Below are 57,671 nucleotides of genomic sequence, written 5' to 3'. Positions count from 1 at the left end.
TTTGTTCTTTACTTAAAGGCAAAACATTGTCTTTGTTTTTCAACAAAACAATTGACTCTTCTGCAAGTTGACACGCTAGCTTCCTTTTAGAATCAGTTAAAATGCTACTCTTTTCTCTTATCTCACTTGCACCATAAAAAGGATCTTCAAACAAACCCATTTTATTTTTCAAATTTAGTATTCTTAATACTGCTTTATCAATTTTTGCTTCATCGAGTTGGCCATTCGAGACTAAATCTTTTAATCCGTTAGAGTAACACGGAGATTTCATATCAATGTCTACACCTGCATTTAAAGCTGCTTTACCAGCTTGAGTTTCATCGGTAGCAAAGCCATGCTTTATTAGTTCATAAATAGAAGCATAATCTGAAATAACTACGCCATTAAATCCCCATTTTTCTCTTAATAAGTCATTTATCAGTTCTTTGCTTGCAGTAACTGGCACTCCATTTAAAGTTGTTAAAGAAGTCATCACCATGTTGGAACCAGCTTCAATTGCGGCCTTATAAGGCGGTAAATAGTTTTGATATAGATTACTTATTGATAAATCTACAGAATTATATTCTTTGCCACCTTCAACTGCTCCGTATGCCGCAAAATGCTTTACACAAGCTATTTGTCCTTGCTTTTCTTTTAAATTTTTTTGAAGTCCCTTAACCATAGCTTCTGCAAATTTCGAGTTTAAATAGGGATCTTCTCCTGGTGATTCAAGTACACGCCCCCATCTTGCATCTCGAGCAACGTCTACCATTGGAGCAAACGCAACATGGTTACCTGCAGCAGAAGCTTCATCAGCTGCATTGGTAAATGCCTCTCCTACTTTTTCTAAATCCCAAGAAGCACCTAATCCAAGAGGTATAGGTAATATAGTTTTATAGCCATATATAACATCCGACATAAAAAGCATAGGAATATGATGCGGTTGCTTTTGCATTTGTCTTACTTGCACGTCGTGAGTCTCTTTAGCACCTACAACATTTAAAGCTGAACCTGCTAGTTCAACCATTTTTTTGTCAATGCCCAACTTTTGAATGGGACCGATAGAAATATCATTAGCGCTGAAAAACTCTCCAGACAATTGCACTAATTGACCTATTTTTTCTTCCAAACTCATGTCATCTAAAAGCGCGGTAATCTCTTCTTGTTTCATTGTTTATATCCTTTTATATACTAAGAAATCTGTTATTATCATTATAATTTCAAAACATCTTATGCAACATACAGAAAAGTGAAAACTAATATGTAATTTTTTGTCTCAATGCGTTAGAATATTGACAAAGTAAGAGGTTTCTATATGGTCAAATATGAAGAAATTATCCATGAATCTGCTATCCCTTTCAAAATTTTTAGTTTTAGAGCTAAAAGTATTAATCGTATTATTGCTCCACACTGGCATCAAAGTACCGAAGTTCTTTTTGTTAAAGACGGCAGCCTAAAAATAACTCTACAAAATAAAAACTATATTTTGCATAAAAATGAATTTGTAGTTATTAACCCCAATGTAATTCATTCAACTAGGAGCTTAAATAAAAATTGGGTACTTTGTATCCAGTTCCCCTTATCATTTTTAAAAATCGTAACTAATGATAAATTTGAAACTGACTTTATTTTTAAGGACATTAATAACAACGCTTTAGAAAATAAAGAGATAGCAACTTTATTCAGTAAAGCAATTACTCAAACAGAAAACAGGCCAAAAAATATTCAGTACTATTTAGACTTATATTCATCTGGTCTATTAATTTTAAAAGAATTGATTTCTTCTTATTCAATTAAAAACAGAGTCAAAAGCACTGAAGATAAAAATATTAGTATTTTAAATAAATCAATTGCATACATTAACTCAAACTATACAAAAGACATCACTCTAGATGATATTGCCCAACATTTAGGATATTCATCTAGTTATTGTTCAAAAATCATTAAAAAGAGTTTAGGAATCAGTTTCAAAGAAATAGTAGATATTGTGAGACTAGAGAAAGTAGTCATTGAAGCTAGAAAAAAGCAAAAGTCTTTTGAGCAGATTGCTCAAGAAACTGGTTTTAAAACTTATCGCAATCTATATAATGCTTTTTATTCCATCTACCAAATGTCTCCAAAGCAATTTTTACAGCAATCTAAGTAGCTACTGATGTTTCCATAACAGTCCTGCCATTAGTGCTTTATTCAATTTTATCTTTAAAATCAAAATTGAATTCTTGAATAAATTTAATAAATTGATGAACAATTCGCTTGTTATTACTCTCTTGAGTAACAGCAACCAAATCTACTGTTGGCTCCCACTTTAATGGAATATAAATAGAATTCTCTTCAAGTTTGGGATAAAGACAGTACAAACCAAAAGCAATGCCTTGCTCTGCTCTAATTAAAATATCGAGTGCTGACAAATCATTAGCATATGTAATATGCATCTGATTATTTGTGTGCATTACTTTATTTTGTAGATTTATTAGATCTGCAGCTGCCCAATTATTATCAAGAAAAAGCATTTTTTCGCCTTGAAAGTCTGCTAGTTTCAATTTGGGCTTTTTACTCAAGGGATTACTTTTGGGCACGATTGCTTTAAATGGTTCATTTTCAATATGATAACTTTTAATATTACTTAAGTCTTCTGCATCTCTACTCGTAGTTATTAAAAGATCAATTTCATTCGATAAAATATGCTGTTTCAGCTCATTATGATTAAGACTAATAAGTGAAAATTTGGCATTAACATACTTTTGCTGAAATCTCTTTATCCAAAGTGGCAAATAGTAGTCATTGAATGGTGTATATGAATAACCAATTGAAATTTTCGAATTGGCCTCTAGCTCTTTCTTTTGAATATCTTGAACGGCAGAATAGTAATTATTTATTAGCGGCTTTATTTTCCGATAAAAGGCCGCACCATCTTCAGTAACGTTGACGTAGCGCTTGTTACGATTAAATAGTTTAACCCCAATTTCACTCTCAATTGCTTTAATATCATGAGAAACAGTTGGCTGTGTTACATGTAATGCCTTAGCAGTTCTAGTATAATTCCTTGTTTCAACTAAGTTGATAAATGTTTCTAACTTTTTTATATCCACTTTTCTGATAAATAATTTCTATTATTAATAACTGATATTAATTTCACTTATAAGTATAACTAAAATATACTGATTTAAGAAAGCGATATCAGTAACTTTAAACATTTTTAGAGGTAATATTTTATGAAACAATTTAGTGCAGAAGAAAAAGGGTTCCACGGTACTATTAAGGCTGTTGTGGAGATCGATGAAGCTAAGGGTCAGATTAACAAAGTTTGGGCTGAAAATGTCACACCAAACACAATTGGTGCTGCAGGAATTGCGACTTGGTTAGAAAAAGCAAACCAAACAAAATCTGTCGAAATAGATGCAGTTTCAGGTGCATCTATTTCAACTGGGGCTTTACGAAAAGCTGCAGTCACTGCTGCAAATCAATCAAAAGTGCTTAGTATCAAAGAAAATGTTGATATAGTCTCGGGAGCCTCCCAATCGGGCTCAAATACTGTAAAAGCAGGGATACCAGAACCTGCTAATTATCCTTTACTAAAAGACGAAATCACCGAATACGATGTAGACACATACGAAAATGAATTCGACGTAATTGTCGTTGGTGCTGGTGGGGCCGGTTTAGCTGCTGCAGCCACTGCTGCTGAAAACCATGCTTCTGTAATGGTCATTGAAAAGCAAGGAATAGCTGGAGGTACAACTAATTACTCCGGTGGTGTCATCCAAGCTGCTGGTACTAAATTACAAAAAGAAACTACTCAATTTCAAAACGATACTCCTGAAAATCATGAACGTGAATATATGAAAGCAGGAGAAGGTCGTGTTTACCAAGATTTAGTACATGATTTTACACAGAATTCACCTAAAAACATTGCTTGGCTAGCTAAAATGGGCATTAAGTGGACTAACGTTTATGGTCATACAGAAATTCCATATGCTAAAGACTATTTTGCAGATCGTATTCACGTTTATGAAAATGGTGGTGCCAGTGGTAATGGGATTATTTTGACTCAGCACCTACTCAATTACGCTTTAGATTTAGGAGCTAAGATTACATATAATACCGCTGTAGTCGGTCTTATCACTAACAACACTGATAACCAACGCAAAGTTATTGGTGTAGTAACAGAGGGAACAAACCATCAGTTAAAATACCTAAAAGCAAGACGTGGAGTTGTTTTAGCTACTGCTTCTATTGATCAAAACTTAGACTTAGCTAAAGACTTAAGCCCTCAACATTATGAAGATGTGAAAGCCCATCACTGCTGGTCTGTTCCTACTGATCAAGGTGATGGTATTGTAATGGGAATGAGCATCGGAGCAGCTATCACTGGCTTTGGCGGTACCATTGACTTTGATGCAAGAACTGGTAATGGTACAGACGATCGCGTACCAACAATTCCTTCTATTTTTGTTAACGGAAATGGATTACGTTTTGTTAACGAAGACTCCACATATGCTTACGAATTTCGTGCAATTTTCAACCAAGAAAAACAATTGGATAAACCAACTTATCAAATTTTTGGCGCCGATTCTATCAATGAAAAGACCAGTCCATGGAACAAAGAATCACTAGAAAATGATGTAAAGAGCGGTCTAGTGGTAGAAGCCGATTCACTAGAGGAATTGGCTTCTAAAATTGACGTACCTGCCGTAAACCTAGTTAATAGTGTCAATACTTGGAATAAAAATGCTACTAACGGCAACGATCCAGAATATGGTAGAACAAACGGTATCAAAGCATTTTCTGGTCCTTACTACGCCTACCGTAATACTCCAGGCAACTTAGGTGCATTAGGTGGTCTAAAAATCAACAAAAACTGTAATGTGCTTGATGTTTATAATCAACCAATTACAGGATTATATGCGGCTGGACTGAATGCTGGTGGTTGGCTTGGATCATATTATCCAGGTTCTGGTACAGCAATCGGCGGCATAATTCACCAAGGTCGCAGAGCTGCAAAATCAATCTTAGGCTTGTAGTAAAAAAACCGTCAGCTATTTTAAAGCGATGACGGTTTTTTAGTTCCATTAAAGTTTTTAAATGCCTCAATTTAATCTTCTAGCGACTTAACACCATTTTTATAAACACGCTTTTCATTGATCTTCATTTTAGCAACTATATCTGTCCCCAAGTCACTACCTAGCATCTCAGAAATACCTAATAAAAAAATTGCCACATCTGCCAGTTCTTCTTCAATATTATCTTTATCATGCTTCAAATAAGCTTGAAAAAGTTCATTAACTTCACCATATAAACACAATAATTCAAATTTGATATCAGTCGTATTAAAACCATGATTTTCTTTATTTTCAATAACTTTTTTCTGCAGTTCTTTTGTATCAATAATCATCTTGGCACCTTTTCTTTTAACCTAATTTTTACTGCTTGATGCATCGGTATTTAGCCAATACGTTCTGCCATCATCGGTTCGACTTAAAAGATGATTTTCGACTAAATCTCGTCTCCTAGTGACGTAATCAGAAATATACTTCATCAAAATTAGGTTTACTTCTTGTTCAGAATACTTTTTGGTAGGTTCAAATTTTGTCGCTAAATACTGCAGAATTAGGAGGCGCTTTTTAGCTTTGGCAGGCCACGTCTTAACAACTCCATTGTTGTCAAGATAACGTGCTATTATTTCTTTATTTTCCATCATTTGATTTCCCATTATTCAATTTAAACAGCAATTTTTATTAGTTTATTATCTCATACTTCAGATATACATGAAAATAAGATTAAAAAAGACTCTATTTCTAAATAGAGTCTTTTTTTTGCTACTTTATTAAGTTCTAAACTATTTTATAGTCTTTATAACTAGGTATAATTGCTTGATTATTATTAATCGGAACTAAATTCAATTTATCCTTATACACTGCAAGTATTTCATCATCTGCCTCCGCAAATGGCTCTTCTTTATAGTGCGGTAAAGTATAGAACTTAGTCTGACTTAGAGCACTATAGTCAGTCAAGTCTTCTGCCAGAGTTGCATCGTCCATAATACCGCAGTATTCGATGTCCGGTGCCATAATAATTGCACCAGCAGACTCTCCTATATATGGAGTTCCAGAATCAATTTTTTCATTAATCAGTGGCAGCAATTCCTTTTTCTTTAGTTCTTGTAACAGATAAAATGTATTACCACCTGTTACAAAAAACATCTCGGCGTCTTTTACTTTATTAGTGGCTATATCTACTGATTCATTTGTAACATCGAATTTATCAACTACATAGCCTAACTCTTCCAGAAGCTGTTTTTCTTCGTCAACATATTCTGTATATTCTTCTACATCACTAGCAGTTGGAATAAAAAGGATTCTCTTAGTCTTGATTTCATTATGTTGAACAAATGTCTTAAATTGTTCGGCCACGTTTGCAAAGTAAGAGGCTAAAAATATTTTTTTCATGCTTTCTCCTAGTCAATATTCTAACTATCCCTATATCTAATCGCTTTTAATTATAAAGTTTATTAAATAGATCCTCAAGATTAATCCGTTCATTCGAATACTAACTAGTTGTCCTCATTTTTTCACTGATGCTTAGGCTTTTATACAAGTGCGTTTCATTAGTAGTTACTATATTAATCGTGTTAGACTCAGGGTGTATAAACAGTACGTTATTTTTTACTATATGAGGTTAAGAATAATGAATAAAAATAAGGAGAAATTACTATTAGGTGGTGTTTTGACCACCATTGGTCTACTAAGCGCTAGCCCACAAATTGCAAAAGCTGATCAGCTTGCAGCTTCTCACTTAGCGGCTAGCAATGTAACTAAGTCACCAAAAGCTGCTGAACCTGCAGCTAATCAACAACCAAGTACATCTGATGACAGCAGTTCATCGATGCCGTCAGTTCCACCTACTAGCAATTCATCAACTACTGATAACAATGAACCTGCTAGTAATGCAAATCAGTCTGACATGCCTCCTGCAATTACTCATGGTGAAAATGAACAGCAAAAGATAGCTACAAAAGCCAACTTAATATCATCTGACAGTAATGGCGCCCATCTTACATACGATCCTGATCAAGGAGTTGCTACTATTTCAGGAAATATCACAGCTGACAGTAATGATGTACCTAGATCAATTAGCCAATTCTTTCTCAATAATAAACCTAAAAAGATTGTTATTGATGGACCTCTAGCTATCAAAGGATCTGCCGCTGGTCTTTTCAGTGATTTAAACAACTTAGAAGAGTTTGAAGGTTTATCTAACTTTGACACAAGCCAAGTTACGAGTATGGCCTCTATGTTCGCTAATGATAAAAATTTAAAAAGTCTAGATTTGAGTAGCTTTAACACAAGTAACGTAACTGATATGTCTAAGCTTTTTAAGTCTTGTTCTGCCTTAACAAATCTTGACGTTAGCTCGTTTAATACAGCAAAGGTTAAAGACATGAGCACCATGTTCAATCTTTGCACAAGTTTAACCAACTTAAATCTGAATAATTTTAATACTAAAAATGTTGAAAACATGAATTCTATGTTTTATGCCTGTCGAAACTTGTCGTCACTAAACATTAGTAACTTCAATACAGCAAAGGTAACGGACATGACTGCTATGTTTGGCATGTGCCTTAAGTTATCAAACTTAAATGTTGCTAGCTTTGATACCAGTAATGTTAAGCAAACTGTAGGCATGTTTTTATACTGCGTGAGTTTGAACCAATTAGATGTTAGCCACTTCAACACTAGTAATGTTACTAGCACGAACGGAATGTTTGCCTTTTGCACCAATTTAACAAAGATAGATGTTAGTCACTTTAACACGGACAAGGTAACTGACATGATGGAAATGTTTTTAGGAGATAGCAGCTTAACCAGTCTTGATATCAGTAATTTCAATATGAACTCTGTTACCAGTAGCGATAATATGCTAAATGGACTGATAGGCTTAAATTACTTAAAACTAGGTGCTAAAAATTCTCTATCAAATACTGGCTTAGATACGCCCGGAATCTGGGTTAACGTCGGTGATGGTACAACAGAGCATCCTCAAGCGCTTAAAGATAAGCGTTGGACATCTCCACAACTTTTAACTAACTATAATCCGGCTAAAGACGCCGATGCCTATGTTAGATACAATGCGGCTGTTATTACACATTATCAAGACCAAGATGGCAACCAACTAGCACCTAATGATGTACAAACTGGTGGATTAAACACTCCATACACCACAAAGCCGAAAGATATTACTGGCTATACTTTAGCAGAAACTCCTGCTAATGCCAGCGGTAGCTTTGCAGATAACACTATAACTGATGTTGTCTATCTCTACAAAAAAGCTCCTACTCCTACCAAGCCACCAGTAAATCCTGTTGTTCCTAGTAAAGCTGCTAATGTAATTGTTCACTATCAAGATGAAGATGGTAATCCTCTTACTTCCGACATTGTTTTAAATGGTAACGTTGGTGATGGGTATACTACCGATACAAAAGAATTTACTGGGTATCACCTAAAAAGTCGGCCTACTAATGCCACCGGCTTCTTTAGTACACAGGCTCAAGATGTCACCTATATTTACGCAAAAGATAGTAATACTCCTGCCGAAAATGTGCCTGTCAACGACAACCATCATGGTAAAAACCCTACTAAACCGCAAACAACTAATCATCTATGGCCTCAATCACCTCAAAGCCCTTCAAAACAGCATTTAACTAATAATCATGTTGCCATACCAACGGCACCTACTGGTCATCAAGCTGCTAACAAATTACCACAAACGGGTAAAAACCAAACGCAAAATCTACTGACTATTCTTGCTGGTCTTCTGTCCGCAACATTTGCAGCTATATTTGGTTGGTTCATTCACAAACATAGAGAAAACTAATTAAACACTCTATGAAAAATCTGAGAAACTAAGTTTCTCAGATTTTTTGCGTTCAATATCAAGAAAAGCGACTACCACCTTCTACGCATGCCTTAGATTATTACCTAGGAAATAATGATAGCCCGTATCAGATATAACCAGAGTGGGAATCTAAAATAATACTGTGTTGCTTCTCTTTGTTACCTTCTACATATTTTGGAAAATTTAATCAGTGCCCCAAAAGATATGCTTAGCTACCAAGACCCTTTTTGGCTAATGCAACGTCCTTTTGGCAAGATAGAAATAAGAAAATCATTTCTTTTTCAATATCTTGAATTGCTGAAATTTCGGTGGCGATGTTTTCATATGGTTTCCTCTACTCCAAAGCACTTTCCAAGCGATTCAGGTAATCTGCATTAAGGAATGACAAATGGCAAACAATTAAATTAAAAGGACTAGCTCCGATTGAATATCGGAAGTTAGTCCATAAAGTGGCATAATTTTAAGGCTCACATCAGCTGAGAGTCTTTTCTTTGCTATTTTATTAAGTTCTAAACTATTTTATAGTCTTTATCATTAACTATAATTACCTGACTATTATTTATTGGTACTAAATTCAATTTATCCTTATATACTGCAAGTACTTCATCATCTAATTCCACAAATGGTTCTTCTTTATAGTGCGGTAAAGTATAGAACTTAGTCTGATTCAAGGCGCTATAGTCGGTCAAATCTTTGGCAAGAGTTGCATTGTTGACAATACGGCAATACTCGATGCTTGGTGCTTGGTGCTTGGTGCCATAATCATTGCGCCCGCAGATTCTCCTATATATGGAGTTCCACAATCAACTTTCTCATTAATCAGTGATACTAAATTCTTTTTCTTTAGTTCTTGCAATAGATAAAATGTATTACCACCAGTTATAAAAAACATCTCGGCATTTTTTACTTTACTAGCAGCTACATCTACTGGTTCATTTGCAATGTCAAATTTATCAACTACATAGCCTAACTCTTCAAGAGCCTGTTTTCCTTCAGTAACGTATTCTGTATATTCTTCTACATTACTAGCAGTTGGAATAAAAAGAATTCTCTTAGTTTTGATTTCATTATTTTGAACAAATGCCTTAAATTGTTCAACTACCTTTGCAAAGTAAGAGGCTAAAAATATTTTTTCATGCTTTCTCCTATGTAAATATTCCAACTGTTTATATAGTTGTATATTCGCTCTCAATTATAGAGTCTATTAGATAGGTCGTCAAGATTGCTTCATTCAATCCAATGCTGAATAGCTGTCCTCATTTTTCCGTTGATGCGTAAACTCTATACAAGTGCGTTTTACTAGTAGTTAATATATTAACCGTGTTAGACTCAAGTTGTATAAACAGTACGTTGCTTTTACTATATGAGGTTAAGAATAATGAATAAAAATAAGGAGAAATTACTATTAGGTAGCGTTTTGGCCACTATTGGCCTATTAGGTGCCAGACCGCAAATTGCAAAAGCTGATCAACTTGCAGCTTCTCACTTAGCAGCCAGCAATGTTACTAAGTCTAATAAAATATCACCAAAAGCTGCTGAACCTGCAGCTAATCAACAATCAAGTACACCTGCTGACACCAGCTCGTCGGTACCGTCAGCTGCACCTGTTAGCAATTCATCAACTACTGATAACAATGAAACTGCTAGTAATGCCAATCAGCCTGACGTGCCTTCTGCAACTACACATGATGAAAATGAACAGCAAAAGATAGCTACAAAAGACAACCTAATATCATCTGACATTAACGATGCCCATCTTACATACGATCCTGATCAAGAGGTTGTTACTATTTCAGGTAGCCTAACGACTAATGACGATGTACTTATAGCACTTAGCAGGTTCTTACGAAATAATAATCCTAAAAAGATTGTTATCGCTGGACCTTTAGCTATTAAAGGGTCCGCTGCTGGTCTCTTCAATGATATAAGTAACTTAGAAGAATTTGAAGGCTTATCTAACCTTGATACAAGACAAGTCACAAGCATGAATTCTATGTTTGCTAATGAACCCAAATTAAAAAGTCTAGATTTGAGTAACTTTAACACCAGTAACGTAACTGACATGCGCTACTTTTTCAACTCTTGCTATTCATTAAAAAATCTAGATCTTAGTTCGTTTGATACATCAAATGTTAAAGACATGAACACTATGTTTTATCTTTGCTCAAGCTTAACCAACTTAAATCTGAATAATTTTGATACTAAAAATGTTGAAAACATGAGTAACATGTTTTTTGGCTGCTCTAATTTGACTTCTTTAAACATTAATAGTTTCAATACATCTAAAGTAACAGATTTTTCTGGTATGTTTTCAGGCTGCGCAGGCCTAACTCAATTAGATGTTAGCCGCTTCAACACTAGTAATGTTACTAATATGAACGTAATGTTTTCCTCATGCAGCAATTTAACAAAGATAGATGTTAGTCACTTTAACACGGACAAGGTAACTAACATGTTTCAAATGTTCTTTGGAGATAATAGCTTAACCAGCCTTGATATAAGTAATTTTAATATGGATTCTGTTACTAACAGCGCTGTTATGCTAATCGGACTGAACAGTTTAAACTACTTAAAATTAGGTGCTAAAAATTCACTAGCAAATACAAGTTTAAACACACCAGGAATCTGGGTTAACGTTGGTAATGGAACAGCAGAGCATCCTCAAGCGCTTAAAGACAAGCGTTGGACATCTCGCCAGCTTCTAACTAACTATAATCCAGCTAAAGATGCCGATGCTTATGTTAGATACAATGCGGCTGTTATTACACATTATCAAGACCAAGACGGTAATCAACTAGCACCTAATGATGTGCAAACCGGTGGACTAAATACTAAATATACCACTACACCAAAAGATATTACTGGTTACACATTAGCAGAAACTCCTGCTAATGCCAGTGGCAGTTTTGCCAATAAAACTATAACTGATGTTGTTTATCTCTACAAAAAAGCTCCTATTGCTACCAAGCCACCTGTAAATCCTATTATCCCAAGTAAAGCTGCTAATGTGGTTGTTCACTATCAAGATGAAAGTGGTAATCCTCTTACTTCCGACATTGTTTTAAGTGGTAATCTTAGTGACGGGTACACTACCGATACAAAAGAATTTAATGGGTATCACCTAAAAAGTCGGCCTATTAATGCCACCGGCTTCTTTAGTACACAGGCTCAAGATGTCACTTATATTTACGCAAAAGATAGTAACAGTCCTTCCGAAAATGTGCCTATCAACAATAACCATCAGGATAAAAACCCTACTAAGCCGCAAACAACTAATCATTTACGGCCCCAAGCACCTCAAAGCCTTTCAAAACGGCATTTAACTAATAATCATATTGCCAGACCAAAGATATCTGCTGGCAATCTAGCAAGCAACAAATTACCACAAACGGGCAAAAACCAAACGCAAAGTCTGTTAACTGTTCTTGCTGGTCTTCTGTCCGCAACATTTGCAGCTATATCTGGTTGGTTCATTCACAAACATAGAGAAAACTAATTGAAAACAAAGAGCAAATTAAAAGGAACTGTTTTTTTAAAAAATAGTTCCTTTCTTTTTGTTGGTTTTATTTATTTCCTCTTGGCATGAGTTTGTGACTGTGCATTATCTTGACCATAATAAGCATCTTCACCATGCTTACGGTAATAGTGCTTATCTAATAAGTATTGGGGCAAATGACTATTAGCACGTGTTAACTGCAACGTATGATAATCTTCTTCTGCTGCCACTTCCAATACCTTCGCATTATAAACTGCCTTAGCTGGTGTTTCGCCCCATGTAAATGGTCCGTGTTGACTAACTAGCGCTGCTGGTGTTGCCTCATAATCCAAATGCCGTTCTTTGAAAGTCCGTACGATTGTTTTTCCAGTATTACCCTCATAGTCTTGTTCTATTTCTTCCTGAGTTAAAGCATCAGCTGCTGGTACATCAGTATAAAAAGTATCTGCATGAGTGGTGTTTAAAGCTGGAATGTCCATTTGAGCTGCAGCAAATGCCACTGCCCAAGGTGAATGCGTATGAACAATTCCACCGATTTTAGCAAAATGGTTATATAGGTATGTATGTGTCGGGGTATCTGAAGAAGGATTCTTGTCACCTTCAACTACTTCCCCTTTTAAGTTCACCACTACCATATCTTCTGGTTTTAGAGTTTCATATGGTACTCCGGACGGCTTAATTACGTATAATCCACTTGCTCGATCAATCCCCGAAACATTACCCCACGTAAAAGTCACTAAATCTAATTGGGGTAATTGCATGTTAGCTTCATAAACTTCCTCTTTCAGTTGTTCAAGCATCTTAATCTCCTTATTTAACTTCTTCTTGCTCAATTCCAACTTCAGCAAAAATTTGATCAAAGAACTCTTTGGCAGCCTTCACTTCAGCCACTGCATTCTCATCGCCATTATCGCCAGACCACATTTCAATTGTGAAACTGCCGCTATAACCTAATCGACTAAGCAACCGTAGCAGACCAGTGAAATCAACACAGCCTTCACCAAAAGGTACATTTTTAAATTGACCTGCAAAAGTTGGCGTGACTGCTTTACTATCTTTCAAGTGAATCGCGCAAATTGTATCAAGATAAGTTTCAATTTCAGCCGGAACATCATTTTCAGGCCAAGCACTTAAATTACCTAGATCTGGATATGCTTGAAGCCAAGGGCTTTTCACCTGATCATGATAGTGCGCAATTTTAGATAAATTATTAATGAACGGATCATCCATGGTTTCAATGGACAACATAATATTCTTTTTAGCTGCCATCTGAACACATTTCGTTAGGTTCTCCACGTAGTATTCACGCGAAGTCATCGTTTTTTCTTCATAGAAAACGTCATAACCGGCCATTTGAATATTATGGATTCCTAAATCAACACATAAATCAATTGCCTTTTCCATCATGACAAGTGCTTGCTTTCTTACAGCTGGATCAGCGGAACCTAGTGGAAAGCGGCGGTGACCAGATAACATTAAGTTATTAATACGGGTATTAGTGTCCCACATTAAATCACGGATTTGCTTGCGCTGTTCACGCGTCCAATCAAGCCGAGCTAATCGCTCATCGCTTTCATCAACTGAAAATTCTAAGAAATTAAAGCCTAGCTCATGGGTTAGTTCAAAGGTTTCACGCCAGGACAAATCCTGCGGTAGTGCCTTTTCATAAATACCTAAAGAATTAATTGTCATTGTTAGAACTTAGCTCCTTTTGTAAACTGTTTATCTCATCCCAATTACCGTTTAAAGACTGTAATAATGAGCTATAAACTTGATATTTTTGGTCATAAACTTTTATAGCCTTTTCCTGTGGTTCATATCGTTTAACCACTTTAGTCATGTTCTTTACTGCTTCAGTCAGATCAGCATATTCTCCTATTCCAACAGCACAGGCAATTGCTCCGCCTAAACCGCCTAATTCAGAGTTAGCTGTAATTTCAATCGGTATGTTTAAAACGTCCGCAAACATTTGAATCCATTGTTCAGAATTGCATGCTCCACCTGACATACGAATAGCTTTGGGTTTATGTCCCAGAACTTTTAAAAGTTGCTCAATGTGTTGACGATGGGCAAAGCAAATTCCTTCATATACGGCTCTAATCATTTCAGATTTGGTTGTAGAACTTTGCAGACCAATGAAAGCACCTTCTGCATTTGGATCCGAGTTGCTCCCATACAAAAACGGAAAGAATACTAATTTTGCATAACTCTCATCTGTGCTATCCAGCATCATTTCTAGGTAATCATAAATTGATTTATTATTTTGCTGTGCATTTTGAATTTCGTCGGCCAGCAACATTTTAAGCATAATGTCTAAATTACCAGCAGAAGTTGGACTTGAAGCCTCAATTAGATTAGCTCCTGTTGGGAAAATTGAGTTCATTAGTCCAGATTCTATTGGAGCCAATTGCTCACTTGGGAAAATATTCATGTTCCACGTGCCAGCAATCATGCTGAAAAGATCATCGCTTAAAACACCCGTAGCTAATGCACAAGCATCAATATCAAACATTCCACCATAAACAGGTGTACCGCTGACTAAACCTGTGATTTTAGCAGCTTCATTTGTAATTTCACCGGCTAAATCAGTAGCATGAATTAGTGGTGGTAACTTAGTAGCAATTTCAGGAATACCAAAGAAGTCGTATAAACGTTGATCATATTCACCGGTATTTAAATTAATTAAGTTATTCCCCGATGCATCACCTAATTCTTGATAGATTTTTCCTGTCAAAAGATATCTGATAAAGTCTTTATTAGACAAAACATAGTTAATTTGCTGGTACTTTTCTGGCTGATTTTCTTTTAGCCAGCGCAAAATAACTGGTGACTGACTGGCCATAATTTGTTGATGACTAATAGGATAGATTTGCTCGACATGCTCACTTAATTCTGCGGCAATGTCCTTGGCTCTACTGTCAGTAGATAAGATTCCATTCATAAAAATTTTACCTGCAGCATCTAGTGTATATAGTCCTTTGCCATGACCAACCACTGAAACGGCACTAATCTTATCAGCTGTTATTTTTGTCTTTTTTAAGGTCGCTTGAATTACTTGACCAATATCTGTCAATAAAGTAGTCAATTTAATTTCTTGAAAGTTTGGTTTGGAAGATAATCTCTTAGTTGCAAACGATGACATCCCTAATTGATGACCTTGCACATCAGTTAGGATTACTTTAGTATTGGTTCCCCCATTATCAATGGTTAAAAAATATTTCATTTATGCTCCCTTATTCATCATCAATTTGATAAATTGCCACTTCATTGGCTTCGCGATTTGCTGATAACAAGTACTGTTGCTCATTTTTTTCATAGACTGTGACATTACTTGGGCCAAGATGATCACCAATAGGAGTTGCGGACAGTTGAGCATCTCTAATCAGTTCTAGTCCCTGTTTACCTGCTCGCCAACCAAACAGAAAGCAATTGTGATTTTTAATTTTGCCACCCCAAATTGCATGACCAAAAGGAGTAGCCTCTGAACTAACTGATATGGTCTTAAAGTTTGTGTCATATACTCTTAAGTGAGAGCCGTGAAAGCCTTCAATTGCCAAATACTCCAGCTGCCCATCATTATTGATGTCGGTAGCTGCAATATCTGAAGTTTCATTTTGCACTAATTGTGTTAGTTTCCAGTCCTCTTGTTTAGTTGGATAATCTAAGCGGAAAATCCCTTCAGCTCCTGTAATTAAGGAATAGCCCTCCATCCGGTGGTAACCATGATTTTTAGTAATCCTAATTGGTAAGGCTTTCAAGTCTTGAATTTGGTTTTGTTTATCTTGATATACACCTACCCAGACTTTTCCAGGATCTGACCAATCATCGGTATACTTTTTTGAATTTGCAATGGAACAGCCTATATACCAGTACTCGCCATTATTAGTTTTAGGAATAATGTCAAAACGATGAATATATGGATACTCACCCACCACGCTTTGATCCCATCCATGTCCATTAAAGGTTTCTTTAACTATGCGACAATGCAAAGAATTGAATCCTGGATAAAATCTTTGTGTGGCAAGAAAGTTTAATGTGCCTGGAATTGGCACTAAAGTCATAGTCCCACCAATATCGTTCCACACCATAATTCGTTCAAAATTATTATCCAGATCATAGGCATAACACGGCTGGTTTTCCTCTGAAGCCACAACAATAAAGTCACGCTCAAGTGCCTGTAATCTCATAATTGCATAGCAATGATCCAAATGATCGCTAAAAATTTTGCTAAATTTCATCTTTGTACCTCAGTGATAATTTTTTAAAAAAAGCAATCTCTTTTAGACTCTGTGCCCTTAAGAGATTGCCTTTAAATTAATCTAACAGCTAAACACAATAGTTAAAAAGTTAGAGTAGTTTTATTTATTAACCTGGTTCAAAGGTTTATTATCGCGTAAGTATGAGATTAAGTTCTTAGAAGCTTCTTCAGCAATTGCCGTTCTTGCCTCTAATGTTCCAGTTCCTGCATGAGGCGACAACACAACGTTGTCTAAATCACGTAAAGCTTGTGGAATATCTGGTTCAGTCTCATAAACATCTAGTCCTGCTCCAGCAATATCTTTATTTTTCAGTGCTGAGATTAGGTCATCTTGCTTAATCAATTGTCCACGAGCAGCATTGATAATATAAGCTGTGTTCTTCATTTGCTTAAATGTCTTAGCATTAAAAATGCCATTTGTTGAAGGAAGTGCTGGTGCATGTAATGTGATAACATCTGATGCTTCAACTAAAGTGTCAAAATCAACGTATTCTACATCTAATTTTTCTTCCAATTCAGGGTCTAAGCGATAGGCATCGTTATAAATCACTTTCATCCCAAACACTTGAGCAAATTTAGCTACTTCTGACCCAATACGTCCCATGCCGTAAACGCCAAGTGTTTTTCCTTGCAAGCTCATTCCCATATATTCTGGTTCTGAAACATCAATCCATTCACCTGAACGAACTACCTTATCGTAGAAGTGTAAGTGACGCACAGTTGCCAATAATAATGTGAAGGTCATTTCAGCAGTTGGAACACGTACCCCTTGTGGGCAGTTTGCAACAACAATTCCTTTTTGCTTTGCATATTCAATGTCGATATGATCAAAGCCTACACCGTTTGCAGTAATAATCTTTAAATTAGTACCTGCATCGATTAATTCACGATCACCCTTCAAGCCCATGATTAGCAGACCTTCATATTCAGGTAAATGCTCTAGAACCCATTCTCTGGTCTCTTTTTCTGGCTCATAGGTTACATCAAAATTCTTTCTTAATTCAGTTAACCCAGCTTCTGGAATAATACCGGTTACTAAAACTTTTATTTTACTCATTTTTGACTCCTTTACTTTTTACTTATTTTTTAACACTGGATCTTCACTATCACGCATTGCTTGCACATTTTGTGGTTTGAAGTAAATCCGATTTGCATTGTTATACATAACATCTTCAAGTTCTGATTCAGTAAAAATGTCCGTTTCTTCTAACCAAGTAGCTAAATTGTGGTACGAATTAAATGTTGATGACCATGGTGAATCAGTGCCCCAAAAGATACGCTTAGCACCGAGAACCTTTTTAGCTAACGCAACATCCTTTTGGCAACGTGGAAATGGGAAAGTCGTTTCCTTTTCAATATCTTGAATTGCTGAAATTTCAGTAGTGATATTTTCGTATGGTTCCCACTGCTCCAAAGCGTTTTCCAAACGATTCAAGTGGTCTGCGTTAGGGAATGATAAATGGCAAACAACAAAGTCTAATTTAGGATAACGACGAGCCAAGTTAACAATTGCTTCAGGTTCGTAGCTGAATTGAGTGTAATCACCGTAGTCAACTGTGATGACGAAGCCTGGATAGTCAGCAAAGAAATGGAAAAGCTTACCTAATTCTGGTGAAGTATCTAAACGGAATGGATGATGATATCCGTGTAAACCTCCACCTTGGCTAATTTCTAATTTAATTGCTCTAAAGCCTAAGTCTTCTACGTGACGTCTAACAATTTCCATCGCGTCATCAGCAAATGGGTCAACAGAAAAAGCTGCAATAAATTTATCAGGATATTTCTTTGCTGCTTGATAAGAGTAATAGTTCTGGAAGCCATATAAACTGCCTTGAAGCAAAACTGCTTTTTCAACTTCATTATCTTCCATAACCTTTAGAGCTGATTCTGCAGTGAAATCGTGATCGCCCCAGCCTTCAGGTATTAGATTAAGAAACATTCCGTTGTCCCAAATCGCTTGGCCATTACCCAAAGGCGTCATTCGACCCTTACCCGATAGACCTGCAACTGAACGTACCAAATGTAAATGTCCGTCAATTTTTTTCATTGTAATTATCTCCTCTACTAAATTAATAGGTTATCTTTTCATCACTGCCAGAATACCCAACGTTTTTATCTGCCATCTTGTTTAGATAATTCCAAATTTGTGGCCGGTATCGACGAAGTCCGAACAGAAGTGCCAAATAAACTACGATTACCAATCCAATATATAATGGGTTTTGCGAAACAAATGCTGCAAAAACTAATGCATTTAATGGTCTAGCCATTAAGTTAAAACTAGTAATTAAAACAATACCAGCAGGTAGGGCAACGCCGTAGTGTGATACTGCTCCAGTATAAAAACTACCTAGCCAACTAGAAGCATATAAGCCTAAACTAAACCAAACAATTCCGTTAGCAATTACTTTTAAAATATTACCACGAGTTAATGCAACGATGGATTCAACCATAAATGGTAAAGAAATCAAATCGACAATTGGTAGTGTCTTGTTTCCTGGAAGAATAAAAGCAATTAAAACCATAATTGGAATTAGAATGACACCAGAAATGATAGTTGCAGGTTCGCCGTAGCCAACTCCGTCATCAACACCTAGGAACCAGCGTTTCTTATTAGTGACTTCATTGGTTGCTTTAGTTCCTTCTTTATCCTTATGTGCATTTTTGTCAATTTCATCTGCTAACGGTGTGAAAGCTTTTGAAAAGACATTTGTAATTAAAGGAAAGATAGTCATAACAGCTGATAGTTGTACTGCTACTGAAAGAATTTGGCCCCAAGCTTGTAAAGTACCCAATCTTGTCAAATTACCCAAAATTCCAATTATCAAACCCAAAAGTGCTCCTAGCGTTGTAGGTTCACCAAAAACACCTAGTTTATTTTTAAAGTATTCAGGGGTCATTTTTACTTTGTTAAACCCTAGCAAATTCCATAATGGATCTAATATGATTGCTGGGATAACTTGCTCAATATTATGCAAAGATGCTACAGATGCATTCTTTACACCATAATAATCAGACCAGCGATCAGCTTGAATTTCAGCTAAAGCCAAAGCGTAGAGCAACATGAAGAATGATAATCCTAATGAAAGCCAGAAATTATGTGTAACGTAGTAACAAACTGTTCCCCAAATCATAAAACCAAAATTATTCCATAAATTTGAAGCCATAAAAATTTTTGTTACACCGAAAGCAAATAATAAGATCTCAGCAATTAAGCCGAAAACAAAGAAACTTAGACCTACAGTTGAACCAAATGATGCTAAAGAACCAGCTTGCCATCCTATATCAACGATAGGCAATTTAATTCCGGTAATATTAACCATTTGTTTAATTATTTTTGTAATAGTTGGGGTGAAGGCTTGAATAATCCAACCAAAACCGGTCAAACCTACACCTGCATAAAAAGCACTCATCATCGCTGTCTTAGGCTTAACCCTTAAGCACAGCGCTACAATAAAAATCATAATTGGCACTACTACACTAGCACCAAAAACTTGAAAAACACGATTAACAGTTTCTAACACAACCTCATCCTCCTATATGAAGTAAATTACTGAACTAACCGCAAATTAGCTTTTAATTTTGTTAAGCATGAGGTGAATCAAGTGTATTAGAGGATATACCTAAGTTGCTTGTCGGCTAACATTGATCAATGCTGATCAATGTTAATCGGTTAACAAAATTATAGTAAAATTCCCTTTTTCTAATAAAAAATACGATATACTAAATATATATATAAATTATTGGGGAAATAACTATGGGAAAACTAACAATTAGAGACATTGCTACTATGGCCAATGTATCAACAGCCACCGTTTCAAATTTTCTTAACGGCAACTACGATCACATGTCTTTAGAAACACGTAAGAATTTAAGTCAAATAATTAACGACACTAATTTTCGTCCTAATTCTACTGCTCGAAATTTGGCAAAAAATGAAAACAAAACCATTGGTGTTTCTATTGCCGACATCACCAATCCCTTTACTTCACAGGTACTATCAGGAATTTTTGAACAATGTGATAATTATCATTATCGTGTATTGTTTACCAATGCTGATAACAGTGAACAAAAAGAAATTGATAATATTACGCGGTTACAAAATGAAGGTGTTGCGGGAATTATTGTTGACCCTGTTAATCCAGATAGTCCAATCTATGAATCCCTATCAAACCAGAATACCGTTATGGTCGACCGCGAATCTAATAACCTAATCATTGATACAGTCGCTACTGATAATATGACTTCCGTACAAGGAATGGTTGGTGAAATGCAAAAACAGGGTTACGATAATCTCTATTTTGTCACCTGGCCATTCCAAAACATCAGTACAAGAACTCAGCGCTATGAAGGGTTCATTAAAGCTACAAAATATTCGACGCTCAATCATTTAATTGCTGTACCTCATCATGGTAAAGATATTGAATATCGACAATTTACTGAAAATATCAATACAATTATGCAACAAAATACTGACACTAAAATTGGCTTTTTCTGTATGAATGCTCGCGTACTTTTGCGTTTACTTCAGGCAATGCAGCAATTGCATTACTCTTATCCAAAAGATTATGGTGTTGCAACTTATGAAGAATTTGACTGGATGCAAGTAATGACTCCGCCAATTAGCTGTATTCATCAAGATTCTTATTCTATTGGTAAGGTTGCAATGCATATCCTTAGACAAAAACTTGAACATAAACAGTTGCATCATCCTAGCTTAAAACTAATACCTACCCAACAAATCTTACGGGATAGTTTTTAATCAGCTCCTCCATCAAAAGTAATAATCAAATAATTAATAATTTAGTTAACCGGTTAACTAAATCTTATAAAACATATTGTATGCGCTTCCCAAACAAAGTCAAGCTTTTTTTGAATGCCTTTTCAGTGAAATGGCTGATTATAGCACCGCAGTCCAGCTATTTTTTTAGTATCTCGAGAACACAAAAAGGACTAATTACCTAAAAAACAGCGGGAATTAGTCCTTTAATTTATTGTTTTTTCTTAGTGTACATTCATTTTTTAGAAAAGTACTACTACTACTACTCTTTATTACTTATGAGTTTTAAAATCACGCTAACTGCCGTTACTGCAGCGGCAGCAATAATCAACCAGCCCAGAGCATTTTGTGGCCTATTATGTGTAATAACCGGTCCCAAATTCCACAACTGATTTTTAGCAATGGCAACTGCGAAAATACCAATGACAACAAGCCACAAGACAACTGCCAGTATAGTAATTGCTACTCTAATATTTTTCATTACTTTTCCTCCCTATTTTATATTTACTAATATAGAGTTCTAAACTTATGTCTGTTTTAGCACAAAATCAGGGACTAAGTTCACTTAAAAGCAATTAGTTTATAGAGCTTGTAGCTGCTCTCAAGTGTAATTACCAAACTTGTACCCGCTTATCCGGATCAAGCCACATACCGTCTCCTTCTTTAACATTGAAAGCTTGATAAAACTCATCTTGACATTGGACCTGCACATTTGCTCGAGCTTGGGAGAGAGCATGAACATCAGAAGCGGCGATTAATTGCCAAAATTCAGGCTTAGCGTTTGTTGCCCAAATTCGCGCATAGTTTTCAAACAAGGTTTTAGCGTCTCCACCTTCTTGCTTATTAGCCGCAACGGCCACTGTTAGACCACCCTGATCACCAATATTTTCTGAAACTGTTAATTTACCATTGATTTTGCTTGTACCAACTTCAACGCCATCAAACAGCTTAATTTCAGCTTTGATTCTTTTATTAAATTCAGCCTGGTCTTCGTCAGTCCACCAGTTTTTCATATTACCCAACTCATCAAACTGCGAGCCGTTGTTGTCAAACGCATGCGAAATTTCATGTCCTACAACTGTACCAAAACCACCATAATTAGCTGCACGATCCTGATGTAGGTCATAAAAAGGCTTTTGGAGTAAAAGTGCTGGGAAAGTAATGTCATTACTTTGCGGATTATAGCAAGCATTTGGTTCTACTGCCGACATCATCCAAAGTGATTGATCAACCGGTCTGTTAATATCTGCAAAGTTATCCTTAAGTTTAATTTGACTATTTGCTTTAACATTACTATATAAACTGCCACCTTCTGTAGCTGGCGTTACTTTGAACTCGTCATAAAATCTTTGAACATGCTCTGGATAACCGATTTTTAAGACTAAAGTGTCTAGCTTCTTTAGCGCCTTTTTCTTAGTTGTATCTGACAGCCAAGAATTCTTTTTTAAATGATCTTGGTAAATCGCAATCATATTTTTAACGATTTTAGTAGCATCGGCTTTGGCTTCAGCACCTAAGTATTTTTCGCCATAGTATTGGCCAATGACATCACCAAATAATCTGACCGTCTCATCATAAGCAAAGCGCTCATCTTCATCTAAAGAATCTACTCCGTACATTGCTTTTCTTAGTGGTAATCTTGCTTTCCGAAATTCACGTGACAAATACCGTGCCGCTTGATTAATAAAATACCCGATTAGCCAGCCTTTTAATTCAGCAAAATGTTCTTCATTAAACAATTCATCAAATTTATCTAAATAGCCTGGTTCAGTAACATTAACTTTCTTAGCGGCTTCAAGTCTGGTTTCTTTCAGCAAAGCAGCTAGATGAATATTTTTACTCTTGCTTTCAAATTCTGTCACACTCATTGGATGATATATGTTTTCAATCTCAGAATTATATTCTGCTGATTGATAAACCTGCGCCAAACGCTGGTCCAACGTAACTGCTCCTGCGGCGTATTGCTCAGCTTTATCCTGCTGAACGCCACTCATTACCAGCAAATTAACGGTTTGCGTTTGCCAAACATCAAGCAAGTTAGCGGTTTTTTCATTACCATAATAACTGGTATCGGACAAAATCAAATTTTGCCGGTAAAAAGTGACAATATTTAGTTGTGCATCCTTAAAATCTGGTTCCACTTCAAATTTAAATGGCAAGTTGTCGGCTAGCAACAAATTCGCCAAGTTCTTATTGATATCTGCTAAATTGTCGAGTCCGGTTAAAAAGGTCAAGTCTTCCTTAATTGGAGCAGCGCCGTCATCAGCTCTTTTTTCTTCATCTTCAGCTACACGGTAAAATTCAACTGCTTTGTTAAAGTTCTTAACTTTAGGAACTGGTTTTTTACCAGCAACAAAAACAGAAAAGTTTTTTAAAAGGTGTTTACGCGTTTGCTGTTCTGCTATGTCAAAACCATCAATCAACGACTGACTTGCAGGAACAGGATTCTCCTGCAACCATTTTGAATTTACAGCCAAGTAAAGGTTATCTTGCTCACGGATATTTACATCAGGCTTAGTAGAATCACCAAAACCACCACGAATATTAAATTTAATCATTTGCTTTTCTCCTATAATTTAATCTTTTTCTTATACAGATAATACCTTCAAGGAGTGAGACAAGTTAAAAAGTGTCACATTCGACTTTTTATTTTTTCGTACGGTATTTTTTTAAAATATTGATCATTATGTGTGCAAATGAATCTGCTAAATAGATAACTTATCAATTTTATTGTTATTACTTTATTCATATTATTATATAGTGGTATATAATATAGGTTAGTAGTAAAAGTGGGGAGGAAAAATAAAATGGAATTAAAGAAAAAAATTATCACAGTGTTAACATTAATCAGTGTAGTTGTTGGCGTCGGAAGTGTATGTAACACAACGAATACCGTTCAAGCAAAAGAAGTCCCTACTGTTTTTCCTAAAAACATGCGCGGAACTTGGTACCAGTATTATACTAACGGGTTTGAAAAAGATCTTAGTAAAGTAAAAATAACTAAAACAACGTATACTTTAAATGAATTTCAACCTAACGTAATACATAAATATATACCTCACGATAAACCAGATTTTGAAAGAGCTAATTGGATATTCATCCCCGGCTATCAGAAACAAAAAGGTATTACTTGGTTAAATGTAAAGCAATGGAACGAACCTGCTGAAATCGGCATACCAGATACTGGTGATGATGGCGAAGACGGTGGCTGGGGTGAAAACGGCGGTGAGTTTTTCAACTGTTCCAAACTTAAGGGTCACCAAGTATTATCAATTGCAAACACAATTAATGGAACGAGCATACATAATACCTCCCACTGGTATCGCTCAGTTAAACTTGCTAAAAAGTTAACCAAGCATCACTACAAAGGATTTTTATATTAATAAGCTTTGCTAAAAATAGAATTTAGATTAAAAGCCCGAAAGTTTTTTAGCTTTCGAGCTTTTTTACATTCTAAGTTCTATTAAACTTTATAACGATTTAACCGAAGACACTAAAAAGCGTATTTGAATTCTAAATATCAAATACACCTTTTTTAATTTCTTCCATATTTATCAAAAAAACCTTTCACATCTTTACTATACTCCGGCATGCCCAACGAACTAATGTGATCAATTGCCATTCGAGCCTTATTTAAATACTCATCCTTTCTTTCATAGTGATAATTCACTATATTTTTAAGTATAAAAATGCAGTTTTTATAAAAAAACAAGTTCGGCTTAGTACTAATTTGATCGGCTGCTTGAATAAAAAATTCTGTTTCTTTATATCTATTTTCCTCAATACACATAAATAAAATGTTAATCACTATTGCTAATATTGTTTCTTGAACATTCGAATTCCCCGAATAGCGAAATTGTGTAATTACTCGCCGACTTATTAACAAATTGTTATCAAGATCATAAAGTGTCATCAAATTACAATACAAATCTAATTTATTTTCGTCAAAATCAGAAATATTAAAGATCTTTTCTTTCAACTCAATTCGATCTTTTTCATCAAGATTTTCTACGTTATGATTACCAACTAAGGCTATAACTGCATTTATAAATAACAATTGATCTTCTTTATCAGCTATTTCACTATTTGCAATGACATTTTTAATATCCTTAAGCTGATCCTTATCATTATGATAAAACGCTTCATTAATTGCCTCGCCAATATCTCTGTTTTCGTCATATCTTATTTTATCTTCTTGACTAAGCTTGCCAAAAAATTCCCACAATTTAATGTTATTAGCACGCAATAATGCAATCAAATCCTCAGCTGTAATTCTATGCTGATCTTTTTCAACTTTTGAATAATATGATGTACTAATCGTATTACCAGCCCATTCTTTTTGTGTTTTCGAGCTCTCAATTCGATATTGCTTTAGCAATTGTCCTATTGTCATTAGTGCTCCTCCTTAATTTCATTCAAATTTGGCGTTTAACATTCAAATGTGACATTTTTGATAATTCTTATTATATCCAAGTTATAACTTAATATATATAAAATTTGATTTAGGAGTTATAAATTATGGACATTTTTATAAAGAATAAGGATTATAGAAAATTTACAATTGCCAGTTTTTTATCTGGTGCAGGCAATATTTTGTTTTACTTAGCACTTATTACTTATGCAAGTAAATTAAAAAATTACGCCTTGGCTATTTCATTGATTTCAATTTCAGAATCAGTACCTCAAATTTTTCAAATTCTTAGTGGATATTTAGCTGACCGTACAAAAAACAAGTTCAAGTTAATGGTTTGGTTAGCCGTTATACGCTTTGGACTCTATCTAATCGTCGGCTTACTTTTCGCTAGTGGTTTTGCTGGCTGGAACCTAGTTTTAACTGTTATTGGCATTAACTTAGTATCAGATATTGCTGGTTCATATTCTGGTGGCCTTCAAATGCCTCTAATTGTTAACATTGTTGGAGATGATGAAGTTGCTGAAGCTGAAGGATTTGTTAGTGGGATCAACGGTATTATCAATATGATTGCACAATTCATTGGCTCTGGTTTATTACTTTTCATGTCTTATTCCAGCCTAGCAATCTTCAATGCATTAACATTTCTAGCAGCAGGTGTCCTTTTTGCCAGTGTCGGTCGCAATTATTACAAGACTCGTCCTCAAGAAGAAGCTACTTCAGTTAATGAAGAGGGCTTCTTTAAAACAATTGCTTTATCATTCAAACAAGTAAAAAAAGCAAAGGGGTTATTGTCGGTCGTTCTAGTAATTGCCTTACTAAATGGAGTTTTAGGAACAATTGAGCCTTTAATTTCAATCGTAATCGCTGGTAATAAGTCTTCTATGGTCATTGGAACGTACAGTTTCACGATTGCCCTAATAGGAGCTGTAATGACTGCTGGTATGGCACTTGGTAGTATTGTAGGCACAAAATTATTCAAGAAAATGTCATTATTCACTATCGCAATTATTTCAACAGTTCTAAGTATCGCAGTTATTGGTACAATGCTTATTAAAAATATTTTTATTTGCCTACCTATCATGGCAAGCCTTGCAGTATTTATTGGTACAGCTAGCCCTAAATTAACACAGTGGCTTGTTGAAGCTGTTGATCAAAATATTTTGTCATCAACTATGGGAATGCTTAACACTATTTTAGTTGTGACTGTACCAGTTGTGACAACTATTTTTACTACAATTACTGCTTCGCTCGGTATTACTATCGCATTAACATTATTATGTGTAACTTGTTTAATTGTTTTGGTAACAATAGTAAAGGTAGTTTATTCTACTAATAAAAAAGAAGCTGTTAATGCGGCATAACTAGAAATAACTTCATTTTACAATTTACCCATTATTATTTACTCTTAAAAAACAAAAATAGCCACAAAATTGAGAATATAAACTAAATAAATTTGTGGATCACTTAAAACTTCCAGATTTTGCAAACTGAAAATACAGCCTTCCTGGGAGTTTAAATTGTCATAAGTTTCTTTCTTGTTTGCGTAATAGACTGCTGTCAAAATAACTAATATTAATCTCAAGAAAATCATAGTATGATCGCCACTAGCGGTAGTTATCCCCCCCAAGTTTTGAGCTTCAACAACTAGTACAAAGGGAATCATGAATAGAACCAAGTGCCCATTAACAAAATGCTTTGCTTTACTTTGCGTGTAATAGTAAAATTTGCTTTAAAACAAGCTCAATACAATTGTATCGACGCTAACTGGGATTAAAAAAATAGATAAATTTTGCCTTTAATTTTTATCGTAAATAAAAAACCGATAAATTATCGTTTTGAAACGTAATTTATTGGTTTTTGTCTTTTTATAACTATTTATTTAAGTGTCAGCAAATAATTATATCCCTTAGCAAAAGCTATATTATTTGCCAAGCGGTTTCCTGTATACCATAGCCAGTAAACTTAAAAGCCAAATATTTTGCTTTTTTGGCCAGCGCTTTGTCTACTTGCCATTCAACTGGCAAAACTTGAAGCGATTGCAAATGTGCAACATCAGTTATTTCTTTAGTAGCCACTGCCTTTTTAGATGCATTCAGTATGCCAATTCTGCTTTATTAATTAAAACAGGAGCAGCCATGCCATAATTAGTTAAATTAACTTGATAGCTAATATCTTTAACTGCTAATCGGTAACCTAGATAATCCCTATTATATTCATACCAAGAACGAATTGTTTCATTATTATTAGTGTCTTTAAACCATGATTTTTGATACGGTAATTTATATTGGTCTAAAAGGGCTGATGTTACTAATTGCCGTTTCCAAGAACTCAAAGAATAGTCCTTGCCATCTTCTTTGTAATTATGAGCTATACTCAATGAAGTAAAATGCTCAACTGCAAGGCGTTGAGCAATCAATGGTGCAGAAATTAACTGACCGTTATTGTCTGATGCATTGGCAGAACCATTTTTATATTGTTATAAATATTTAGGCCTTACTAATTTCTAAGTTCATTAGTAATACCTATAATCATTTCAATTAATAATAATAAGTTCCATAAGACACTTAAAGTAGCGGCAATGGTTATCAATATTATGACCAGTGTCGTAAAACCTTGAGCTTTATACATGAACGCCGCCCCAGTTAGAAAGACCAAGCTCAGAATATAAATTAACCAGTTAGCTATTTTATACATTTGGTGATTAGTTTTCACTGCAATAAATTCATCACGCTCATCTTCATCATCTTTATCTGTCCCCACAGTTTTAGCTTTATAATAAAGATAAGCAGCAAAACTAATAGCAAAAACTGCATAAATAATATTTTTCGGTATATCGATTTGCCTACGGTGCTGCAGAATTTCTAAACCGATCAGCACCAACTCAAGAAGTGCTGATAATGTAAAAAAGCATGCTGAGAAATAATATTTGAGCTTTCTTTTCTTATTCTTTTTCATTTTCTAAGTACTCCTCTAAACAAAACAAGGTTTCAATATCAGTTCTAAAAACTTGCGCCAGTTTATACGCCAAGAGGAGTGAGGGCTTGTATTTGCCGTTTTCTACTGAGATAATCGTTCTTTCAGTGACACCCACTTTAGCGGCAAGTTCACGCTGCGTTAAGTGCAGCTTTTTCCTATTTTCTTTAACCAAATTTGTGATAATCTCACCTTCTTATTAATATGAAGCATACTTCATGTAGTTAGCTTCATATTATATCACGATAAAGAAAAAAGCCAAGTTATTACTTGGCTTTTTTTCATGATCTTGATTATTCATTAACTTGATTCAAAGCTTTGTGGTCACACAAATAAGAAATAAGATTTCTAGATGCTTCTTTAGCTGTCTCCGTTCTAGCCTCTAAAGTTCCAGTACCTGCATGAGGAGCTAAAACCACGTTGTCTAATTCACATAAAGCTTGCGGAACTTGTGGTTCAGTTTCATAAACATCTAGTCCGGCTCCAGCTATCTCTCCATTTTTTAGCGCTGATATCAAATCATTTTGGTTAATTAATTGTCCACGCGCAGCATTAATAATATAAGCAGTCTTTTTCATTTGCTTAAACACTTTCGAATTAAATACGCCAGTTGTTGAAGGTAAAGCTGGCGCATGGAGTGTAATAACATCTGATGTTTTAACTAGCGTATCAAAGTCGACGTAACTAACATGCTCCGCTTTTTCAACCTCAGACGCTAATTGATGTCTGTTATGATAAATAACTTTCATCCCAAATACCTGAGCATATTTAGCAACTTCAGAACCAATTCGCCCCATACCATAAATACCAAGTGTTTTTCCTTGAAGTCCTGTCCCCATATTTTCCGGCTTAGAAACATTGACCCATTTTCCTTGGCGAATATTTTTATCATAAAAATGCAGCCGCCTTACAGTTGCTAATAATAGGGCAAACGTCATTTCAGCAGTAGGAACCAGAACACTCTTAGGGCAATTCGCAACAACAATTCCCTTTTGCTTAGCATAATCAATATCAATGTGGTCATATCCTACACCACTAGCTGTAATGATTTTTAGGTTGGTTCCTGCATCTATTAGCTCCTGGTCGCCTTTCATCCCAATGAGTATTAAGCCTTCGTATTCAGATAAGTGTGCTAAAACCCATTTTCTGGTCTCATGTTCAGGCGCATGAATCACTTCAAAATTTTCTTTTAATTCTGTTAATCCCGCTTCTGGAATAATGCCAGTCACCAAAATTTTTGCTTTATTCATCTTTATTATCCCTTTTAATAGCTAAAAATTATTAATAACTATTATTATAGCAATTGCTATGTTTTGTGAAGCAATAGATCTTGCTATAACCGATTTTAGCCTTACCAAGCTTGGCTTATAACCTTCATATATTGTGATGACACCCCCTTAGCCAAAATATAATTAAAAGTAGTTAAGAACTTGAAAAATGCAAAAGGACCAATTCCTGCAATAAAGCTGGAATTAGTCCTTCAATAAAATTTGTTACTTATCAACACGCAGTGCACGCGACAATCGTTCAAGTAGATAAACAACTGGAACTTGTGACGTTAAGTTGATTGTTTCACCGATTATTTTGAATTCTAAGTGGTACGCAAAGTTCAAATCAGATAAGCCTGCAATGGTATTATCTTCATTATTAGTGATGCTGACAATTGTCGCACCTTCTTGCTTAAAACTTTTTACTTGATCAATTGTTGGTTGACCCTCACCGCTGACTGATAAAACTATTACAGTCTTGTTTTTAAAACGATCTCGGCTTAATTCAACTGGGTAGTATGGATCATCAATCGAAAATGCGTTACGCCCATTATTAACAAATTGACGCGCACCATAATCACATAAGTCACCAGATGAACCAATTCCAAAAAAGACGAAATCTGTCGTTTTTCTAGCAATTTTTTGAAAAGTAACAATTTTTTTATCGTAATCTGCTAAAAAAGCTTGCGAAAAGTAATATTGTGCCTGATAAGTGATATCATCAACCACTTTATTTCTGTTCAGCTCTTCTTTAATTTCGTTTTGCAAATCATAGTAATGCTGATAGCCCAGTGCTTCTAAAGTACGGACAACAGAAGCCGGTGAAACACCTAATATACTTGCTAACTCACGCAGAGTTATCTCTGTTATTTGTTTTTTATTCGCAACAATATAATTATATATTTTTAGCTGCGTTGCTGTTAGCTTCTGCCTTGTCTGCACTTCTACTCCTACCTAATACTATTGCTTTGCTGCTTCTTGCTCTTCTTTTAATTTAGCACGATCCATGCTTCTGAAGAAGCCATAGTAAATTAATGTATCCATAACAATATTAAACAATTGCATTATACCACCGGAAATATGACCTGTAGCAAGAATACCCGATAAAATTGCTGGCGTTGTCCAAGGTGGGTAGATTCCAATTGTTTTAGCAACCCAGCCTAGCTTCATTGCTGTGTATGTTGCAATAATGTTGGCAATTGGAGCCAAAATAAATGGAATAATAATCCGATAGTTCAAGACAATTGGTACACCAAAAATTACGGGCTCATTGATATTAAAGATAGCTGGCCCTATTGAAAGCTTACCCATCGCTTTCATTTCTTTGTCTTTGGCAAAGAAGGCCATCAAAATAACAAAGCCTAATGTAGCACCACAGCCACCAATATGAACAAAGTTGTCGAAGAAAGTCTTGGTAACAATGTTTGGAATAGCTTGGTGAGCCTTAAGTGCTGAAGCATTAGCAGCTAGTGCAGCGTACATAATCGGATCGATAATACCAGAAATTGCATTGGCACCATGAATACCAAAGAACCATAAAATACATATTACTAGTTCAATAACAATTGCACCGCCCAAAGTATTTGTTACTTTACTCATTGGTGTCTGTAAAAAGTATGTGATTACGTTTGGGATGCTCTTCATTGGCGTTGCTTCAACACCAATTCTAATTAGCCAAACTACAAATAAGGAAATTGCACCTGGAACCAGGGCCGCAAATGAATTGCTTACAGCTGGTGGAACTGTATCTGGCATCTTGAAAACCAAATTCTTGTGCATTAACCAAACATACAAATCAGTTACAAACAAACCAACTAGTAGGGCTGTAAAAAGACCAGATGAATCAAACTGTTTTAATGGAATTAGTAATCCACCGTCTTTTCCAATTTGCATTGGAATCGTTAAAATAAATGCACCTATTGCAACGATCATTGCTGAAAATGCATCAATGTTTTGGTAACTTTTCGCTAAACTATAGGAAATACCAGCTACGGCTATTAAACCCATAATATTAAACGAGGCATTTGTCACATATTGCACAACAGTTGACCAATTAGGGCCAAAAATATGGGCCATAAAGTCTAAATAGCCCTTTACTGGAAACTGATCAATAATCATAAAGATTGAACCAATGATGATCATTGGCACAGCTGCAGTCATCCCGTCTCTTAATGCGACCATGTGCCTAGCACTTGATATTCTATTAAAAAGTGGAATTAGCTTCTCGTTGAGAAAGTTATTCTCTTTTTTCTCCGACATTTTATTCACTCCTACTGTTTATTTATAATTGCACCAATTTGCAATCGCTTACAGATAAATGTTAGCATTTTGTTTCAAAAAGTCAATATTTTTATGAAACATGTTTCATTTTTAACATTAAAAAAACTGACAGCTCGAACAAGGTGCTAAACTGACAGACATAATAATATTGTATTTTGCAAAATTATTGATTTATTCCGTCAGAGAATTGATACTGCTAGCTATAAATTAATTACTCTATGTGCTACGTTTTAATTACTTTTATCATTGCACTATTTCCCAACTATCAATTTAGTACTACTTGGACTGGCGAAAAAATGTTACGTGCTAGGCTCTAATATGATTTCAAGCTTTTCACAAACTAAGCATAAGTAGTTTATATTAATACTTTATATCCTCTGTTTGCAATGCAAATTATATGATATAGTTTTAGTATAAGTTTTTTTAAAGTTCTTAAGAATTTTATTGTTATTTCAAAGTGGGGGTTATATATATGCCAGAAGTCAAAAGAGACACAGGAGAAGTAAAGGTAGACCTAAGTAAATCACGTGATAAAACTTGGTTTAAAAAAGAATTTTCAGCCAGCACATTGCTCTTTTGGATTAAGGGTTCCGTATCAGTTGACTATAGATTTGTTAAAGTTGTTGAGCAAAACACAGTATTAGGATTAATTCCTGCTGGTAAGCACAAGCAAAACATTCCTTTAAAAAATATATCTGCTGCCTCAATTGATACGTCTTACTCAGTCAAAGATTTTATCGTTGGGATAATTGTTGCATTGATTGGGTTAGCAATGATAAATTCAAGTGCTCTTTTTGGTTTTCTTGCATTTATTATTGGTGTCGGAATCTTTTTGAATGGCATTATGACTAAGTTATCAATTGAAAAAGCCGGATCTGCATATGAAATTTCCGTACCTTTTTATGATAAGCAAAGCTTAGTTTATATTCAGCAAGCTATTGAGGAAGCTATATCAACAGATATAGATAAAACTGATCAAAGCCTATATCATCATCGTTTAGCCGAAGATGATATGGATGATGTACAATAAAATCTCAAAAAAAGAGAGAAAGTTAAATTTTGGCTTCATACCAAGCTTTAACTTTCTCCTTTTTTATTACTTAAATATAGAACTAATTTTCAAACTGAATTATCTTGTTAAACATCGTCTTTTCATAGGGAGTAAGATGATGTGCCACTTCAATAACTGTTCCAGGATATTCCTTTAAAAGAGTTTCATGAATTTTTCTAGAAAGTACAGGATCTAGCGAAGCTGTAGCTTCATCTGCCAGCACTACTGGACGCTTAAAAAATAAAGCTCTAGCAATTTCTATTCTTTGTTTCTGCCCACCAGATAAATTGTTGCCTGATTTCCCAACTTCAAAGTCAAATCCCTTTTCATCTATCAAATCTGCCAATCCAGCCTTCTTTACAACACTATCCAAGCTATTTTTAGAAGCTGGCAAGCCTAAAGTTATATTATAAAGGATAGTGTCATCAAGCAGCTTAGGTTCTTGATTAATATAGCTAAAGTAATTATGCGTATCTTTTAAGTTGTCAACTACATTTTTACCATTAATCAAATAATCTCCACTTTTAATATTTAAATTGCCTAGCAACGTATTCAAAAGTGTAGACTTTCCCCATCCTGAAGGCGCAACAAACAGTACTTTATCGCCTTTTTCAATATTAAAAGATACATTTTCAAAGATAGTTTTGTTTCCACGTGCAACTGTGACGTTTCTAAACTCAAGGCTAGTCAAGTCACGATGCTCTTCAGAACTGCTTTTTTGGAAATTATTATCTTTTGTTAGGCGCTCAAATTTTTCCCACATCGGTTTGGCAACTTTTAAATCATTAAAATATGCAGAAATAGTGATTACTGGATTTACAAAGTTATTTGATAACTGGCTAATCATGATTAATGTACCCAGAGTAATATTTTTGATACTTACTAGATAAACTCCAAGTGCAATCGGCGCGATAGTAATTGCAGCATAAGCCATTATAGTGATCGTTTCATTTGTAAAACCTTGCCAAAAATTTAATTTCATTAATGCGGATTCCATTTGATTCGCAGTGACTTTAAACCTTTTCCATAAATTAGTTTCAGTGTTGTATAGTCTAGCAGAACTAGCAAACATTTCAGTTTCTTTAACATTCTCCGTATATTTACTATTACTTTTATCCCAATTTTCGGACTTTTCTTCAATATTTTTACCCAACAGTCTCTGCAAGATTCCTGGCAAAAAGGATGCGAACATAAAAACTATCGTTAGGGGTAATGAGCCAATTAAAGCTGATACCACTGCAGTTAAAAATTGAATCGAATTTGTTATGATCTCTAATTCCGCTTCTATTTTGTTTGCTTCGATTGCTTTTAAATCATTAGTAAAAAATGACGTATCAGCTTTAACAGCCTGATGATTACCAAAAATCAAAGATTCACTTGCCAGTGACTTAATATTGCAATTTATTTTCTCTATAACTATGAAGTAGGTTCTTTGATACAAAATACCTATTATCCAAAATGCTACTAATCCGATAAGAGCTATCGCAGTTAAGCTGAGCAAATATTTTAAATCAGGCTTTGAAATCCAATTAATCATTCGTTGAGTAATCAGGGCTATGAACACTACTTGAAGAGATTTTAAAAAAGAAAGAATCAAAAAAAGAAAGATATAACGTTTTTCTATGTATCGTAACGCCATGTGAACCTCCATTTGAATTACATGCTATTGGATATATGAAAAATAATGCTAGATCTTTTATACATTTAAATTTTAATTAGATTAACATGAAAAATGGCCAAATACAAACAAATTATAATCATAAGTAATCTATAAACTGCTCTCTTTTTCTCATAGAATTATCTTTGAAAAATTATTCAAGCACACGAAAAAGTGGTTATAAAGCCCATTATATCAACCTAAAGGCCTGCCTAAGAGTTTTTGTACGGAACAGGGACAAGAACTTGTTCCATAGCGTGTGCATTATCCTGTTTTACGCAAAAAAAATTAACCTTAACTTATCTGCTTAAAATGCTGATAAATCAAGGTTAATTACTTTAAATGATTCTTCTGAATGCTGACTAGAGGAGTAACAGTTGCTCCTAATAGCCTTTATATCAGGCCATCCAGATTATAAATCTGTGTGTTGTGTGTTTAGATCGGTTTTAACTTAAGTTTGGAACTATTATCCAAATTCATAAGATTCATCATCATTTGACTCTTATTTTGATCTGCGTGCACATAAGTCTTCATAAATATTTCTAAGCTATGTCCCATTCTTGAGGCTGCCCAAGGATATGACATCCCTGGGGTATGTCCAATTTAGTTGCCACTGTGTGGCGACAAGTATGCATGCTGATCTGCTTGTCTCTGTTGGTTGCTTGAACTTCTTTGCAAATTTTCTTAAAAAAATCATTCATGCTTCTTTGCCCCAAAGGGATGCCTTCTTTCATTGTCCGACTATCTCGGCAATTTAATAAAATGAAATTATTTTTATTAAAGACTCCTTTGCACTCAAGCAACTCTACTAAGAAAGCTCCTTCACCTGCTGAATGTTCAAGAAAAGTGGCAGTTAATGAATTTTTTATCTCTGGTTGATCTAACATGAAATCCACTGTCCTTTTAGGAGCGAAAGCTTCGCCTATATTTTTTACACGATCAGTAATTAATTATTTTTTCTGTCATAATTAGTATTCTAAATCTGTTTTTCTTACTACAGTATTATTAAAATCGTAAATATCAAGTATATCTTTTACTTTAGTCTGTACTGTATAAATATTTTCATTTTCTTCTTTATCAGCCCTGTGATTAACTATAATTTCATTGCATAAAGTGGGTAAAAATGGAGCTTCTAGTTTTCTCTTTCCACCAATCTTAACATCATATCCATTTCTATTAGCATCTGGAATTTTATTAATAATATATCTAATCTCTTCTTCTTGATGATACTTTGGATGCTTAAAAACTAAAGAATATAGATACATTGCTAATGATGCATCTTGATAATCACCATAATTACCAATTTTTATAGAATTTACCCAAATATCCAGAGTATTTGATAAATACTCTATCTGAGTTTTTCGATTATATATTACATGTAAAGGAAAAATGAATGCATTTCCTGTACTCATATCTTTAAATTCTGGATTTGTATATTTACTAGCCAAACTTTCAAACGTTTTTTGAGGATTCATTACTACTGCAATATCACCATAGTTTTGTAAAGCCATGTTGTTTTCATCTAAAGTAAATGACCAAATATAGCTATCAAAAGGTTGCCTTCTTTTGACCTCCTCAAACAATTCTTTTATTTGAGGAGAATTCTCTTTTTCATCAAGTAAATCAGATGATAAACTCCAAGAATATTTACCTTCTAAAGAATCATTCATCTCTTGTTGATTACCAACATAAAAACATTTACTTTTTACTATAGGTAATAAATTTTCATGATTTAAATAATGATATATTCTTTTATGATTTTCTGTGTTAAACACAAATTCCAAAGCCAATATTGGTATGTAAATATATTTAGCCATAAAAGGATTATGCTTAAAAGCCGCCAACATGATCTTTTGATTTTCAATTGAATCTTTAAAAAAACATTGTTGTCCGTCTTCAGATATCTCACAATATTTAAACATCTGCTCTACATCATTTATCATTAATTCATCACCTGCACTTTTGTTTCTATAAAGCTAATTTCCGTATATATCCTGCGTATTCTATCTAATCCTAATAATTCAATTATACAAAACACACTAACTAAATTCATCTAAACACAAAAAAGCATGCATAAAGCCTGCTAATATGCCATTTTGACACTCTCTAAAATTCTACTTCTAACTAATAAAAACACTTTGTGTGTTTTTATGTGTTCATTTCAGTTTGTTTCTTTATTTTCTAAGTATTTTAATTTGTTTTAAAACAAGCAAAAAGCCTATCCGATCAATACCTTTAAGTACTAATCTGATAGACTTTAATAACTTTAAGCATATACTTATATGCTGACTAGAGGATTCGAACCTCCGACCTCATCATTACTAGTGACGTGCTCTGCCAACTGAGCTAAGTCAGCATTGTCAACTCGACAACGATATTTATTAAAACATATTAGCTTGGTTTGCGCAAGTACTTTTTACGATTTTCTATACCTTACCACATTCTTTTTGCTCAGTAGTAACAGAATGTAAGATATCATACAAAATTTTGGCAAGAAAAAAGCGCAGAAATCAAAAATCGCTTGTTGCAATAGTTGCTTCTGCACTAATTAATCTTATTGATGAATTTAGTGTTCAATAATTCGCCTAATACATTTTCATGACTAGTGCTATGCCAATCCCTATAAAAGCTAAAGCTAAAACCACTCCGCTCCATAGAGCCAATGGTAGAAAGGTAGAAGTATTTTTATTTCCTCGCTGCTTAGTATCCTTAAAAGCCTTATAAACAGCATATATTTCCCAAATCCCAAGCAGGATTCCTACAACACCTGTAAGTTGTTCCATCATCTTATTTTCTCCGTTATAATTATTAGTAACTGACAATCTCAATCCAACTATAGGATTAAATTCTTTATACTTTCAGTATTACTAAATGTTGCTAATAGTTATAGCACATAAAAAGTAAAAGTAAATATTTTTTCAATAAATATCTCAAACTTAATTTTCTATACTTTACCAAAAAACACCTCTCATTTAACACTTTTTAAGTGTATAATATTAACTATTGTTTTTTCAAAGGAGTGAGATGATGGTAGATATATCACCGATTAGCACTCAACTGCCTTGGATATTACGCCTAGTAATAGCTTCCTTATGTGGTGCTTTAATCGGCTACGAACGAGCAATTCAGAGAAAAAGTGCAGGGGTCAGAACCCACATTGTAGTAGCTTTTTCTTCTGCGTTATTTATGATTCTTTCTAAATATGGGTTTGCTGACTTGATGAAAATTTCCGGGATGGAATATGACGCTTCTCGTATAGCTGCACAAATAGTTTCCGGTATTTCATTTATTGGTGCAGGAACTATTTTAGTTAAGAAAAGTCAGATTTCCGGTTTGACAACCGCTGCCGGTGTTTGGGCAACAGCTGCAATCGGCATGGCAATTGGTTCCGGGTTATACTTTTTGGGCATTATTGCTACCGCGATTCTCTTCATAGTTCAAATGATTTTCCATGATGATACTATAATTAATAAAATCATCATGCATATCCGCTTCAACATTCAAATCGAAGCGGTCAACAAACATGGCATTTTGAAGACAATCGAAAAAGAATTATCGGCCAATCATGTTGAAAATGTGTCAGTTAAAATTTTATACGTTAGCGACGAAAAAATAATTTTCTTCGTTGATGGCATTATCAATAATAATATTGATGAAAATAACATTATTATGGCATTACGCAAATATCCTGACATTAAACGCATTAGCTACACTAGCTTAGGCAAGTAATGTCTTAAAAAATAAGTAGTAGCGCTTGCTGGCTGCTTATTTTTTTGTACTAAAAAACTAAATCAACTACAATAATACTTAATTACAAATTTCAAGTTCTAGAAAGGGGTATTTTCATGTCTGGATCTCTTGATTACTTACGCTGGCGTGGTGACCTCAGTTACAAAGAACGCCGCTTTAATAGTATCGATGCTGCACTGCTGGCATCCATAGTTTACCTTCCCGCAGACGCTTCTGCTGTCGGTCATACATTATCTGATGTGGCAACAAAACTGCGTGCGCTGCCCTCTTTTCAACATCAGATGCACTCCGAAACTGCAGCTGAAATTATTCTCTTGCCTGATAGTCCACGAATTGGTGGAATGAAAATTCTGGATTGGACAGATAGATTAGAAAAAGTACCTTATCCGTTACAATTTAATGCTGCCACATTTCTCATTAATGATACTTCAGTTGCTATTGCCTTTCGTGGAACCGACGGTTCAATGATTGGCTGGAACGAAGATATGCGTATGAACTACTTATCCGAGATTTATGGTCAAGGAGTCGCAGCCAAATATCTTGAAGAAATTGCCGAAAAGTTCCCGGATAAACAAATTTATCTTATTGGGCACTCAAAGGGAGGCAATTTTGCCCAGTATGCATTAAGTGCCGTTGCTCCAGAAATTCAAGATCGTGTAATTGCGGCATTTAGCTTTGATGGTCCTGGCTTTTTCCGCAAGGTTTATACCACTCCAGGCTTTGTACGTGCAATGCCTAAGATGAAAACTTATATCCCCCAAGGATCGATTTTTGGGGCAATGCTCGATCATCCAGAGCGGACTCTCGTTGTAAAAAGTACTGCAGCAATGCGCAATCAACATGATCCAAGACGTTGGTCAGTCGGCCGTGATAGTTTTACTCTTGCTGACGGCTTAACAGCTAGCAGTCGCGTTATCCGCCATGCCTTAATCAACTTCAACAATTCAATTCCAGACGAAAAACGGAATGAAACCTTTTCCGATTTGTTTGAAGCATTTGAGAACTCAGATATTGAAGAATTACACCAATTAACCAATAACAAATTGGTTGGAACTTATCGTCTTAGCCGCGTCTTCATGACTTTGGAACCAGAAGAGCGTAAACTAATTACCCAAATTTTTACTAATATTTGGAATTCATTTAAAGATAGTGTTAATCTGCCGCTCTTAACTAGTAATTATGAGCTTTATCCTAAAAGTAATGATTCAAGTAAAGCACCTGTATTCTATGAATTTTATGACTCAGATGAGCCTAATTTAGAATTACCAGATGAAATAAAAAAGAAACTGCGTTAGCAAATTGTTTCATGTGTAACGCAAAAAGATGGCTGGAAGTGAATAACTTCCAGTCATCTTTTTTATTCAGTTATTTTTTCATATTTTCTTTAACGTCATCAACTTTATCCTTGACGTTATCAGTTGCTTCTTGTGCCTTATCCTTAACGTCGCCTGCTGCTTGTTGCATCTTGCCCTTAAGTTCTTTAGCTTTACCAGCAACTTTATCTTTTAAACCTTTGTCAGCCATAATTATCGATCCTTTCACAAAAAATTATTGCTAATTAACTATTTACACCTTCATAGTACAAGCTTCGCTGTTTAAAGTCACACAATAAGCTTTATTTTTTGCTAACAAAAAAGCCATGAACTATTAATGAATAGTTCATAGCTTATATTATTTAGTACTATCCCGGTTGATCATGACTATAATCCAAGTTGGAAAAGCGATTATAAGGCTTAGAGAACATCAATTTAATCGTGCCACGACTACCTGACCGGTTTTTCTCAATGATTACTTCAACTTCACCATTGTCATCCTCAGCTCCGACTTCTTCATAATCTTCACTACTGCCTTCCTCATTTTCTTCGCGGTAATAATCATCCCGGTATAAAAATGAAACAATATCAGCATCCTGCTCAATAGATCCAGATTCACGAATATCTGATAAAACAGGCCTTTTATCCTGACGCTGTTCAACAGAACGTGATAATTGTGATAGTGCAATTACAGGAACGTGCAATTCTTTAGCCAATTTTTTCAATTGACGTGAAATTGCAGAAACTTCTTGTTGACGCGATTCACTACGCGGTCCTTCAATTAGCTGTAAGTAGTCAATTACAATTAAGCCAAGATTTCCTTTTTCTTTGGCAAGACGGCGTGCTTGCGCCCTAATTTCACTCATCTTAATTCCGGGTGTATCGTCAATGTAGATGCTGGCATTAGCCAGTGAACCAGAAGCAACAATCAACTTGCGCCATTCTTCCTCATCAAGCTGCCCTGTCCGCAGGTGTTGCGAATTAATTAATCCTTCTGAAGCAAGCATTCTCTGTACCAGCTGCTCGCCACTCATTTCTAGTGAAAAGACGGCGACTGTTTTGTCAGTATGAAGGCCGACATATTGGGCCACATTCATTGCAAAAGCAGTTTTACCAACACCCGGCCGAGCGGCAAGAATAATTAACTCATCAGCGTGAAAACCTGTTGTCATTTTATCTAGCTCAATAAAGCCTGTGGGCAAGCCCGTAACCATCGACCCATCTTCAGGAATATTATTAATTTCCTCAATTGCAGCATTGACAATGTCCTTGATTTCTCGAAAACCATTTGCGTTGTTTTCGGAGGAGACATTCATAATCTCACTTTCGGCGTCATCTAAAATATCAGTGACATCATCCGAATCCTGCATCGCGTTAGAAATGATCTTTTGACTAGCAGAAATCAAGCGCCGTAAGAGGGCCTTTCGATGCACAATTTTGGCATAGTAGCTAACGTGTGCTGCTGTTGGGGTTGCAATTGCTAGTTCTGAAACATAAGCAATCCCACCAATGTCATCTAATTGATTTTTCTTTGTTAATTCATCCTGCAAGGTTAACGGATCAATTGCATCACCGCGATCCGAAAGATCCAGCATTGCCTGAAAGATTAGCTGATTTGCTTTTTTATAAAAATCATTCGGCTGAACTTCAGAGCTTGCATCCGCAATTGCATCAGGATCAATAAAAATTGCACCTAAAACCGCTTTTTCAGCTTCATCATCATGCGGTATTTGTTGTGAGACAATATTATCCATTAATCATGACCACTTCTTTAATTAATTTAATGAGTGCTTTAGTCTTGTTCTGTGATGTGAACGCGAATTTTGCCTTCTACGCCTTTAAAAAGTTTAACAGGTACATTTGTGTAGCCTAAAGTTTTAATCGGCTCAGGAAGGACTAATTTGCGTTTGTCGACCTTAACACCAAATTGTTGTTCTAAGCCTTCAACAATTTTCTTGCTAGAAATTGAACCGAATAACCGTGAATCGGCACCAGCTTTTGACTTGAAATTAACGACAGTTTCGTCTTTATCAAGAACAGCCTTAACCTTTTCAGCTTCAGCCTTTTCACTTTCGTAAGCAGCTTTTTCATTGGCTTCAACGCGTTCTAAAGTATGCATATTGGCTTTATTAGCTGCCTTAGCTAAGCCGCGCTTTAATAAAAAGTTTTGAGCATAGCCATCTGGAACATCTTTAACTTCTCCGCGTTTTCCACGGCCTTTGACGTCTTTAGTAAAAATAACTTTCATTTTTCTGCTCTCCTTTATTCATTTTCTTTCTCATAAGTATCAACTGCATCGAGTAACTTTTCAAGTGCTTCTTGTACAGTGACATTTTTAATTTGTGTTGCCGCATTGGACAAGTGTCCGCCGCCGCCTAATTTTTCCATGATTACTTGTACATTAATGTCGCCCATTGAACGTGCAGAAATACCAATCATGTCTTTGGCACGGCGAGTTATTGCAAAACTAGCTTCAACATTTTCTAAGTCTAATGCAGTATCAGCTGCTTGCGCCGTGATGACAGGATCAACAATTTTGTTATCATCCCCGCACAAAACTGCCATTTTTGGTCCAATCATTTTTAGACTGCTGACTAGCCGTGTCCGCTGCAAGAAACTATCAATGTCTTCTTTCAATAATTCACTTACACCAACTGAACTAGCTCCAATTGAGCGTAAATAACTCGCAGCGTCGAAGGTTCTTGTACCTGTACGTAACGAAAATTCACGTGAATCAACCGTAATTCCCGCAAGCATTGCAGTTGCTTCAATATCAGTCAATACTCGCTGGCCGGAATTAGGCTGTTGGTATTCTACCATTTCAGTAACCAGTTCACAGGCAGATGAAGCATACGGCTCAACATAAGTTAACATTGGATTTTCAGGAAATTCTTCGCCGCGACGGTGGTGATCAATAACAATAATCCGGTTCCTTAAGCGATCATATAGCTCTTTTGAATATGTAATTGAGTATTTTGAGTGATCAACCATAACTAGCATAGATTTGTCGGTCAGGCTTTCTAAGGCTGTTTCTGGTGAAATAAACATTTCTTGATCATCTTGGGTTTGTTGCATTTTGGCAACTAACCGACCCACATCATAATTAGTTTTATTAACATCTAGAACAAAATTAGCTTTGACATCATGTAGACGCGCAATTTTAACAACGCCGATTCCACTACCAACAGAGTCCATATCTGGGTTAGCATGTCCCACAACGAAAACCCGATCAGCCTCCTTGAAAAGCTCACTAATTGCCTGGGAAACCATCCGTGCTCTGACCCTAGTTCGCTTCTCCATTGGATTTGACTTGCCACCATAGAATTTAGCGGCACTACCTGGCTGACTCAAAACTACCTGGTCACCACCACGGCCAAGAGCTAAATCAAGGTTTGACTGTGCCTGATCGGCTAGCTCAGTTATTAAGCTACTACCATAAGCAATCCCGATTGATAATGTTAACGGAGTATTGTTACGACTAGTCTCTAAACGAAGTTTATCAAGAACTGAGAACTTGTCTTGTTCCATTTGCGTTAAATCTTGCGTATGTAGTAAAAGCAAGAAATGATCTTCATCAATTCGCTTGAGGTAGGCATGATATTTTTTAGCATAATCACTTAGTGTATTTTGCACATAAGAGCTTGTGGTTGTCAGCTCTTGATCATGCATCGTTTCACTTAATTCATCGTAGTTATCAATAAAAATCTGTCCAACTGCTAGCAATTCGTTATTATATTTTTGCTCAATTTTGGCGTAGCGTGTTATGTCTAATAAATAAATAACCCCAAGATTGTCTTGAACAACCATTTCAAACTGGTGATTGTCCCAATTAACAACTTGGTTTTCTGCAGTTTTGGCTTTTAAAGAATCATCGATTAATTTGTCTAAATCTGGATCAACGGACTTAATCGTATGTCCAATTAAGTCATCATCTTTTAAATAAAGCTGTAAATAGGGATTTACCCACTGAATCTGCCTGTCTTTGTCATAAAGCAAAATTCCAAGCGGCATTTTAATCATTGCCTCTTGTTCACTACGCTTAATTCGATAGGACAAGCTGACAGCAAAGTTATTGGCATTACCAGCGAGGATATAAGCGCCATAAACGATGCAGACAACAGTTAGAATAAAAATCACTACCATCGCCAGTCCAAATAACGGATTCATGATCATTGCCACGATACTGCCCAAAAAAGACAAGGCGAGGATAATCACAACCGCAGCCGTTAAGCGCGAATCTTTAATAAAAGCAGGAAATTCAAGCTTACGTAAAAAATCTTTCATGTAAGATCCTTCCTAAATTAATGTATAGTACATCAGTATTATTATACCTTGGTTTTACTTGATAAGAAACCTTTGCCTCGTTCTTCTAGATGATTGCATATAGCAAAATACGGAAAGTTAAACTTTCCGTATTTGTTGTTTGACCTTACTATGTCCAATTACTTAAGCTCTAGTACCCGATGGCACTTTTCGGCAACATGACTATCGTGAGTAACAACGATAACTGTTTTACCAGCATCATTAAGTTCGAGGAGGAGCTTGATAATTTCATCACGATTTTTACTATCCAAAGAACCAGTCGGCTCGTCTGCTAATACCAGTTCACTTGGTTTAATGATTGCTCTTGCAACAGCTATTCTTTGTTGCTGACCACCTGATAGTTCATAAATTTTACTGTTCAAGTATTCTGATAGTCCTACTTTTTGGAGTGCAGCGGTAATGATTTCCGTTTTCTCTTTTTTACTTTTCTTGACGTACTTTAATGCTAAGAGCAAATTTTGTAAGACCGTATCTTCTTCAATTAAGGCAAAATTTTGGAAAAGGTAGCTAATTTTTTCCCTGATAATCTTTTGAGCTAACCTACTATTAGGCTTAATGTTGGTATACTGCTCAAATTGATAATCACCATCATCAACTTTATCAATTAGTCCTAAAATATTGAGCAATGTGCTTTTGCCAGAACCACTTGGACCTATAATTGCGACCATCTCATTCTGGTCAATCTGCAAATTAAAACTAGCAAACACCGTTTTGTTTTCAAATTTTTTAGTGATATTTTTCAATTCGATCATGATAAACCTCCTTTAAGTAAGAACGACAAGTCACGCGCTTCCACATGCTGGACCACTAAGCTAAATACTAATAAGTCCGCTAGCATCATTAAAACTGCTAAAAGTATTGGAATTAGTGATACTTTAAAACAAATTAATGTAATTACTTCACCTAGTCCTAGACCAAGCAGAATCAATGTTTCTGCTCGATAACGGTCAAATTTGCGATAGCCCAACAGGCGCAGAACTGATAGCTTCTTTTGCTGATTAGAAATTACATAAAGAAGTAAAAAGATAGTCGCAAACAAGTTAATAACAAAAATAATAAGTAAGACAACGATAACTACTTGCAAGCCTTTGTAAGCAGAATCCGAACTAGTTGCCAAAATCTGATTTAGAGACACAAACTTCATCTGCAGTCGTTTGACCTGCGGCTCTTTGCTTGTCTTTTTTAATAACTCACTAGTTTGAGGGGTGTCTTCAATCTTAATTGGACTCGTCTTATCTGTATTACTTAGGGCTATTGATTGCCAGAAAGTCAAATTATGGTCCTCAACAACCTCAATAATTGGATTAGTAAAACTCTTTTTTAGCCGAACATTATAAGTGATTGGCTGTACATCTTCATGGTAATACTTAATCTTTATCTTAAGTTGTTGAGGGTTTATTTTGCCCTGTTGAGCACTGCTTAGATTGTTATAGCTGTAATTTTGAAGAAAATATTTTATTTCTTGCGGATGTTTTTGATACTTAGAAGGAACAAGAAAAGCATGCTGAGTCGCATCTAAATATCTTTTTAATTCTGGCAATTTTGCTCTAATAAAGTTGCGGTTGACTGACATCAAATCGTATTTTTGTTCCGGTTTCTTATTTGCTTCATTTTTTGGTAAAACATTTTTGGTTGAGTAAGAACCACTTTCTACATAATAAACGCCCTTGTTCTGAGCCATTTTACTAAACCAAGCAGCCATCGTTTTAGTTGTCTCTTTTTCATCAGTAATAAATACCGGGCCAACACTATTAACAGTTTTTAGTTTGCCTTCTTTAGCCCATTCCTGTTGTAACTGGTAGCTTGCCACAGCGTCGCTAATCTCCGTTGACATATTAATCAACAAGAATGCTGAAACAACGGTCATCAAGATTTTTATTATCAAGGCAAGACTGATACCGTAACCAAAATGAAACTTTCCTTTTAATAAATCCCCGATAGATATACGTTTAATTATTAAATAAGTAACAGAATTAGCTAATAAATACAGGAATAAAATTAGTGCTTGCACTAGAATACACGTCAAAATAAAGCCATTTGGTCGGTATGAAAAAATCAGAAGAGTTGTAAGATTAATAATGATTGATGTTACAACAATCATTATTATCCCTTGCTTGATCATTGCTAGAAAAATGTCCTTGTTTTTCCAGCCATTCAATTTTTTAATCCCAATTGAACTTGATTGTGAAATCGGGTAATAAACGTTAACTAGAATAAAGACTAGACTTGCTAAAACAAAAATGAAACTTAAAACCCAGATTTCCCTTGTAAAATATACTTGTTTTCGTCCTATTGTTTGTTTTAGGAGTTGATCACGTGAAACTCCGTAAAATTGAGAAAATTGCTTAAGAAGTTCTTTTCGATTAGATTTTCCCGGAATAATCGTGTAGACTCCATCGACTGTTTTTTTGTTCTTAAAGTATCGTGTCATACTTTGTAAGACAATCTTGTTACCCTTAACAAAAACAGGAATTTTCCCTTTTTGCTTAGTACTGCTAGTTTTGAAACTTGCATAGAAGTCTTGATCATTTTGTAAATCAACTTTATCTAATCGAAAAGAAGCAGCTGGAAAGGAAGTAGGACTAGCAATCACTGATTTTTCAACTACATTATTTTGTTCCCTAGTAGTCAAAATAACAGATATATCGTACTTCCGAGAAAGTTCTTTAAAAAAGCTAATCTGACTGTCAGGATTAACTGAACTATCTTGCAAGTATATTTGAAAAGAATCACTTGTTTCTCCCATTTTAGCTATCTGGTCATAATCACGTGATTGATAGAAATTAATAACTATCATGTAAGTTAAAATGTTAACAATAGCTAGACAGGCAAGAACTATTTTTTTCATAAGAATCTCCATAAAAAATAAGCATAGCTGACAGGTAATCAACTACGCTTACAATTACTTAGATAGAACGTTAATATACATCCTAGTAATAAGATTAACCCTGTGGCTGATACCTTGAGGTACTATGTACGTGCTGCATTACCACATGATGATAGCTTATACGACAGTACTTAAGGTTCATTTTATCGTATGCTTTCTTTTTTACTAATATATTTTTTATTATTAATTAATTTTTAAAATATAAAAGTCTCAAAAACACTAAGCTTCTGAGACTTTTCGATTTTTTAAGCATTAAAAAACCCTCTAGCCAAAACTTAATCTGGTTAAAGGGTTCAAAACTATTTGTTTTAGTCTTCAGTAACGAATGGCAACAAGCCCATAATGCGAGCTCTTTCGATTGCCTTAGCTACCTTACGTTGGTTCTTAGCGCTGGTGCCAGTGACACGACGTGGTAAGATTTTACCTCTTTCAGAGATAAAACGTTTCAACAGATCAACGTCCTTGTAGTCAACGTAATCAATGTGGTTGGCTGCGATAAAGTCAACCTTACGACGACGGTGGCCGCCACCTCTTCTTTGTTGAGCCATATCCTCGGTCCTTTCTTAGAAATTAGAATGGAAGATCATCATCAGAGATATCAATTGTATCACCCGAGCCAGCAAACGGATCCTGCATAGAATCTGGTTGATTACCTACTGGGTTGTTCTGATTAGATGTTCCCATATTTTGCGGATTATTGGTATTTGGATTACCAAAGTTTCCGTTGTCAGTTGGTGCAAATCCACCATTTTGACCACGGGCTTCACGATCTTTGCGTGATTCAAGCAATGCAAAGTTGTCTACGACAACTTCTGTTACATATACTCTTTGCCCATCTTTATTATCGTAACTTCTGGTTTGAATTCGGCCATCAATACCAACAAGTGAACCTTTAGATGTAAAATTACAGAAGTTTTCTGCTGATTTTCTCCAAATGACACAGCTGATAAAATCCGCACCTCTCTCACCTTGAGCGTTAGTATATTGACGATCAACGGCAAGAGTAAACGTAGCAACCGAGATTCCACTCCCAGTAGTACGTAATTCAGGATCACGTGTTAAACGGCCAACAAGTACAACTCGATTAATCATACTTCAGGTCCTTCCTTTCCTAAATCACGAAAACGATAAAGTTTTTGTTTTATTATCCAACTTTAACAGTCATTGAACGTAAAACAGCAGAGTCAATCTTAGACAAACGGTCAAACTCATTAACTGCGTCAGCGTTTTCTGCAGTGAAAGTCATAATGTGATAGATTCCCTCACGATATTTATTGATTTCATATGCGAAATGACGCTTTTCCCAGTCTTTTGACTCAACCATCGTACCACCGTTATCGGCAATAACCTTATCATAGTTTTCAACTAAAGCTTTCTTTGATTCTTCATCAATATCAGGCTTGATAATGTAAGTTATTTCATACTTAGTAGTTGTCATTACTAGTGCACCTCCTTTTGGACTAAATGGTTCTTGCTAAAAATCAAGAACAAGGAGTAATTCTTTTTTATTACTCGCAATCTCTAATTCTAGCACAGAAACAAAAAATTACCAAACTATCTTCACGTGATCCTCTGAGAATTTTTTTATTCTCATAACAGTAAATACGTAAAACAGTCTGATAATTTTTATTTGTTTTTATTAATTATTTTCTTCAGATGGTGTTTCAGTTTCTTCTGCATCGCCAACTTCTTGATCTGCTTCTGCTGGAACAACAGCAAGACTAGCTACTTTACTGTCATCGCCAACCTTAATTAAGCGAACACCAATTGTGCTACGACCAGTTTGAGAAACATTATCAACCTTGAAACGAATCATGATTCCATCATCCGTAATGACCATGATATCTTGTGTTCCATCGATTACAGTTACACCAGAGAGTGGTCCATTCTTTTCCGTAACGTTAGCGGTCTTAATTCCTTTACCACCACGCCCTTTAGTTGGATATTCACTAGCTGAGGTGCGTTTACCATAACCTTTTTCAGAAATAACAAGAACTTCATCGCTATCCTTAACAACACCAGAACCAACAACATAATCATTTTCACGTAAGTTAATTCCGCGTACACCAGCAGCAGTTCGACCCATTGAACGAACCGCTGACTCGTTGAAGCGAACAGCATAGCCTAGATGGGTTCCAATCAAGACATCTTGTTTGCCATCAGTTGTCAAAACATTACTCAATTCATCCCCATCACGCAAGGTTAACGCAATTAAACCGCTATTTCTAATATTAGCAAATTCACTAACACTAGTGCGCTTTACTGTTCCCATCTTGGTAATGAAGAAGAGGTATTGATCATTGGCATCTTCTGCAACATTGATAATGGTCTGGATCTTCTCGCCTTTTTCAAGTTGAAGTAAGTTAACGATTGGTAAGCCCTTCGCTGTTCGACCAAATTCAGGAATTTCGTAGGCTTTCTTCGAGTAGACCTTTCCCTTATTGGTAAAGAATAAAAGCATATCGTGAGTACTTGAGTAGATCAACTTTTCAATAAAGTCGCCGTCCTTAACCCCCATTCCTTTAATGCCTTTACCACCACGGTTTTGTGTCTTAAATTCGTTAATTAACATCCGTTTGATGTAGCCGCTGTGTGTCAAAGTTAATAAAACGTCTTGTTTTTCAATTAGATCTTCATCTTCAATTGAAATAACTTCACCTTCACCGATCTTGGTCCGGCGCTCATCACCAAACCGTTTTTCAATATCAAGCAGTTCTTCATAGATGATTTCGTTAATTCGCTCTGGCTTAGCTAAGATGTCCTTGTAATCGTCAATCTTAACCTTTAATTCGTTGTATTCAGCTTCAACTTTGTCACGTTCTAATCCAGTCAAACGAACCAGACGCATATCCAAAATAGCTTGTGATTGCTTGTCGTCTAGGCCGAAACGACTAATTAAAGCAGCCTTAGCAATATCACTTGATTCACTTTGCCGAATAATATGAACAATTTCATCAATATGGTCAAGAGCAATCTTCAAGCCTTCTAGAATGTGTGCTCTTGCTTCAGCCTTAGCTAAGTCAAACTTAGTTCTGCGTGTAACAACGTCTTCTTGATGCTTCAAGTAGTATTGCAGCATCTCTTTAAGACTAAGGAAATGAGGAGCACCATCAACGATTGCAACCATGTTCATTCCAAAGTTAGCCTGCATTTGAGTTAGCTTAAATAAATTGTTCAAGATAACACTTGCACTAGCATCACGGCGAACGTCGATTGTGATTCTCATCCCAGACTGGTCGGATTCATCACGAACACCGGTAATCCCATCTATTGTCTTAGAACGAGCTAGATCAGCAATTTTTTTAACCAATTCAGCCTTATTTACCAAGTAAGGAATTTCGGTTACAACAATTCGTTCACGACCACTTTTTTCAGTTTCAATTGTTGTATTTGCTCTAACAACAATGTTGCCTCGTCCTGATTCATAGGCACGGTAAATTCCACCACGGCCCATAATGGTACCACCAGTTGGGAAATCTGGACCTGGAATTGCCTTCATCAGTTCTTTAGTTGAAACATCTGGATTATCCATCAGCATATGAATGCCTTGAATAACTTCGGCAAGATTATGTGGTGGAATGTTAGTTGTCATTCCGACAGCAATTCCACTGGTTCCGTTGACTAAAAGATTAGGAATTCTGGCTGGTAAAACAACCGGCTCATTTTCTGAATCATCATAGTTACGTTGCCAATCAACCGTATTTTTGTTGATATCGCGCAACATTTCAACGGCAATTTTACTCATCCGCGCCTCGGTATAACGCATTGCGGCTGGTTCATCACCGTCGACAGAACCAAAGTTACCGTGGCCATCAACCAACATGTACCGGTAACTGAAGTCCTGAGCCATATGTGCCATAGCCAAGTAAATTGAGGAGTCTCCGTGCGGGTGGAACTTACCCATAACTTCTCCAACAATTCTGGCAGATTTCTTAAATGGTTTATCTGGTGTAACGCCCAGTTCGCTCATTCCATAAAGAATACGACGTTGAACCGGCTTCAAGCCATCGCGCACATCAGGCAAGGCCCGAGCCACAATAACTGACATCGCATAGTCCAAAAACGAACTGTTCATCACATTGGTCAAATCGACATTTCTAATTCTGTGATCTTGACTTTGATTGTCGTTATCCATTTAAACCTCCTAAGCATCCAAATTCTCAACATATTTAGCATTATTCTCAATAAAGCTTCGTCTTGGTGCAACTTCATTACCCATCAAAAGTTCAAAAACTTCATCAACGTTTTTGGCATATTCTGGGCTAACACGATCAAGACGTCTATTTTCAGGATTCATTGTTGTATCCCACAACTGTTCAGCATCCATTTCACCCAATCCCTTGTACCGTTGAACGATTGGTTTTGGACTAGGTTGCAAACTACCCAAGTAGTCGTGCAATTCTTCATCAGTATCAAGATACTTAATCACCTTACCCTGACGAACTTGATATAGAGGCGGACGTGCAATATAAACATAGCCCTTATCAATCATTGGACGCATGTAGTTGTAAAACAGCGTTAACAATAGGGTTCTAATGTGTGCACCATCGACATCGGCATCCGTCATGATGATTAACTTGTGATAACGAGCCTTTGAAACGTCAAAATCGGCACCAAAACCTGTTCCCAAAGCGGTAAACAGTGACCGAATTTCTTCGTTAGCCAAAATTCGGTCCATTGAAGCTTTTTCAACGTTTAATATTTTTCCTCGAATTGGCAAAATAGCTTGTGTCAAACGAGAGCGACCTTGCTTTGCAGAACCACCGGCTGAGTTACCCTCAACGATAAATAATTCTGAAATACTTGGATCGTTACTAGTGTTATCTGCTAACTTACCAGGTAAATTAGCAATTTCCAGTCCAGATTTCTTTCTCGTAACTTCACGTGCCCTTTTGGCAGCAGTTCTGGCTCTTTCAGCTAATTGCGCTTTTTCAACAATCTTGCGTCCTACCTGCGGATTTTCCATCAAAAACGAGGTGAATGTTTCTGAAAAAGCACGGTCTACAGCTGTTCTAGCATCTGAGTTACCAAGCTTAGTCTTGGTTTGACCCTCAAATTGCGGATTCGGGTGCTTAACTGAAACAATCGCTGTCATCCCTTCACGAATGTCCTCACCTGACAAGTTATCATCATTATCTTTTAGCAACTTAGTCTTGTGCGCATAGTCATTAACTACACGGGTTAAAGCTGTCTTAAAGCCCGCTTCATGCATCCCACCTTCATAGGTGTGAATATTGTTAGCAAAGGTCATTAAGGTTGTTTTATAGCCTTGTGTATATTGCAACGAAACTTCGACGTTAATATCATTAAAGTCGCCTTCAACATATATCGGTTTATCAAACAAAACCTCTGTGTCGCGATTCAAAAAGGAAACATATTCTTGAATACCACCTTCATAGTGATAAACATCTGTTTCTGCACTGTCCTTACGTTTATCCGTAAAGGTTAATTTTAGACCCTTGTTTAAAAAGGCAAGTTCACGAATTCTATTCTTTAAGATTTGATCATCAAAAGACGTGGTTTCGGTGAAAATATCAGGATCTGGATAAAAATGAACAATTGTACCATGCTCTGAAAGTGGGACCGAACCAGTCATTTTCATTTCATGGTCTACGCGTCCATGGTTAAAGTCGATATAGTACTTTTTACCATCACGCATTGTTGTAACATCAAGCTTTGTAGATAAAGCGTTAACTACTGAAGCACCAACACCGTGCAAACCACCAGAAACCTTATATCCGCCACCGCCGAATTTACCACCAGCATGAAGAACTGTAAAAACAGTTTCAAGCGCAGGACGACCAGTCTTCTTTTCAATATCGACCGGGATACCACGTCCATCATCTTGAACGGTAACACTACCATCTTCGTTGATGGTAACTTCGATTTTAGTCGCAAAACCGGCTAAGCTTTCATCGATTCCGTTATCAATTATCTCCCAAACTAAGTGATGAAGGCCTTGAGAGCTAGTTGAGCCAATATACATACCGGGCCGCTTACGAACAGCTTCAAGTCCACCTAAGACCTGAATCTGACTGGCATTATACTTATCGGCTTCTTTTTCATATTTTTTTATTTGATTGAGGTCTTCGTTATTCTTGTCTGCCATTCATTTTCCCCTCTTCTAAATAAATCTTTCCAGATTTAATTCGGTATACCTTCGGCTTCTTGATTATTTCCCAGGAAATACCCTCAAGATCTGTTGTTGTAATAAAAGTTTGTGTCTTACCATGGATATAGTTAAGTAAGGCACTTTGGCGGCTATGATCGAGTTCGCTCATTACATCGTCAAGTAAAAGTAATGGATATTCACTAGTCAGATGGTGAACTAGCTGGATTTCAGCGAGTTTAACACTCAAAGCAATCGTACGCTGCTGTCCTTGAGACCCGTATAAATGTGCATCCTTACCATCCAATTCAAATTCGATGTCATCCCGATGTGGGCCACTTAAAGTTGTCTTCTTAAGCAGCTCCATTTGCTTGTTTTTCTGAAAACTAGCAAGCAATTTTTGATAAACAATTTCTACATCATCGTCCTCTGTTATATCCCTAACTGAAGGTCGATAATTAATCTTAAGTTTTTCATTGCTAGAACTAATGCTCGTGTATGCGTTTTGCGCGTAATGATCCAAGAATTTCAAAAATTTGAATCTGCGCACAATCACTTCTGCTGCAACTCCTGCAAGTTGATCTGACAAAACATCCAAAAACAAGGTGTCATGCGCAGCCCCACTTGCTAACTGCTTCAAGTAATTGTTTTTTTGCTGTAAGACTTGCTTATATTTACCAGCAAAATACAAATATTCCGCATTAATCTGACCGAATTCTTGATCCATAAATCGGCGCCTTAACGAAGGCGCACCTTTGATTAAATCAAGATCTTCTGGTGAAAACAAAATGGCGTTTAGTTGTCCGACATATTTGGATAACTTAGCCTGTTCCACTCGATTAATCCAGACTTTTTTACCTTTTTTGCTTAGTAAAACACGCAACGAGACATCAACCTGGCTCTTGTATACATGACCAGAAATATTTGCAAAATCTTTGCCAAAAGCAATCAACTCTTTATCACTACTCGTCCTATGGGATCGTGTTAATGCTAAAAAATAGATTGCTTCAAGTAGATTCGTTTTTCCTTGTGCATTTTGCCCAATAAAAATATTGACATTAGGATCAAAATCAACATCGAGCTGTTCTAAATTGCGATAATTTTGCGCAATAAAATGCTTGAGATACATTAAAATTACCGAAACTGATATGTTTCGTGGTCAACCTCAATCTGATCGCCGGGTCTAATTTTTTTACCACGTCGATTTTCTTTTTCCCCGTTAAATAACACAGGATTATCTTGCAGATACCATTTGGCCTGACCACCAGAGGAAATAATGCTTTCCTCCTTCAAAAATTGACTAAGAGTGACATACTCACCCTTTACCTTAAATTCCTTGATAATATCCACCTTCATCACTTTAATTACTATAGTTAGTATAGGCTTTTGGGGCCCAAAACACAACTTTAAACGCAATATAACGCCCTAGAAACGTTTTTTTCTCAAATAAACACATCACGGCAGTTGACACCAAAAATAAAAGAACAGCCTTTTTGGCTTATTTTTGGAAAAATGGGCAAAGAAAAAGCCATCGACCGATGACTTTTTCTTTTTATTTTGCCTAAATAATTTCTTAGAAAGTTCTAACTGGTGTAATCAGTTGGACAAAATCAATTTCGTCCTTATCTGGGTTAACAGTAAACGGACGTAATGGTTGGGTGAAGTCCATTACTACTGCATCAGTGACAGATGCACGCAAAGCGTCACGTAAATAGTCTGGGTTGAAGGAGATCTTTAAGTTATTACCTTCAAGCTTTTTGAAGCTAACATCTTCTTCAACGTTACCAATTTCAGCGGACTCACCTGACAATTTAGCAGTTTGGTTTTCAGTGTCTAGGGTCAAATCAACCACGTTATTCCGGCCAGCATGTGTCAGCAAACTTGCTCGATCAAGCGCACTGGATAATTCAGCCAAATCAAATTCAACCGTTGTTGTACTTTCGGTTGGAATTAAGCGCTCAGTGTCAGGGTAGCTGCCCTCAAGTAAGCGTGAATAGAATAAAATGTTGCCAATTTCAAACAGTACTTGATTTTCACCAGGGCAAACTTTAATTTCTGGATCTGTTTCACCAATAATACGAGCTAGTTCTAGCAAACTTTTTCCTGGGATAATCAAATCTGTCTTAACTTGCGGACCGTTTTCCAAAGTTAAGGCACGACTCGAGAGACGGTGTGAATCAGTTGCAACAGCATGAATTTTATCAGAACTAAAGTTGAAATGAACTCCAGTTAAGACGAGACGACTTTCTTGAGTAGCAACAGCAAACTGAGTTTCATTAATAATTTCGCGGAATGTTTTTCCAGAAATGACAAAAGAGGACTCGTCAGCAATTTCCGGTAATCTTGGATAGTTATTTGCGTCAAGACCGTTAATTATGAATTCACTATTTTCAGAAATAATTTGGGTTTGGAAACTTTCTTTTACTTCTAAAGAAAATTCCTTACCAGGTAAGCGTCTAATAATTTCGCTGAAGAAGCGCGCAGGCAAAACCACTGATCCAGTAGATTCAACTGTTAGGTCTTCACTAACAGGAATATGAATTTCAATTGAAATATCAGTATCACTACCAGTTAGGATTAATTCATCTTCAGTTAGGTTAAGTTTAATTCCGCTTAATATTGGAATTGTTGCACGTGAAGAAATAGCATGCATTACATTGTTTAGATTGTCGACAAAGAGATTGCGGTTTACGGTAAATTTCATTTGTTACCTCCTGAGTTCGTGTCTGTTTTATTTATATTAATTATATATTTAATTAAGTAGTATTAGTAGGTCCTGTGTTTTCTGTTGAAAAACATTAACAGCCCTAAAATAACGTAATCGTGACGGTTAAGAAAATGTGTACAAAAGCAAAAGTTTTCCACATTTCACTATTGAATTAGTGGTCAAGCATTTGCTTCAAATCGAACACTGCAGTCTTAATATCAGAATCAGTTTTAATTTCGCGACTGATCTTTTCGCAGGCATGCATCACAGTCGTATGATCTTTGCCACCAAATTCTTGACCTATTTTAGGTAGACTTGAATCGGTTAGCTCTCGCGAAAGGTACATTGCAATTTGGCGCGGTACCACTATTTGGCGGACCCGCTTTTTACCTTTCAACTCATAAGTTGAGGTTTGGAAATAATTGGCAACAACTTCCTGAATTTTAGAAATTTGCAATCCCTGGTTCTTTTGAACTAACTTCAAATCTGCTAAAGCTTCTCGTGCTAAGTTTACATTGATGTCTTCATGTTCAATCGTTGCGTGTGCTTGGACTTTAACTAGAGCTCCTTCGAGTTCTCTAATGTTGGTGTCAACCTGAGAGGCAATATAGTCAAGTGTACTGTCATCGATTGTTAGGTTTTCGGCTTCAGCTTTTTTGCGTAAAATTGCAATTCGCGTCTCCAAATCAGGTGGCGTGATTTCAACTTGTAAGCCCCAAGTAAACCGTGAAACCAGCCTTTCTGATAAATCAGGAATTTCGGTTGGTAACCGGTCACTAGTCATGACAATTTGCTTTTGATCATTATATAAGGTTTCGAATGTATGGAAGAATTCTTCCTGAATACCTTCTTTTTTAGCAAAAAACTGAATATCATCAACTAGCAACAAGTCGCAGGTTCGATATTTCTCACGAAATTGATCTTGCGTCTTATTTTTGATCGAATTAATGAAATCGTTGACGAAGGTTTCACTTTGAATATAAACGACTTTCGCATTTGGTCGTTCAGCTAACATTTGATGACCAATCGCTTGCATCAAGTGCGTTTTACCAAGACCAACGCCACCAAAGATAAATAGAGGATTGTAAAAACTACCTGGACTATCGGCAACTGCTAAGGCAGCACCGGCAGCCAATTTGTTTCCTTCACCTTGAACAAAATTATCAAAAGTATATTTGTCGTTTAGCTTAAGGTTACGGACAAATGTATTATCGCTTGAGGGTTGAATTCTATCTTGCGTAATTTGTGCTTGAGGCTTAGGGGTTACTATCCGTTCGCTACTAGTGTCGCCTTCAATTTGAAAAACAGGAATTACCTCAATATTAGCGTACCCGTATGCAGATTGAATTAACTCTGATGCTAGATTCTTTTCCCAATAACCCTTGGTTACCGGATTTTGGACGGCAATTTTTAATTCATGAGTATTTTTGTCATAAGAAATAGGCTTAGTATTTTTAAACCAAGCATTGTATGCGACCTCGTTAAAGCGTGCACGCATTTCTTCATTAAAATGTTGCCAAAATTTATTGATGTCAAACAA

The 57,671-nt window shown here is 35.8% G+C and carries 52 protein-coding genes, 1 tRNA gene and 1 pseudogene (1 of these 54 running past the window's edge); 10 read left to right on the top strand and 44 right to left on the bottom strand.

From position 1 onward, the window contains the following. On the bottom strand, positions 1 to 1,150 hold the 5' portion of the coding sequence (gene bglX / locus F5ESL0263_RS00270; protein WP_122033961.1) for a beta-glucosidase BglX. 1,070 nt of this gene lie to the left of the window's left edge; 1,150 of the gene's 2,220 nt are visible here — the first part of the coding sequence; the start codon lies at positions 1,148 to 1,150; its stop codon lies off the left edge, out of view. 144 nt (positions 1,151 to 1,294) lie between these two features. Between bglX and F5ESL0263_RS00265 the strand changes: the two genes are divergently transcribed. Further along, positions 1,295 to 2,125 (top strand): AraC family transcriptional regulator, encoded by an 831-nt coding sequence (locus F5ESL0263_RS00265; protein WP_122033960.1) that lies wholly within the window; start codon positions 1,295 to 1,297, stop codon positions 2,123 to 2,125. Between the two features lie 37 nt (positions 2,126 to 2,162). On the opposite strand, the gene F5ESL0263_RS00260 is transcribed toward F5ESL0263_RS00265, so the two are convergent. Further along, positions 2,163 to 3,068 (bottom strand): LysR family transcriptional regulator, encoded by a 906-nt coding sequence (locus F5ESL0263_RS00260; protein WP_122033958.1) that lies wholly within the window; start codon positions 3,066 to 3,068, stop codon positions 2,163 to 2,165. Positions 3,069 to 3,191: 123 nt separating this feature from the next. Here F5ESL0263_RS00260 and F5ESL0263_RS00255 point away from each other — a divergent pair, with 123 nt between their 5' ends. Then, positions 3,192 to 4,997, top strand: a complete 1,806-nt coding sequence (locus F5ESL0263_RS00255) for an FAD-dependent oxidoreductase (protein ID WP_122033957.1) — start codon at positions 3,192 to 3,194, stop codon at positions 4,995 to 4,997. 71 nt (positions 4,998 to 5,068) lie between these two features. Here F5ESL0263_RS00255 and F5ESL0263_RS00250 read toward each other — a convergent pair whose 3' ends face one another. From F5ESL0263_RS00250 to F5ESL0263_RS00240, 3 genes are all read right to left on the bottom strand, one after another. After that, positions 5,069 to 5,368 carry a MazG-like family protein gene (locus tag F5ESL0263_RS00250; protein ID WP_122033955.1) on the bottom strand — a complete coding sequence of 100 codons (300 nt, stop codon included), beginning with the start codon at positions 5,366 to 5,368 and terminating at the stop codon, positions 5,069 to 5,071. Between the two features lie 21 nt (positions 5,369 to 5,389). Continuing rightward, positions 5,390 to 5,674 carry a DUF2087 domain-containing protein gene (locus tag F5ESL0263_RS00245; protein WP_158593007.1) on the bottom strand — a complete coding sequence of 95 codons (285 nt, stop codon included), beginning with the start codon at positions 5,672 to 5,674 and terminating at the stop codon, positions 5,390 to 5,392. Between the two features lie 133 nt (positions 5,675 to 5,807). Further along, a complete protein-coding gene (locus F5ESL0263_RS00240; RefSeq protein WP_122033952.1) occupies positions 5,808 to 6,422 on the bottom strand; it encodes a Type 1 glutamine amidotransferase-like domain-containing protein in 615 nt (204 codons plus the stop codon). A gap of 238 nt (positions 6,423 to 6,660) precedes the next feature. Between F5ESL0263_RS00240 and F5ESL0263_RS00235 the strand changes: the two genes are divergently transcribed. After that, on the top strand, positions 6,661 to 8,847 hold the full coding sequence (locus F5ESL0263_RS00235) for a BspA family leucine-rich repeat surface protein (RefSeq protein WP_158593006.1): 2,187 nt from the start codon (positions 6,661 to 6,663) through the stop codon (positions 8,845 to 8,847). Positions 8,848 to 9,377: 530 nt separating this feature from the next. Here the strand turns inward: F5ESL0263_RS00235 and F5ESL0263_RS08750 are convergent. Both F5ESL0263_RS08750 and F5ESL0263_RS00225 read right to left on the bottom strand, forming a co-directional pair. After that, positions 9,378 to 9,539 (bottom strand): hypothetical protein, encoded by a 162-nt coding sequence (locus F5ESL0263_RS08750; RefSeq protein WP_370448823.1) that lies wholly within the window; start codon positions 9,537 to 9,539, stop codon positions 9,378 to 9,380. Positions 9,540 to 9,553: 14 nt separating this feature from the next. After that, a complete protein-coding gene (locus tag F5ESL0263_RS00225) occupies positions 9,554 to 10,060 on the bottom strand; it encodes a Type 1 glutamine amidotransferase-like domain-containing protein (protein ID WP_122033947.1) in 507 nt (168 codons plus the stop codon). Between the two features lie 186 nt (positions 10,061 to 10,246). Here F5ESL0263_RS00225 and F5ESL0263_RS00220 point away from each other — a divergent pair, with 186 nt between their 5' ends. After that, on the top strand, positions 10,247 to 12,364 hold the full coding sequence (locus F5ESL0263_RS00220; RefSeq protein ID WP_158593004.1) for a BspA family leucine-rich repeat surface protein: 2,118 nt from the start codon (positions 10,247 to 10,249) through the stop codon (positions 12,362 to 12,364). A 71-nt stretch (positions 12,365 to 12,435) separates the two neighbouring features. Here F5ESL0263_RS00220 and F5ESL0263_RS00215 read toward each other — a convergent pair whose 3' ends face one another. The 7 genes from F5ESL0263_RS00215 to F5ESL0263_RS00185 form a co-directional block, all read right to left on the bottom strand. After that, a complete protein-coding gene (locus F5ESL0263_RS00215) occupies positions 12,436 to 13,164 on the bottom strand; it encodes an L-ribulose-5-phosphate 4-epimerase (protein WP_122033944.1) in 729 nt (242 codons plus the stop codon). 10 nt (positions 13,165 to 13,174) lie between these two features. After that, positions 13,175 to 14,056, bottom strand: a complete 882-nt coding sequence (locus F5ESL0263_RS00210; protein ID WP_122033943.1) for an L-ribulose-5-phosphate 3-epimerase — start codon at positions 14,054 to 14,056, stop codon at positions 13,175 to 13,177. Further along, positions 14,046 to 15,587, bottom strand: a complete 1,542-nt coding sequence (locus tag F5ESL0263_RS00205; protein ID WP_122033941.1) for an FGGY-family carbohydrate kinase — start codon at positions 15,585 to 15,587, stop codon at positions 14,046 to 14,048. Before F5ESL0263_RS00205 ends, F5ESL0263_RS00210 begins: the two co-directional genes overlap by 11 nt. Positions 15,588 to 15,597: 10 nt before the next feature. Then, complete coding sequence (locus tag F5ESL0263_RS00200) at positions 15,598 to 16,602, bottom strand: hypothetical protein (protein WP_122033939.1); 1,005 nt, start codon at positions 16,600 to 16,602, stop codon at positions 15,598 to 15,600. Between the two features lie 120 nt (positions 16,603 to 16,722). Then, on the bottom strand, positions 16,723 to 17,679 hold the full coding sequence (locus tag F5ESL0263_RS00195; protein ID WP_122033938.1) for an NAD(P)-dependent oxidoreductase: 957 nt from the start codon (positions 17,677 to 17,679) through the stop codon (positions 16,723 to 16,725). A gap of 18 nt (positions 17,680 to 17,697) precedes the next feature. Then, positions 17,698 to 18,669, bottom strand: coding sequence for an amidohydrolase family protein (locus tag F5ESL0263_RS00190; protein WP_122033937.1), 972 nt, complete (start codon positions 18,667 to 18,669; stop codon positions 17,698 to 17,700). 22 nt (positions 18,670 to 18,691) lie between these two features. After that, positions 18,692 to 20,143 (bottom strand): PTS galactitol transporter subunit IIC, encoded by a 1,452-nt coding sequence (locus tag F5ESL0263_RS00185; RefSeq protein ID WP_122033935.1) that lies wholly within the window; start codon positions 20,141 to 20,143, stop codon positions 18,692 to 18,694. 233 nt (positions 20,144 to 20,376) lie between these two features. On the opposite strand from F5ESL0263_RS00185, the gene F5ESL0263_RS00180 reads away from it, so the two are divergent. Then, entirely contained in the window at positions 20,377 to 21,381 is a 1,005-nt protein-coding gene (locus F5ESL0263_RS00180; protein WP_122033933.1) for a LacI family DNA-binding transcriptional regulator, read from the top strand. Between the two features lie 280 nt (positions 21,382 to 21,661). Here the strand turns inward: F5ESL0263_RS00180 and F5ESL0263_RS00175 are convergent, their stop codons facing one another. Both F5ESL0263_RS00175 and F5ESL0263_RS00170 read right to left on the bottom strand, forming a co-directional pair. Then, a complete protein-coding gene (locus F5ESL0263_RS00175) occupies positions 21,662 to 21,880 on the bottom strand; it encodes a hypothetical protein (RefSeq protein ID WP_122033931.1) in 219 nt (72 codons plus the stop codon). A 130-nt stretch (positions 21,881 to 22,010) separates the two neighbouring features. Further along, positions 22,011 to 23,957 (bottom strand): M13-type metalloendopeptidase, encoded by a 1,947-nt coding sequence (locus tag F5ESL0263_RS00170; protein ID WP_122033930.1) that lies wholly within the window; start codon positions 23,955 to 23,957, stop codon positions 22,011 to 22,013. 249 nt (positions 23,958 to 24,206) lie between these two features. On the opposite strand from F5ESL0263_RS00170, the gene F5ESL0263_RS00165 reads away from it, so the two are divergent. Next, positions 24,207 to 24,782: a hypothetical protein gene (locus F5ESL0263_RS00165; protein WP_122033928.1), complete on the top strand. Its 576-nt coding sequence runs from the start codon at positions 24,207 to 24,209 to the stop codon at positions 24,780 to 24,782. 152 nt (positions 24,783 to 24,934) lie between these two features. On the opposite strand, the gene F5ESL0263_RS00160 is transcribed toward F5ESL0263_RS00165, so the two are convergent. After that, complete coding sequence (locus F5ESL0263_RS00160) at positions 24,935 to 25,792, bottom strand: helix-turn-helix domain-containing protein (protein WP_122033927.1); 858 nt, start codon at positions 25,790 to 25,792, stop codon at positions 24,935 to 24,937. 125 nt (positions 25,793 to 25,917) lie between these two features. Between F5ESL0263_RS00160 and F5ESL0263_RS00155 the strand changes: the two genes are divergently transcribed. Continuing rightward, positions 25,918 to 27,174 carry an MFS transporter gene (locus F5ESL0263_RS00155; RefSeq protein WP_122033925.1) on the top strand — a complete coding sequence of 419 codons (1,257 nt, stop codon included), beginning with the start codon at positions 25,918 to 25,920 and terminating at the stop codon, positions 27,172 to 27,174. A 555-nt stretch (positions 27,175 to 27,729) separates the two neighbouring features. On the opposite strand, the gene F5ESL0263_RS08660 is transcribed toward F5ESL0263_RS00155, so the two are convergent. The 7 genes from F5ESL0263_RS08660 to celB form a co-directional block, all read right to left on the bottom strand. Then, entirely contained in the window at positions 27,730 to 27,888 is a 159-nt protein-coding gene (locus F5ESL0263_RS08660; protein ID WP_158593003.1) for a hypothetical protein, read from the bottom strand. 17 nt (positions 27,889 to 27,905) lie between these two features. After that, positions 27,906 to 28,145, bottom strand: coding sequence for a hypothetical protein (locus F5ESL0263_RS00145; RefSeq protein WP_370448821.1), 240 nt, complete (start codon positions 28,143 to 28,145; stop codon positions 27,906 to 27,908). Positions 28,146 to 28,309: 164 nt separating this feature from the next. After that, the gene (locus tag F5ESL0263_RS00140; RefSeq protein WP_122033921.1) at positions 28,310 to 28,768 is read right to left on the bottom strand and encodes a hypothetical protein; all 459 of its coding nucleotides are present in this window, start codon (positions 28,766 to 28,768) and stop codon (positions 28,310 to 28,312) included. Next, complete coding sequence (locus F5ESL0263_RS00135) at positions 28,755 to 28,961, bottom strand: helix-turn-helix transcriptional regulator (RefSeq protein WP_370448820.1); 207 nt, start codon at positions 28,959 to 28,961, stop codon at positions 28,755 to 28,757. Before F5ESL0263_RS00135 ends, F5ESL0263_RS00140 begins: the two co-directional genes overlap by 14 nt. A 118-nt stretch (positions 28,962 to 29,079) precedes the next feature. Beyond that, a complete protein-coding gene (locus tag F5ESL0263_RS00130) occupies positions 29,080 to 30,036 on the bottom strand; it encodes an NAD(P)-dependent oxidoreductase (protein ID WP_122033918.1) in 957 nt (318 codons plus the stop codon). Between the two features lie 243 nt (positions 30,037 to 30,279). Then, the gene (locus F5ESL0263_RS00125) at positions 30,280 to 30,996 is read right to left on the bottom strand and encodes a MurR/RpiR family transcriptional regulator (RefSeq protein ID WP_122033916.1); all 717 of its coding nucleotides are present in this window, start codon (positions 30,994 to 30,996) and stop codon (positions 30,280 to 30,282) included. An 18-nt stretch (positions 30,997 to 31,014) separates the two neighbouring features. Beyond that, on the bottom strand, positions 31,015 to 32,313 hold the full coding sequence (celB, locus tag F5ESL0263_RS00120; RefSeq protein ID WP_122033914.1) for a PTS cellobiose transporter subunit IIC: 1,299 nt from the start codon (positions 32,311 to 32,313) through the stop codon (positions 31,015 to 31,017). Positions 32,314 to 32,806: 493 nt separating this feature from the next. Between celB and F5ESL0263_RS00115 the strand changes: the two genes are divergently transcribed. Further along, a complete protein-coding gene (locus F5ESL0263_RS00115) occupies positions 32,807 to 33,364 on the top strand; it encodes a hypothetical protein (protein WP_233558434.1) in 558 nt (185 codons plus the stop codon). A gap of 82 nt (positions 33,365 to 33,446) precedes the next feature. Here F5ESL0263_RS00115 and F5ESL0263_RS00110 read toward each other — a convergent pair whose 3' ends face one another. The 5 genes and pseudogenes from F5ESL0263_RS00110 to F5ESL0263_RS00090 form a co-directional block, all read right to left on the bottom strand. Continuing rightward, positions 33,447 to 35,024: an ABC transporter ATP-binding protein gene (locus tag F5ESL0263_RS00110; protein WP_122033913.1), complete on the bottom strand. Its 1,578-nt coding sequence runs from the start codon at positions 35,022 to 35,024 to the stop codon at positions 33,447 to 33,449. Between the two features lie 806 nt (positions 35,025 to 35,830). Next, a pseudogene (locus F5ESL0263_RS00105) lies at positions 35,831 to 36,008 on the bottom strand (DNA methyltransferase); the annotation flags it as partial. A 2-nt stretch (positions 36,009 to 36,010) separates the two neighbouring features. Continuing rightward, positions 36,011 to 36,985 carry a hypothetical protein gene (locus tag F5ESL0263_RS00100; RefSeq protein ID WP_122033911.1) on the bottom strand — a complete coding sequence of 325 codons (975 nt, stop codon included), beginning with the start codon at positions 36,983 to 36,985 and terminating at the stop codon, positions 36,011 to 36,013. 340 nt (positions 36,986 to 37,325) lie between these two features. Continuing rightward, positions 37,326 to 37,398 (bottom strand) — tRNA-Thr (locus F5ESL0263_RS00095). A 229-nt stretch (positions 37,399 to 37,627) separates the two neighbouring features. Further along, the gene (locus F5ESL0263_RS00090) at positions 37,628 to 37,828 is read right to left on the bottom strand and encodes an immunity protein (protein WP_122033909.1); all 201 of its coding nucleotides are present in this window, start codon (positions 37,826 to 37,828) and stop codon (positions 37,628 to 37,630) included. Positions 37,829 to 38,069: 241 nt separating this feature from the next. On the opposite strand from F5ESL0263_RS00090, the gene F5ESL0263_RS00085 reads away from it, so the two are divergent. Both F5ESL0263_RS00085 and F5ESL0263_RS00080 read left to right on the top strand, forming a co-directional pair. Next, positions 38,070 to 38,771, top strand: coding sequence for an MgtC/SapB family protein (locus F5ESL0263_RS00085; protein ID WP_122033908.1), 702 nt, complete (start codon positions 38,070 to 38,072; stop codon positions 38,769 to 38,771). A 116-nt stretch (positions 38,772 to 38,887) separates the two neighbouring features. Further along, on the top strand, positions 38,888 to 40,087 hold the full coding sequence (locus tag F5ESL0263_RS00080; protein ID WP_122033907.1) for a DUF2974 domain-containing protein: 1,200 nt from the start codon (positions 38,888 to 38,890) through the stop codon (positions 40,085 to 40,087). Between the two features lie 70 nt (positions 40,088 to 40,157). Here the strand turns inward: F5ESL0263_RS00080 and F5ESL0263_RS00075 are convergent, their stop codons facing one another. The 15 genes from F5ESL0263_RS00075 to dnaA all read right to left on the bottom strand — a co-directional run. Next, positions 40,158 to 40,316 carry a YtxH domain-containing protein gene (locus F5ESL0263_RS00075; protein ID WP_101138738.1) on the bottom strand — a complete coding sequence of 53 codons (159 nt, stop codon included), beginning with the start codon at positions 40,314 to 40,316 and terminating at the stop codon, positions 40,158 to 40,160. A gap of 157 nt (positions 40,317 to 40,473) precedes the next feature. Continuing rightward, a complete protein-coding gene (gene dnaB, locus F5ESL0263_RS00070; RefSeq protein ID WP_122033905.1) occupies positions 40,474 to 41,859 on the bottom strand; it encodes a replicative DNA helicase in 1,386 nt (461 codons plus the stop codon). A gap of 38 nt (positions 41,860 to 41,897) precedes the next feature. Then, entirely contained in the window at positions 41,898 to 42,353 is a 456-nt protein-coding gene (gene rplI, locus F5ESL0263_RS00065) for a 50S ribosomal protein L9 (protein ID WP_046305720.1), read from the bottom strand. Between the two features lie 14 nt (positions 42,354 to 42,367). Then, entirely contained in the window at positions 42,368 to 44,389 is a 2,022-nt protein-coding gene (locus F5ESL0263_RS00060; RefSeq protein WP_122033904.1) for a DHH family phosphoesterase, read from the bottom strand. Positions 44,390 to 44,547: 158 nt separating this feature from the next. Then, positions 44,548 to 45,180, bottom strand: a complete 633-nt coding sequence (locus F5ESL0263_RS00055) for an ABC transporter ATP-binding protein (RefSeq protein WP_122033902.1) — start codon at positions 45,178 to 45,180, stop codon at positions 44,548 to 44,550. Next, positions 45,177 to 47,276 carry a hypothetical protein gene (locus F5ESL0263_RS00050; protein WP_122033901.1) on the bottom strand — a complete coding sequence of 700 codons (2,100 nt, stop codon included), beginning with the start codon at positions 47,274 to 47,276 and terminating at the stop codon, positions 45,177 to 45,179. The genes F5ESL0263_RS00055 and F5ESL0263_RS00050 overlap by 4 nt, the downstream gene beginning before the upstream one ends. Positions 47,277 to 47,623: 347 nt before the next feature. Continuing rightward, positions 47,624 to 47,863 carry a 30S ribosomal protein S18 gene (gene rpsR / locus F5ESL0263_RS00045; protein WP_046305698.1) on the bottom strand — a complete coding sequence of 80 codons (240 nt, stop codon included), beginning with the start codon at positions 47,861 to 47,863 and terminating at the stop codon, positions 47,624 to 47,626. Between the two features lie 22 nt (positions 47,864 to 47,885). Beyond that, on the bottom strand, positions 47,886 to 48,407 hold the full coding sequence (ssb, locus tag F5ESL0263_RS00040) for a single-stranded DNA-binding protein (RefSeq protein WP_046305696.1): 522 nt from the start codon (positions 48,405 to 48,407) through the stop codon (positions 47,886 to 47,888). A gap of 52 nt (positions 48,408 to 48,459) precedes the next feature. Continuing rightward, positions 48,460 to 48,753 carry a 30S ribosomal protein S6 gene (gene rpsF, locus F5ESL0263_RS00035; RefSeq protein ID WP_046305694.1) on the bottom strand — a complete coding sequence of 98 codons (294 nt, stop codon included), beginning with the start codon at positions 48,751 to 48,753 and terminating at the stop codon, positions 48,460 to 48,462. A 201-nt stretch (positions 48,754 to 48,954) separates the two neighbouring features. After that, positions 48,955 to 51,450 carry a DNA gyrase subunit A gene (gene gyrA, locus F5ESL0263_RS00030; RefSeq protein ID WP_122033899.1) on the bottom strand — a complete coding sequence of 832 codons (2,496 nt, stop codon included), beginning with the start codon at positions 51,448 to 51,450 and terminating at the stop codon, positions 48,955 to 48,957. A 9-nt stretch (positions 51,451 to 51,459) separates the two neighbouring features. Then, on the bottom strand, positions 51,460 to 53,424 hold the full coding sequence (gene gyrB, locus F5ESL0263_RS00025; RefSeq protein ID WP_122033897.1) for a DNA topoisomerase (ATP-hydrolyzing) subunit B: 1,965 nt from the start codon (positions 53,422 to 53,424) through the stop codon (positions 51,460 to 51,462). After that, positions 53,408 to 54,553, bottom strand: coding sequence for a DNA replication/repair protein RecF (recF, locus tag F5ESL0263_RS00020; protein WP_122033895.1), 1,146 nt, complete (start codon positions 54,551 to 54,553; stop codon positions 53,408 to 53,410). Before recF ends, gyrB begins: the two co-directional genes overlap by 17 nt. 5 nt (positions 54,554 to 54,558) lie before the next feature. Then, positions 54,559 to 54,780: a S4 domain-containing protein YaaA gene (gene yaaA, locus F5ESL0263_RS00015; protein ID WP_122034011.1), complete on the bottom strand. Its 222-nt coding sequence runs from the start codon at positions 54,778 to 54,780 to the stop codon at positions 54,559 to 54,561. A 217-nt stretch (positions 54,781 to 54,997) separates the two neighbouring features. Further along, entirely contained in the window at positions 54,998 to 56,128 is a 1,131-nt protein-coding gene (gene dnaN, locus F5ESL0263_RS00010; RefSeq protein WP_122033893.1) for a DNA polymerase III subunit beta, read from the bottom strand. 175 nt (positions 56,129 to 56,303) lie between these two features. Then, the coding region (gene dnaA / locus F5ESL0263_RS00005) for a chromosomal replication initiator protein DnaA (RefSeq protein WP_233558433.1) at positions 56,304 to 57,671 on the bottom strand (1,368 nt) is incomplete at its 5' end.

This window comes from Lactobacillus sp. ESL0263, assembly GCF_003692845.1.
In the GTDB taxonomy this organism is placed as follows: domain Bacteria; phylum Bacillota; class Bacilli; order Lactobacillales; family Lactobacillaceae; genus Lactobacillus; species Lactobacillus apis.
Note: the sequence above shows the minus strand (reverse complement) of the source record. Positions and strands in the feature narration are given on the sequence as shown.

What these genes read in the sequence shown, in the direction of transcription:
- F5ESL0263_RS00180 (WP_122033933.1), top strand. Translation starts at nt 20,377, where the DNA reads ATGGGAAAACTAACAATTAGAGACATTGCTACTATGGCCAATGTATCA.
- yaaA (WP_122034011.1), bottom strand. Translation starts at nt 54,780, where the DNA reads ATGAAGGTGGATATTATCAAGGAATTTAAGGTAAAGGGTGAGTATGTC.
- F5ESL0263_RS00100 (WP_122033911.1), bottom strand. Translation starts at nt 36,985, where the DNA reads ATGATAAATGATGTAGAGCAGATGTTTAAATATTGTGAGATATCTGAA.
- dnaN (WP_122033893.1), bottom strand. Translation starts at nt 56,128, where the DNA reads ATGAAATTTACCGTAAACCGCAATCTCTTTGTCGACAATCTAAACAAT.
- F5ESL0263_RS00255 (WP_122033957.1), top strand. Translation starts at nt 3,192, where the DNA reads ATGAAACAATTTAGTGCAGAAGAAAAAGGGTTCCACGGTACTATTAAG.
- rpsF (WP_046305694.1), bottom strand. Translation starts at nt 48,753, where the DNA reads ATGACAACTACTAAGTATGAAATAACTTACATTATCAAGCCTGATATT.
- F5ESL0263_RS00205 (WP_122033941.1), bottom strand. Translation starts at nt 15,587, where the DNA reads ATGAAATATTTTTTAACCATTGATAATGGGGGAACCAATACTAAAGTA.
- recF (WP_122033895.1), bottom strand. Translation starts at nt 54,553, where the DNA reads ATGTATCTCAAGCATTTTATTGCGCAAAATTATCGCAATTTAGAACAG.
- gyrB (WP_122033897.1), bottom strand. Translation starts at nt 53,424, where the DNA reads ATGGCAGACAAGAATAACGAAGACCTCAATCAAATAAAAAAATATGAA.
- F5ESL0263_RS00235 (WP_158593006.1), top strand. Translation starts at nt 6,661, where the DNA reads ATGAATAAAAATAAGGAGAAATTACTATTAGGTGGTGTTTTGACCACC.
- F5ESL0263_RS00200 (WP_122033939.1), bottom strand. Translation starts at nt 16,602, where the DNA reads ATGAAATTTAGCAAAATTTTTAGCGATCATTTGGATCATTGCTATGCA.
- ssb (WP_046305696.1), bottom strand. Translation starts at nt 48,407, where the DNA reads ATGATTAATCGAGTTGTACTTGTTGGCCGTTTAACACGTGATCCTGAA.
- F5ESL0263_RS00050 (WP_122033901.1), bottom strand. Translation starts at nt 47,276, where the DNA reads ATGAAAAAAATAGTTCTTGCCTGTCTAGCTATTGTTAACATTTTAACT.
- F5ESL0263_RS00245 (WP_158593007.1), bottom strand. Translation starts at nt 5,674, where the DNA reads ATGATGGAAAATAAAGAAATAATAGCACGTTATCTTGACAACAATGGA.
- F5ESL0263_RS00090 (WP_122033909.1), bottom strand. Translation starts at nt 37,828, where the DNA reads ATGATGGAACAACTTACAGGTGTTGTAGGAATCCTGCTTGGGATTTGG.
- F5ESL0263_RS00170 (WP_122033930.1), bottom strand. Translation starts at nt 23,957, where the DNA reads ATGATTAAATTTAATATTCGTGGTGGTTTTGGTGATTCTACTAAGCCT.
- F5ESL0263_RS00110 (WP_122033913.1), bottom strand. Translation starts at nt 35,024, where the DNA reads ATGGCGTTACGATACATAGAAAAACGTTATATCTTTCTTTTTTTGATT.
- F5ESL0263_RS00190 (WP_122033937.1), bottom strand. Translation starts at nt 18,669, where the DNA reads ATGAAAAAAATTGACGGACATTTACATTTGGTACGTTCAGTTGCAGGT.
- rplI (WP_046305720.1), bottom strand. Translation starts at nt 42,353, where the DNA reads ATGAAAGTTATTTTTACTAAAGACGTCAAAGGCCGTGGAAAACGCGGA.
- F5ESL0263_RS00220 (WP_158593004.1), top strand. Translation starts at nt 10,247, where the DNA reads ATGAATAAAAATAAGGAGAAATTACTATTAGGTAGCGTTTTGGCCACT.
- F5ESL0263_RS00215 (WP_122033944.1), bottom strand. Translation starts at nt 13,164, where the DNA reads ATGCTTGAACAACTGAAAGAGGAAGTTTATGAAGCTAACATGCAATTA.
- F5ESL0263_RS00060 (WP_122033904.1), bottom strand. Translation starts at nt 44,389, where the DNA reads ATGAAAGATTTTTTACGTAAGCTTGAATTTCCTGCTTTTATTAAAGAT.
- F5ESL0263_RS00175 (WP_122033931.1), bottom strand. Translation starts at nt 21,880, where the DNA reads ATGAAAAATATTAGAGTAGCAATTACTATACTGGCAGTTGTCTTGTGG.
- F5ESL0263_RS00165 (WP_122033928.1), top strand. Translation starts at nt 24,207, where the DNA reads ATGGAATTAAAGAAAAAAATTATCACAGTGTTAACATTAATCAGTGTA.
- F5ESL0263_RS00080 (WP_122033907.1), top strand. Translation starts at nt 38,888, where the DNA reads ATGTCTGGATCTCTTGATTACTTACGCTGGCGTGGTGACCTCAGTTAC.
- F5ESL0263_RS00130 (WP_122033918.1), bottom strand. Translation starts at nt 30,036, where the DNA reads ATGAATAAAGCAAAAATTTTGGTGACTGGCATTATTCCAGAAGCGGGA.
- F5ESL0263_RS00140 (WP_122033921.1), bottom strand. Translation starts at nt 28,768, where the DNA reads ATGAAAAAGAATAAGAAAAGAAAGCTCAAATATTATTTCTCAGCATGC.
- F5ESL0263_RS00265 (WP_122033960.1), top strand. Translation starts at nt 1,295, where the DNA reads ATGGTCAAATATGAAGAAATTATCCATGAATCTGCTATCCCTTTCAAA.
- F5ESL0263_RS00210 (WP_122033943.1), bottom strand. Translation starts at nt 14,056, where the DNA reads ATGACAATTAATTCTTTAGGTATTTATGAAAAGGCACTACCGCAGGAT.
- F5ESL0263_RS00195 (WP_122033938.1), bottom strand. Translation starts at nt 17,679, where the DNA reads ATGAGTAAAATAAAAGTTTTAGTAACCGGTATTATTCCAGAAGCTGGG.
- F5ESL0263_RS00250 (WP_122033955.1), bottom strand. Translation starts at nt 5,368, where the DNA reads ATGATTATTGATACAAAAGAACTGCAGAAAAAAGTTATTGAAAATAAA.
- F5ESL0263_RS00115 (WP_233558434.1), top strand. Translation starts at nt 32,807, where the DNA reads ATGCCAGAAGTCAAAAGAGACACAGGAGAAGTAAAGGTAGACCTAAGT.
- F5ESL0263_RS00155 (WP_122033925.1), top strand. Translation starts at nt 25,918, where the DNA reads ATGGACATTTTTATAAAGAATAAGGATTATAGAAAATTTACAATTGCC.
- gyrA (WP_122033899.1), bottom strand. Translation starts at nt 51,450, where the DNA reads ATGGATAACGACAATCAAAGTCAAGATCACAGAATTAGAAATGTCGAT.
- F5ESL0263_RS00075 (WP_101138738.1), bottom strand. Translation starts at nt 40,316, where the DNA reads ATGGCTGACAAAGGTTTAAAAGATAAAGTTGCTGGTAAAGCTAAAGAA.
- rpsR (WP_046305698.1), bottom strand. Translation starts at nt 47,863, where the DNA reads ATGGCTCAACAAAGAAGAGGTGGCGGCCACCGTCGTCGTAAGGTTGAC.
- celB (WP_122033914.1), bottom strand. Translation starts at nt 32,313, where the DNA reads ATGTCGGAGAAAAAAGAGAATAACTTTCTCAACGAGAAGCTAATTCCA.
- F5ESL0263_RS00085 (WP_122033908.1), top strand. Translation starts at nt 38,070, where the DNA reads ATGGTAGATATATCACCGATTAGCACTCAACTGCCTTGGATATTACGC.
- F5ESL0263_RS00160 (WP_122033927.1), bottom strand. Translation starts at nt 25,792, where the DNA reads ATGACAATAGGACAATTGCTAAAGCAATATCGAATTGAGAGCTCGAAA.
- F5ESL0263_RS00055 (WP_122033902.1), bottom strand. Translation starts at nt 45,180, where the DNA reads ATGATCGAATTGAAAAATATCACTAAAAAATTTGAAAACAAAACGGTG.
- dnaB (WP_122033905.1), bottom strand. Translation starts at nt 41,859, where the DNA reads ATGGATAATATTGTCTCACAACAAATACCGCATGATGATGAAGCTGAA.
- F5ESL0263_RS00240 (WP_122033952.1), bottom strand. Translation starts at nt 6,422, where the DNA reads ATGAAAAAAATATTTTTAGCCTCTTACTTTGCAAACGTGGCCGAACAA.